At 71.4% G+C, this 55,451-nt stretch carries 38 protein-coding genes and 1 pseudogene; 20 read left to right on the top strand and 19 right to left on the bottom strand.

The annotated features are described in order from the left end of the window. Positions 1 to 140: 140 nt before the first annotated feature. From ileS to ACIO5E_RS13855, 4 genes are all read right to left on the bottom strand, one after another. Complete coding sequence (ileS, locus tag ACIO5E_RS13840; RefSeq protein WP_400666989.1) at positions 141 to 3,320, bottom strand: isoleucine--tRNA ligase; 3,180 nt, start codon at positions 3,318 to 3,320, stop codon at positions 141 to 143. Positions 3,321 to 3,711: 391 nt separating this feature from the next. Then, positions 3,712 to 5,490 (bottom strand): ABC transporter ATP-binding protein, encoded by a 1,779-nt coding sequence (locus ACIO5E_RS13845; RefSeq protein ID WP_400666991.1) that lies wholly within the window; start codon positions 5,488 to 5,490, stop codon positions 3,712 to 3,714. After that, entirely contained in the window at positions 5,487 to 7,292 is a 1,806-nt protein-coding gene (locus ACIO5E_RS13850) for an ABC transporter ATP-binding protein (RefSeq protein WP_400666995.1), read from the bottom strand. The genes ACIO5E_RS13845 and ACIO5E_RS13850 overlap by 4 nt, the downstream gene beginning before the upstream one ends. Before the next feature lie 487 nt (positions 7,293 to 7,779). Beyond that, positions 7,780 to 8,091, bottom strand: coding sequence for a hypothetical protein (locus tag ACIO5E_RS13855; RefSeq protein WP_400666997.1), 312 nt, complete (start codon positions 8,089 to 8,091; stop codon positions 7,780 to 7,782). Here ACIO5E_RS13855 and ACIO5E_RS13860 point away from each other — a divergent pair. Further along, entirely contained in the window at positions 8,081 to 8,845 is a 765-nt protein-coding gene (locus tag ACIO5E_RS13860) for a LysR family transcriptional regulator substrate-binding protein (protein WP_400666999.1), read from the top strand. The two genes, ACIO5E_RS13855 and ACIO5E_RS13860, sit on opposite strands and share 11 nt — an antisense overlap. 57 nt (positions 8,846 to 8,902) lie before the next feature. On the opposite strand, the gene ACIO5E_RS13865 is transcribed toward ACIO5E_RS13860, so the two are convergent. Continuing rightward, positions 8,903 to 9,772 carry a helix-turn-helix domain-containing protein gene (locus ACIO5E_RS13865; RefSeq protein ID WP_400667001.1) on the bottom strand — a complete coding sequence of 290 codons (870 nt, stop codon included), beginning with the start codon at positions 9,770 to 9,772 and terminating at the stop codon, positions 8,903 to 8,905. Positions 9,773 to 9,812: 40 nt separating this feature from the next. On the opposite strand from ACIO5E_RS13865, the gene ACIO5E_RS13870 reads away from it, so the two are divergent. Further along, a complete protein-coding gene (locus ACIO5E_RS13870) occupies positions 9,813 to 10,592 on the top strand; it encodes a phytanoyl-CoA dioxygenase family protein (RefSeq protein ID WP_400667003.1) in 780 nt (259 codons plus the stop codon). A gap of 202 nt (positions 10,593 to 10,794) precedes the next feature. Here ACIO5E_RS13870 and ACIO5E_RS13875 read toward each other — a convergent pair whose 3' ends face one another. Further along, positions 10,795 to 11,655: an alkaline phosphatase family protein gene (locus ACIO5E_RS13875; RefSeq protein ID WP_400667005.1), complete on the bottom strand. Its 861-nt coding sequence runs from the start codon at positions 11,653 to 11,655 to the stop codon at positions 10,795 to 10,797. A 43-nt stretch (positions 11,656 to 11,698) separates the two neighbouring features. Continuing rightward, entirely contained in the window at positions 11,699 to 13,816 is a 2,118-nt protein-coding gene (locus ACIO5E_RS13880; RefSeq protein ID WP_400667007.1) for an alpha-galactosidase, read from the bottom strand. A gap of 171 nt (positions 13,817 to 13,987) precedes the next feature. On the opposite strand from ACIO5E_RS13880, the gene ACIO5E_RS13885 reads away from it, so the two are divergent. The 6 genes from ACIO5E_RS13885 (at position 13,988) to ACIO5E_RS13910 (ending at position 22,280) form a co-directional block, all read left to right on the top strand. Then, entirely contained in the window at positions 13,988 to 15,145 is a 1,158-nt protein-coding gene (locus tag ACIO5E_RS13885) for an ROK family protein (RefSeq protein WP_400667009.1), read from the top strand. Positions 15,146 to 15,320: 175 nt separating this feature from the next. Beyond that, positions 15,321 to 16,592, top strand: a complete 1,272-nt coding sequence (locus tag ACIO5E_RS13890; protein WP_400667011.1) for an ABC transporter substrate-binding protein — start codon at positions 15,321 to 15,323, stop codon at positions 16,590 to 16,592. After that, positions 16,592 to 17,578, top strand: coding sequence for a carbohydrate ABC transporter permease (locus ACIO5E_RS13895; RefSeq protein WP_400667013.1), 987 nt, complete (start codon positions 16,592 to 16,594; stop codon positions 17,576 to 17,578). The genes ACIO5E_RS13890 and ACIO5E_RS13895 overlap by 1 nt, the downstream gene beginning before the upstream one ends. Before the next feature lie 5 nt (positions 17,579 to 17,583). Beyond that, positions 17,584 to 18,429 (top strand): carbohydrate ABC transporter permease, encoded by an 846-nt coding sequence (locus ACIO5E_RS13900; protein WP_400667015.1) that lies wholly within the window; start codon positions 17,584 to 17,586, stop codon positions 18,427 to 18,429. A gap of 97 nt (positions 18,430 to 18,526) precedes the next feature. Further along, on the top strand, positions 18,527 to 20,488 hold the full coding sequence (locus ACIO5E_RS13905; RefSeq protein WP_400667017.1) for a glycoside hydrolase family 5 protein: 1,962 nt from the start codon (positions 18,527 to 18,529) through the stop codon (positions 20,486 to 20,488). Between the two features lie 37 nt (positions 20,489 to 20,525). Further along, positions 20,526 to 22,280, top strand: coding sequence for a beta-galactosidase family protein (locus ACIO5E_RS13910; protein WP_400667019.1), 1,755 nt, complete (start codon positions 20,526 to 20,528; stop codon positions 22,278 to 22,280). A gap of 111 nt (positions 22,281 to 22,391) precedes the next feature. Here ACIO5E_RS13910 and ACIO5E_RS13915 read toward each other — a convergent pair whose 3' ends face one another. Beyond that, positions 22,392 to 22,829, bottom strand: coding sequence for a hypothetical protein (locus ACIO5E_RS13915; RefSeq protein ID WP_400667021.1), 438 nt, complete (start codon positions 22,827 to 22,829; stop codon positions 22,392 to 22,394). A 741-nt stretch (positions 22,830 to 23,570) separates the two neighbouring features. On the opposite strand from ACIO5E_RS13915, the gene ACIO5E_RS13920 reads away from it, so the two are divergent. Next, the gene (locus ACIO5E_RS13920; RefSeq protein ID WP_400667023.1) at positions 23,571 to 26,243 is read left to right on the top strand and encodes a glycosyl hydrolase; all 2,673 of its coding nucleotides are present in this window, start codon (positions 23,571 to 23,573) and stop codon (positions 26,241 to 26,243) included. Between the two features lie 199 nt (positions 26,244 to 26,442). On the opposite strand, the gene ACIO5E_RS13925 is transcribed toward ACIO5E_RS13920, so the two are convergent. The 4 genes from ACIO5E_RS13925 to ACIO5E_RS13940 all read right to left on the bottom strand — a co-directional run bounded on the left by ACIO5E_RS13925 (position 26,443) and on the right by ACIO5E_RS13940 (position 32,873). Next, the gene (locus ACIO5E_RS13925; protein WP_400667025.1) at positions 26,443 to 27,882 is read right to left on the bottom strand and encodes an NAD(P)-binding protein; all 1,440 of its coding nucleotides are present in this window, start codon (positions 27,880 to 27,882) and stop codon (positions 26,443 to 26,445) included. Between the two features lie 318 nt (positions 27,883 to 28,200). Beyond that, positions 28,201 to 28,872 carry a TetR/AcrR family transcriptional regulator gene (locus tag ACIO5E_RS13930; RefSeq protein ID WP_400667027.1) on the bottom strand — a complete coding sequence of 224 codons (672 nt, stop codon included), beginning with the start codon at positions 28,870 to 28,872 and terminating at the stop codon, positions 28,201 to 28,203. A gap of 458 nt (positions 28,873 to 29,330) precedes the next feature. Next, the gene (locus ACIO5E_RS13935; RefSeq protein ID WP_400667029.1) at positions 29,331 to 31,421 is read right to left on the bottom strand and encodes an alpha-galactosidase; all 2,091 of its coding nucleotides are present in this window, start codon (positions 31,419 to 31,421) and stop codon (positions 29,331 to 29,333) included. A gap of 420 nt (positions 31,422 to 31,841) precedes the next feature. Next, complete coding sequence (locus ACIO5E_RS13940; protein ID WP_400667031.1) at positions 31,842 to 32,873, bottom strand: substrate-binding domain-containing protein; 1,032 nt, start codon at positions 32,871 to 32,873, stop codon at positions 31,842 to 31,844. Positions 32,874 to 33,191: 318 nt separating this feature from the next. On the opposite strand from ACIO5E_RS13940, the gene ACIO5E_RS13945 reads away from it, so the two are divergent. The 7 genes from ACIO5E_RS13945 to ACIO5E_RS13975 all read left to right on the top strand — a co-directional run bounded on the left by ACIO5E_RS13945 (position 33,192) and on the right by ACIO5E_RS13975 (position 41,697). Further along, positions 33,192 to 35,285, top strand: coding sequence for an alpha-galactosidase (locus ACIO5E_RS13945; protein WP_400667032.1), 2,094 nt, complete (start codon positions 33,192 to 33,194; stop codon positions 35,283 to 35,285). A 221-nt stretch (positions 35,286 to 35,506) separates the two neighbouring features. Next, on the top strand, positions 35,507 to 36,313 hold the full coding sequence (locus ACIO5E_RS13950) for a DeoR/GlpR family DNA-binding transcription regulator (protein ID WP_400667033.1): 807 nt from the start codon (positions 35,507 to 35,509) through the stop codon (positions 36,311 to 36,313). A gap of 404 nt (positions 36,314 to 36,717) precedes the next feature. Beyond that, positions 36,718 to 37,632 carry a substrate-binding domain-containing protein gene (locus tag ACIO5E_RS13955; RefSeq protein WP_400667034.1) on the top strand — a complete coding sequence of 305 codons (915 nt, stop codon included), beginning with the start codon at positions 36,718 to 36,720 and terminating at the stop codon, positions 37,630 to 37,632. A gap of 47 nt (positions 37,633 to 37,679) precedes the next feature. Continuing rightward, positions 37,680 to 39,275: a sugar ABC transporter ATP-binding protein gene (locus ACIO5E_RS13960; protein WP_400667035.1), complete on the top strand. Its 1,596-nt coding sequence runs from the start codon at positions 37,680 to 37,682 to the stop codon at positions 39,273 to 39,275. After that, the gene (locus ACIO5E_RS13965) at positions 39,272 to 40,312 is read left to right on the top strand and encodes an ABC transporter permease (protein WP_280680409.1); all 1,041 of its coding nucleotides are present in this window, start codon (positions 39,272 to 39,274) and stop codon (positions 40,310 to 40,312) included. The genes ACIO5E_RS13960 and ACIO5E_RS13965 overlap by 4 nt, the downstream gene beginning before the upstream one ends. Positions 40,313 to 40,403: 91 nt before the next feature. Further along, positions 40,404 to 40,484: a galactokinase family protein gene (locus ACIO5E_RS13970; RefSeq protein WP_400667089.1), complete on the top strand. Its 81-nt coding sequence runs from the start codon at positions 40,404 to 40,406 to the stop codon at positions 40,482 to 40,484. A 28-nt stretch (positions 40,485 to 40,512) separates the two neighbouring features. After that, a complete protein-coding gene (locus ACIO5E_RS13975; RefSeq protein WP_400667037.1) occupies positions 40,513 to 41,697 on the top strand; it encodes an MFS transporter in 1,185 nt (394 codons plus the stop codon). Positions 41,698 to 41,832: 135 nt separating this feature from the next. Here the strand turns inward: ACIO5E_RS13975 and ACIO5E_RS13980 are convergent, their stop codons facing one another. After that, on the bottom strand, positions 41,833 to 42,591 hold the full coding sequence (locus tag ACIO5E_RS13980; protein ID WP_400667039.1) for a DeoR/GlpR family DNA-binding transcription regulator: 759 nt from the start codon (positions 42,589 to 42,591) through the stop codon (positions 41,833 to 41,835). A 49-nt stretch (positions 42,592 to 42,640) separates the two neighbouring features. Between ACIO5E_RS13980 and ACIO5E_RS13985 the strand changes: the two genes are divergently transcribed. Then, positions 42,641 to 43,030, top strand: coding sequence for a DUF4406 domain-containing protein (locus ACIO5E_RS13985; RefSeq protein ID WP_400667041.1), 390 nt, complete (start codon positions 42,641 to 42,643; stop codon positions 43,028 to 43,030). Further along, positions 43,027 to 43,722: an NUDIX domain-containing protein gene (locus ACIO5E_RS13990; protein ID WP_400667043.1), complete on the top strand. Its 696-nt coding sequence runs from the start codon at positions 43,027 to 43,029 to the stop codon at positions 43,720 to 43,722. The genes ACIO5E_RS13985 and ACIO5E_RS13990 overlap by 4 nt, the downstream gene beginning before the upstream one ends. 107 nt (positions 43,723 to 43,829) lie before the next feature. On the opposite strand, the gene ACIO5E_RS13995 is transcribed toward ACIO5E_RS13990, so the two are convergent. The 4 genes and pseudogenes from ACIO5E_RS13995 to ACIO5E_RS14010 all read right to left on the bottom strand — a co-directional run bounded on the left by ACIO5E_RS13995 (position 43,830) and on the right by ACIO5E_RS14010 (position 48,821). Further along, complete coding sequence (locus tag ACIO5E_RS13995; protein WP_400667045.1) at positions 43,830 to 46,325, bottom strand: ABC transporter permease; 2,496 nt, start codon at positions 46,323 to 46,325, stop codon at positions 43,830 to 43,832. Between the two features lie 179 nt (positions 46,326 to 46,504). Then, positions 46,505 to 46,670, bottom strand: a pseudogene (locus ACIO5E_RS14000) (LysR family transcriptional regulator); the annotation flags it as partial. Positions 46,671 to 46,787: 117 nt separating this feature from the next. Then, a complete protein-coding gene (locus ACIO5E_RS14005; protein ID WP_400667091.1) occupies positions 46,788 to 47,369 on the bottom strand; it encodes a hydrolase in 582 nt (193 codons plus the stop codon). Between the two features lie 426 nt (positions 47,370 to 47,795). Continuing rightward, entirely contained in the window at positions 47,796 to 48,821 is a 1,026-nt protein-coding gene (locus ACIO5E_RS14010; protein ID WP_400667046.1) for a LysR family transcriptional regulator, read from the bottom strand. A gap of 326 nt (positions 48,822 to 49,147) precedes the next feature. Between ACIO5E_RS14010 and ACIO5E_RS14015 the strand changes: the two genes are divergently transcribed. Both ACIO5E_RS14015 and ACIO5E_RS14020 read left to right on the top strand, forming a co-directional pair. Beyond that, positions 49,148 to 49,963, top strand: coding sequence for a phytanoyl-CoA dioxygenase family protein (locus tag ACIO5E_RS14015; RefSeq protein WP_400667048.1), 816 nt, complete (start codon positions 49,148 to 49,150; stop codon positions 49,961 to 49,963). Continuing rightward, on the top strand, positions 49,960 to 50,595 hold the full coding sequence (locus ACIO5E_RS14020; protein WP_400667051.1) for a dihydrofolate reductase family protein: 636 nt from the start codon (positions 49,960 to 49,962) through the stop codon (positions 50,593 to 50,595). The genes ACIO5E_RS14015 and ACIO5E_RS14020 overlap by 4 nt, the downstream gene beginning before the upstream one ends. A 10-nt stretch (positions 50,596 to 50,605) precedes the next feature. Here the strand turns inward: ACIO5E_RS14020 and ACIO5E_RS14025 are convergent, their stop codons facing one another. Together ACIO5E_RS14025 and ACIO5E_RS14030 are read right to left on the bottom strand one after the other, a co-directional pair. After that, a complete protein-coding gene (locus ACIO5E_RS14025) occupies positions 50,606 to 51,871 on the bottom strand; it encodes an MFS transporter (RefSeq protein WP_400667093.1) in 1,266 nt (421 codons plus the stop codon). 137 nt (positions 51,872 to 52,008) lie between these two features. Further along, positions 52,009 to 55,451, bottom strand: a 3,443-nt coding sequence (locus tag ACIO5E_RS14030) for a type I polyketide synthase (protein WP_400667053.1), incomplete at its 5' end; no start/stop codon positions are given.

The following is a 55,451-nucleotide window of genomic DNA, read 5'->3' on the forward strand; positions in this document are numbered from 1 at the left end:
CCTCCGGGGCGGCGGGCCCTTCCGGCGGGCGGCCGGCGCCCGGCCCCCATCCGCCCTGTTGGTCCGGTGCCCGGGCCCCGCGCCCGGGCGCGGCCCCCCGCCCCCGGGACACGGGGATCCGTCCCCGGACCGCCCGGCCGTCAGTCCTTGCGGAGCTGGACCTTCACCTGGCCGCCGTCGGCCACCGTGCCGACGAGGGTCGGCTCCGGCGCGTCGGCGTAGGCGACGGAGGTGGCCAGCACCTCCGCGGCCAGGAACGCCTCGTGGGCCCGCACCGCCGCCAGCACGTCGTCCGATGACTCCAGGGTGAGCGCGATCCGCTCGGTCACGGTGAGGCCGGCGTCACGGCGGGCCTGCTGCACCAGCCGGACGACGTCCTTGGCGATGCCCTCGGCCGCGAGCTCCGGCGTGACCGCGGTGTCCAGCACGACCAGCCCGCCACTGTTCGGCAGCGCGGCGCTCTCATCCGGGTGGGAGGCGACCAGGCGCTGGGTGAACTCCCCGGGCAGCAGCGTGATCCCGGCCGCGGTCACGCCGTCCTGGCCGTTCTGGCTCCACTCGCCCGCCTTGACCGCGCGAATCACCTTCTGGGTGTCCCGGCCGAGCCGGGGGCCGCAGGCCTGCGCGTTGACCGCCAGTTCGAAGCGGCCGTGCGCGCCGACGTCGGTGGTGAACCCGACCTCCTTCACGTTGATCTCGTCGCGCAGGAGCTCGGCGAAGGGTTCGAGCCGGGCGGCGTCGGCGGCCGCGACGGTCAGCCGGGCCAGCGGCAGACGGACCCGCAGGCCGCGGGCCTTGCGTAGCGACAGTGCGGCAGACGCCGCCTGCCGCACCCGGTCCATCGCCGCGACCAGTTCGTGATCGTGCGGCAGGTCGTCGGCGGCGGGCCAGTCCGTGAGGTGGACCGAGCGCTCGCCGGTGAGCCCGCGCCAGATCTGTTCGGTGGTGAGGGGCAGTACCGGGGCGGCCACCCGTGCGGTGACCTCCAGTACGGTGTGCAGCGTGTCGATGGCGTCGACGTCGCCGTCCCAGAACCGCTTCCGGGAGCGCCGGACGTACCAGTTGGTCAGCACCTCGGTGTGGTCGCGGATTCGTTCGCAGGCGCCGGCGAGGTCATGCGCGTCCATGGCGGCGGTGACGTCGTCGACGAGAGAGGCGGTCCGCGCCAGCATGTACCGGTCCAGCATGTCGGTGCTGTCCGTCCGCCACGTGCCGCGCCGGCCTGCGGCCCCGGCGTAGAGGGAGAGGAACGACCAGGTGTTCCAGAGCGGCAGGATCGCCTGCCGCACGCCCTCCCGGATGCCCTGGTCGGTCACCACGAGGTTCCCACCGCGCAGGATCGGCGACACGAAGAGGAACCAGCGCATCGCGTCCGAGCCGTCGCGGTCGAAAACCTCGTTGACGTCCGGGTAGTTGCGCCGGGACTTCGACATCTTCTGTCCGTCGTCGCCCAGCACGATGCCGTGGGCGAGTGCCGAGGAGAACGCCGGCCGGTCGAACAGGGCGGTCGCCAGCATGTGCATGGTGTAGAACCAGCCACGGGTCTGCCCGTTGTACTCCACGATGAAGTCGCCCGGGAAGTGGTGCTCGAACCACTCGGCGTTCTCGAACGGGTAGTGCACCTGGGCGAAGGGCATCGCGCCCGACTCGAACCAGCAGTCCAGCACCTCCGGGACCCGGCGCATGGTCGATTTCCCGGTGGGGTCGTCCGGGTTGGGCCGGACCAGCTCGTCGATGTGCGGCCGGTGCAGGTCGGTGGGGCGGACGCCGAAGTCGCGCTCCAGCTCGTCCAGCGAGCCGTAGACGTCGGTCCGCGGGTACCGCGGGTCGTCGGAGACCCAGACCGGGATCGGTGAACCCCAGTACCGGTTGCGCGAGATGTTCCAGTCGCGCGCTCCCTCCAGCCACTTGCCGAACTGGCCGTCGCGGAGGCTCGAGGGCACCCAGTCGATCTCCTGGTTCAGCTCCACCATCCGGTCGCGGACAGTGGTGACCCGGACGAACCAGGAGTCGACGGCGCGCTGCATGAGCGGGTTGGAGCAGCGCCAGCAGTGCGGGTACGGGTGGTCATGGGTCTCGTGGCGTACCAGCACGCCCGACGCGTGCGGGGCCCCGTCGCGAAGGTCCCGGATGATGGTCTTGTTGGCGTCGAAGATCTGCATCCCCGCGTACGGGGCCACGTCAGGGGTGAACTCGCCGCGGGTGTCGACCGGGATCACCACCTCGATGCCGGCCGCGTCGGTGACCGCCTTGTCCTCCTCGCCGAAGGCCGGCGCGAGGTGCACCAGCCCGGTGCCGTCCTCGACGGTCACGTAGTCGGCGGCCAGTACCCGGTGCGCGTTCGCCCGGCCGACCAGGAAGTCGAACGGCGGCGTGTAGGAGAGTCCGAGCAGCTCGGCGCCCTTCAACCGGCGCAGGATCGTCGGCTCCTCGCCCAACTCCCTGGCGTAGTGCGGGACCCGGGCCTCGGCGAGGACGTACCGCCGTGCGCCGTGCTCGGCGTCGGTCTCCAGCAGCACGTAGTCGATGTCGGGGTGGACCGCAACGGCCAGGTTCGAGGGCAGGGTCCACGGGGTGGTCGTCCAGATCAGCGCGTAGGCCCCGTCGAGCCCGGTGCCCGACTCGGTGCCGGACTCGGCCGCGGAGAGCCGGAGCCCGACCGTGACGGCCGGATCCTGTCGGTCCAGGTAGACGTCGTCCATCTTGGTCTCGGTGGCTGACAGCGGCGTCTCGCAGCGCCAGCAGTACCACAGCACCCGGAAGCCCGAGTAGACCAGGCCCTTCTCCCAGAGCTGCTTGAACGCCCACATGACCGATTCCATGTAGGAGAGGTCGAGGGTCTTGTAGCCGTGGTCGAAGTCGACCCAGCGGGCCTGCCGGGTCACATAGTCACGCCATTCCGAGGTGTACCGCAGCACCGAGGTGCGACAGGCCTGATTGAAGGCCGCCACGCCCATCGTGTCGATCTCGGACTTGTGCTTGATGCCGAGCTGGCGTTCCGCTTCGACCTCGGCCGGAAGGCCGTGGGTGTCCCAGCCGAACCGGCGCTCGACCCGTCGGCCGCGCATCGTCCGGTAGCGCGGCACCGCGTCCTTGACGTAGCCGGTCAGCAGATGACCGTAGTGCGGCAGGCCATTGGCGAACGGAGGCCCGTCGTAGACGACGTACTCGTTGTTCCCGTCCTCGCCGGCCGGGCGTGCCTCGACCGATGCCGCGAACGTGTCGTCGGCCGCCCAGAAATCGAGCACCTCGCGCTCCAACGCGGGGAAGGAGGGATGGGCCGGGACGGCGGGGTAGGCGGTGCCGGGTTGGTCGTCCATCATGTTGCTCCTCGTGCAGCGGGGTCGAACTTTGCTGGCACGGGGACGACGGCCCGGTCCGGGACGCCGCGGTACCACCCCGCTTGCCGCCCACGGGTGGGCGACCTCTCATAGGCGGCTGTGACGGGCCGCTCCCGTCCGGTTCTACTCCGGGCCTTTCCGGTCCGTTTCTTCCGGAGGCTCCCCGGTGATGGCCGGATCGACGCCTGGAACTATGCAGTTGTGGGGCCGAAATTCCCGGCCGGGCCATTCGGGGTGACCAGGGGCGATCGGCAGGGTCGAATTCCCGAAGGCTCGCGCATAGGCTACCCGATTCGCCGGGCCCGATGTCACGGGTTTCGGCACTGACGATTCGACAGATCATATGGGGCCAAGGACTGTTGGGCCGCCATCAGTCGGCGTAGGCGTTCGCCTGTCGTCGGTAGAGCTCGGCATAGCGACCTGACGCGTTCATGAGTTCACGATGGGATCCCTCCTCGACGACGGTGCCGTTGTCGAGCACGACTATCCTGTCGGTCATGCGGACGGTAGAGAACCTGTGCGAAATGAGAATGGCTATTCCGCCGCGCTCCGCGACTAATTCCCGCACCTGGCCGGCGAACCGCTGGAACAGTTCGTGCTCGGCTGCCGGGTCGATCGCGGCGGTCGGCTCGTCCAGGACGAACAGGAGCGGGCCGCGCCGCATCAGGCCTCGGGCGACGGCGAGCTTCTGCCCCTCGCCTCCGGACAGCTCGACGCCGTCGAACACCGGGCCCAACTGCGTCTCCAGACCGTCGGCGAGCTTGGCGACGAGCGCCGTGGCGCCTGCCCGATCGATCGCGGCGGAGGCCGCGGCGGGATCGTCGATCCGGGGCAGGTCGCCGAGCCCGACGGCTTCCCGGACCAGGGTCTGGAATCGGGTGAAGTCCTGGAACACCGCCGTGCACTGCGCGGACCACTCGGCCGGGGCCAGCTCCGGCAGCGGAGTCCCATCGATCAGGATCCGGCCGGAGGTCGGCTCGGCCAGTCCGGTGAGCAGCTTGACCAGGCTCGTCTTCCCGGCGCCGTTGAGGCCGACGAGGCCTACCACCGTCCCGGGGGCGAGCCGCAGGTCGACGCCGTCCAGGACCGGGCGGCCGGAACCCGGATAGCTGAAGGAGACGTTGTGGAGCTCGATGCCCCGGGTCAGTCTCGCCGGCGCTGCCGCAGAGCCCCGGCGTGCCCGGGCGGCGTATTCCGTGAACCAGACGTAGTGGTCGATCGTGCGAGCGCTCTCGGCGAGCCGTCCGGTGCCGTACACGGCGATGGCCACCTGCTGGGTGAGCTGTCCCATCAGTGAGATCAGCATGACGATGTCCGCAGGCGTGGCCCGCCCCTCCTCGCGGAGGTGGACCAGGGCAGTGAAAGCTGCTGCCATCGCGGCGAAGAAGCAGACCCAGCCGGTCAGTTCCCACCGCAGCCCGCGGATCCGAGCCCGGGACTCGGCCTGCCCGGCTCCCGACCAGAGGTCTGCGGCGCGCCGGTCGAGTTCGGCCGCACTGCCGGCCACCCGGACGTCCTTCGCGGCTGCCGGCCGGGTACAGAGTTCGTGCAGTTCCCGCTCCAGCCGGGCCGCCGAGGCCGAGGCCTCCCGCGCCTGCCGGACCAACCGCCGGCCCCGGGAGGCGCAGTAGAGCATCGGGGCGGCCGCGAGCATCACCGCCGGGAGGAACGGATCGACCTGGGCCAGCAGCCAGACACCGAGTGCCAGCCCCAGGACCGCCCCGGTCGTCTCGGCGGCGAACCAGCAGGTCTCGGCCATGTCCCGAGTGCCTTGGCGCAGCCGCGTCAACCGGTTCGCGTACTCCGGGTGTTCGAGGTGTGCAATCGTCGGCACGTTCGCCGCCGCGGCCAGCACCTCCTGGTCGAGATCGCGCGCGACGAGCTCGCCCAGGTCCGCGCAGCGGAGCTGGCGCAGCCGGGTGAGCGCGTTCTGCGCGGTCATGACCGCGATGCCGAGCGCGGCAGCCAGCAGTACGGCGGACGTCGAGCCCCGGCCGGCGCCCTGCACGATCCAGCGCTGCGCCGCCGCCGTCCCGGCCAGCGAGGCCGAGGCCGCCAGGATCAGCAGGGCGACCAGGACCACGCCGCCGCGATCGGCGCGTAGCCCGAGCGCGAACAGGTGCCGCGCGGTGCGGAGACGCTTCGTCATGACGCGGCCGCCTCGGTGTCGAAGTGCTCCGACTGGAGCCGGAAGAGGGTCGCGTAGACGCCGTCGCGGTCCATGAGGTCGGTGTGGTGGCCGGACTCGACGATCCTCCCGTTGCGGAGGACGACGATCCGGTCGGCGTGCCTGAGCGTGGAGAGCCGGTGTGAGATCAGCACGGCGGAGGCGTCCCCGATGGTGGTGGCGACCCGCTGGAAGAACTCCGTCTCGGCCCGGACGTCGAGGTTGGCGGTCGGCTCGTCGAAGACGACCAGGCGGCGGCCGTGCGCCACCCCGTAGAGCGCGCGGGCGATGACGATGCTCTGCCACTGGCCGCCGGAGAGGTCCCTTCCGGCCTCTCCACCGCGCCACAGCACGGTGTCGAGCCCGTCCGGCAAGGTCTGCACCAGCGGTCCCGCACCGGCGCGGTCGAGTGCACACCGGACGGCCGCATCGTCGGTGGGTCGCTCGGGCGCGGCCAGCGCGACGTTGTCGCGCAGCGACGCCGGGTACCGCAGGAAGTCCTGGAAGACCACGGCGAGCCGACGGCGCCAGTTCTCGACGTCCAGCTCCGTCAGATCGGTGCCGGCCACGGTGATCCGGCCGTGGGTCGGAGCGTGCAGACCGGCCAGGAGCTTGATCAGGGTGGTCTTGCCCTCGCCGTTGGCCCCGACGACGGCCAGTACCTCGCCCGGGTGGATCTCCAGGTCCAGGTTGTCGAGGATCTTCCGGGAGGCCCCCGGGTAGCTGAAGGAGACCGCCTCGAAGCGGACCGGGCCCTCCAGATCGACCGCACGCCCCGCTTCCCCGTCGGGCGTCGGGCGAGAGCGCTCCAGCCGGTCGAGGGCCCGGATGGCGCCGAGGCCGTAGGCCAGGTCCAGGTCCTGGCCGAGCAGCACGCCCATGCCCCAGACCGTCATGGCCGCGACCAGGCAGGTCGCCAGCTCGCCGGCGTCCAGCGAGCCGCTGGCGGCGGCGGCCCCCGGGACGATGAGGGCGCCGGCCGCAGAGAGCGCGGTCAGGACGATGGGCGCCGTCTGCCGGCGGACGACGGCCCGCCGAGCGGCCCAACGGACTGACATCCACGCGTGATGCTCGGCCCGGCGCCGCTCGATGATCCAGCCGGCCAGTCCGAACAGCCGGACCTCCTTGCCCGCCATCGGGCCGGCCGCCACCTCCGACCAGTACTCGGTCTTCCGTTCACCGGCGATCGCGGCGTCCTCGACCGCCACGAGGTGGACCCACTGCTTCCGGATCACGGCCCGGTTGAGCATGCTCACCACCAGCAGCGGCAGGGCGAGCAGGGGCAGGTGCCATGCCAGCACCGCGGTCGCCGCGACCGTGCTGACGAGCCGGGCGAGGAGATGTACCTGCCCGGTGGTGGCCGTTCCTGCGGACCGGGTGCGCCAGGTGAACCCCAAGTCGGTCGCCCGGGCGGCATCGGCCATGAAGCCAGGCTCGGAAAGATGGCTGATCTCCCTCGGGGCGACCGCCAGTTCGCGAATCCTGCGGCGCACGTCACCGTCGATGGCCCACGCCACTCGGTGCTCGAAGATCTGCTGGACCGCCGAGGAGGCCTGGAACAGCAGCATCGTGCCGAGGAATCCGCCGAGTGCGAGGAACGCCGCCGAGCCTGCCGAGTCTTCGGTCCGCGCGACGGCGCCGACCAATCGGCCGGCCGTCATCGCCGTCAGTGGTGCGGCCAGGACCAGCAGTCCAGCCGCCCCGACGAGTCCGATCCGGTCCCTGCGCGGAGCGAGGTTGAGAAGCCGTAACAATCGCCACCGTTCGTGGATCAGCTCGCGCAACGGACCTGCTCCAACCCCGTCCAAGGAGACCCTCCGTCCCGTGACCGCTCACGTGATCGATCACGGAATTATGGTTCCACCTTCGTGTGCTGTCAATCGGCGAGATCCTCGCCCTCCACCGGTTCGACGTCCACCTCATGGACCGCACGTCACAGCGGTCCGGTCGGAGTTCGGCTTGCGGGCTCTTGGCTCGGCCGGGCAGTCTGCAGCCCGGTACCGGAGCGCCCGTCGGCGAGTGCCGAGGGGTGTGAGTCTCACGGAGTCAGTAGACGCCGCCCAAGCGCGGTGACCCGCGCAGGTCCCTGGCGGAAGTCCGATGCCGGCGCCGGCCCCACGGCAGCGCGGGGCAGTCGAAGTCGAGGGCTTCCACCCCGCCGTCCCGAGACCTCGGCCGGCTGCTCCAACGTCAGCCGTGCCGTGCGGCGGTGGCCACGCAGCACCTCCCCGCAACCCGGTCGGTTCGTGTCACCCGTGGAGTCGCTCCTGATCAGCGGCGATGGCAGGGACCGTGGGCGTTGACCTGGGTCACGGCGGCTCCGGCCAGCCGCTGGTAGCGGGTCGCGATCTCCTCGGCCTGACCGAGGGGCAGCTCCCCGCCGTGCTCCTCGGCCCGCGCGATGGTCTCCTCCGGTCCCAGGTCCCGGTTGGCCAGCACGATCGCGTTGACGGCCGGCCGGCGCATCCGGTCGTAGCGGCGGAGCGCGGCCTCGGCGTCGCCGTCCCGGGCCAGGCACCAGGCCCTGGAGAAGGAGTTGGGAGAGGCCCTGTTCGAACGCCTGCCCCGGCAGGTGGTTCTCACCTCCGGGGGCGCCGCCCTGCTGCCGCACGCCCGCGCCTGCCTGGCGGCGGCCGCGTCGGCCGTCCTGGAGTTCGCCGACCGGTCCGGTCTGCTCAGCGGAGCGTTCGCACTGGGGACCGTCGGCGGTCTGGAAGGCACCGGCATCCCCCGGCTGCTGGGGGAGTACCACCGCCGGTACCCCCGGGTCGCGGTGAGTCTCATCGGGGCGTCGAGCCCGTCGCCGCTGGTGAAGGTCCGCGACGGGGAGATCGACGCGGCCGTGGTCGCGGGCCCGCCGGACGGCGAACCCGCCGCCGTCGCCTCGCGCGTGCTCCTGGAGGACCGGATCGTCGCGGTCCTCCCCGCCGGAAGCCGGCCCGCGAACCGTCCGATGACCCTCGATGAGGCGGTCCGGAGCCCGGTCATCAGCTACGGCCCCGACAGCGGAGTGCACGCGTTCATCCGTGCGGCCTTCGCCGCGGAGGAGCTGCGGCTGGACATCGCCTACGGGACGAACGACGTCGCCCTCCAACTCGCGCTGGTCGCGGAGCGGATCGGTGTCGCCCTGACCTCCCACGCGAGTCCGGTCCTCGCCGCCGACCGGCGTTTCGTCGTCGTGCCGCTGGAGCCCGCCATCCGGTTGCGGAAGATGTTCGTGTGGCGGGCGGGAACCCGGCCGAGCGCGCCGTTGCGGGCCTTCCTCGACCTGTGGACGGAGCTGTCCGACCGACCGGCGCGTGACGGGGCTGTGCCCGGGGCCACCACCGGTGGATGACGTCCGGCGGGGTGGGACGGGTCGCGGCCTCGCCGCAGAACCGGGCCTGCCCGTGTCTCACCCGCCGGATGCCCGCAGGCCGGCGCGGTACTCCCGAGGTGACATGCCGACCTCCCGGCTGAACGTACGACTGAAGTGGAACTGGCTGGCGAACCCCGATGCCGTGGCGATCCGGCCGACGCTCAGGTCAGTGGCGGCGAGGAGCTGGGCGGCCTGGCGCATCCTCGCCTCGCGTACGGCCTGCATGGGCGTCAGACGGACCTCCAGGGTGAAGAGGTGCGCCAGTCTGGACGGTGACAGGGCGACGGCCCGGGCCAGCGATGCGACGCTGTGCGGAGCACCGGGCTCGGCCGCGATCAGGGCTTGGACCTGCCGGACCCGAGGGTCGCCCGGGACGGGCCGGCGCGCGGCGACCGTCGCCAGCAGCAGCACTTCCTCGACCGCGTTCAGCACGAGCTCACGTGCCTCGGAGGATTCCGCGACCACGGGTCGGGCGGGGCGCGACGGCGAGGCCGGCAGGGCGTGCCCACTCCACCGCGCATCGCCGCACGCGCGCAGCAGCGCCTGTTCCATCCGCTCGGAGCCGGCACCGGGGACCACATGGCAGCCCGGCCCGAGGGCGTACGGTGCCAGCCGGCGCAGCCAGGCCGGCCTGGGCTGGAAGTGCACCCACCAGAACCGCCAGCGGTTCTCCCCGGGCGCCGTCCGGTAGTACTGGGCCTGCTCCGGCCCCAGCACCACCAGATGCCCCGGCTCCGCCCTGGCTACCACTCCGGCCTGCTCCACCAGTCCGGCGCCGTCCAGGGTCCACATCAGCAGCCAGCTCGGCGAGCCCTGCGAGCGGCGCACCGCGTAGCCGGACGGCTGGTCGAAGTGACCCAGGATCACCAACTCGGCAGCCGGAACGGACATGTCATCGGCCGTCATGGCCATACCTGGGCACGGTCGCGCCTCCTATCGTGAGGGCATGAGAGTCGCCGACTTCCACGAGCACGGATACATCGTTCTACCAGGGCTGTTCTCCCCCGACGAGGTGGCGGAGCTGCGGGAGGAGTTCATGCGGTTGCACGCCGCAGGCCCGATCCCGGGGCACTTCACCCCGTCGCCGCAGGAGCCCGGGCAGCCGTACGACATCCTGCGCGAGTTCCCGCGGATCATGCACCCCCACCGGGTGAGCCCCCTCGCCCTGCGCCGTCTGCTGGACCACCGCGTCGCCGCCGTCCTGCGTGAGCTGCTCGGTGAGGAGCCGCTGGCAGCCCAGAGCATGTTCTACTTCAAGCCGCCGGGGGCCCGGGGCCAGGCGTTGCACCAGGACAACTTCTACCTCCGCGTCGAGCCCGGCACCTGTGTCGCCGCCTGGCTGGCGATCGACCGGGCCGACCGGGCCAACGGCGGACTGGAAGTCGTACCCGGGACACACCGCATGGACCTGTTCTGCCCCGAGGACGCCGACGGCACCGCCTCCTTCACCCGCGAATACGTGCCGCCACCGCCGGGCCTGTCGCGCCACCCGGTCGACATGGACCCCGGGGACGTGCTGTTCTTCAACGGCAGCCTGGTGCACGGCTCGCAGCCCAACACCACAGCCGACCGGTTCAGGCGCAGCTTCATCTGTCACTACACCGGACGCTCGACCGAGCGCATCTCGGCGTGGTACCCGACCCTGACGATGGCCGGGGAGCCGGTCGAACTGCCCGCATCGACGGCCGGCGGCCCCTGCGGTACCGAGGACTCGGGCCCGCACTGACGCCGGGCCACCCTCACCCGCGGCACTTGCCGACGTACGGACAACACTGGTGGCTCGTACCTGCATCAGAAAGTCGAGGTGCGGCGGAGGAACCCGCGGCTCACCCGGGGCCCACCGACGATGTCGGACCGGCTGACCGGGGTGGTTGTCTTGGCCGCGCTCGGGGTCGGGTGTGTTGTTCAGGTCGTCCGGCCCGCAGGAATCAGGCGGTTTGCGGTGTGAGGGTGGGGAAGGGCCGTCCGTCGAGCGTCCAGTGCGGGTCGGGCGCGATTCCCAGGGCGGCGTAGACGTGGGCGGCGACATCGGCGTGGCGGAGACTGTCCGGCCTGGTGGAGGGGGTGAGGCCGGGGCCGCTCGCGGCTATCCAGGCGGTGCGCTCCAGCGGGCTCCGGCCGCCGTGGCCGCCTTCGTCGCGGTGGCCGTGGTCGGTCACCGCGATGACGGTCCACTCCTCGGCCCGGGCGTCGGGACGCTCGCGCAGGGCGGTGAGGAGCTGTCCGAGGCGTCGGTCGGCGGCCTCGATCGCGCGGCGGTACTCGGGGCCGCAGCCGAGGAAGTGGGCGGTCTCGTCGACCGCGCCGAGGTAGACGAAGGAGGCGTCCAGGTCCTCGCCGGAGCTGAGTGCCCGTACGGCTTCGGCGGTCACGCTCCGGTCGCACTCCTCCCAGGCCTGCGGGGAGTCCTCGCGCGGGGCGATGTAGGCGAGCCGGCTCGGGGCCGCGAAGACCGGGCCGCCCTGCCGGGCCAGGAACAGGGGTTCCCAGCCGCCGGCGGCAAAGGTCCGCAGCCCGTGTTCGGTGGCGAGCCGGGTGGTGAAGTCGGGGAACACCCCGAGCCGGTTTCCGGTGAAGTTGTTGCCCCAGACGCCGTGCTTGGCCACGCCGACGCCGGTGACGATCGTGGTCCAGCAGGGGCCCGACATGGTCGGGGTGCCGTCGTCGATGTGGACGGGCGCGAGGAAGCCGGCGTTCGCGAGCCCGTCGAGGTGCGGGGTGTCCAGCAGCGGCAGCAGGTCGAGGCGGACGCCGTCGATGCCGACGACCAGGACGCGGGGCGTGGCCATGTGCTCGGGTCCTTCGTGGGGAGGGTGGCGAAGGGGGCGGGGGTCAGATCGTCCGGCGCAGCCGGATCAGGCGGCTGGCGTAGTCGCCGGCGGGCAGCCGGAGGTCGATGCCCCGCCGGGTCAGGACGGCGCCGCTGTGGGCGGTGCCCTCGTCGACGTCGAGGTAGCGGGCCGCCGGGTCCAGGGCCGGCAGGGCGAGGCCGGGGGGCTGGTGGCCGAACCGGGTCGCGGGGCGCCAGGCGAGGACGGCGTGTTCGGCGCCGTCCTGGGACGCGTAGTGCACGGCCGTCACTCCGCCGGGGCCCGTCAGGCGGTGTTGGCGGCCGTGCTGGACCAGGGGGCGGATCTCCTTGTAGCGGGCGACGAATGCGGCGGCCTCGTCGAGCTCCTCCTCGGACCAGGCGGTGAGGTCCGCGCCGAGGCCGAGCGCGCCGGCCATGGCGACGTGGAAGCGGAACCGCAGAGGGGTGGTGCGGCCGGTGGCGACGTTGGGGCTGTCGGTCACCCAGGCGGCCATGGTCTGGGCGGGAAAGAGCTGGCTGAAGCCGTGTTGGATGCCGATCCGGTCGACGGGGTCGGTGTTGTCGGAGGTCCAGACCTGGTCGGTGCGGGCGAGGATGCCGAGGTCGGCCCGTCCGCCGCCGCCCGCGCAGGCCTCGATGCGCAGGCCCGGATGGTCGGTGCGGAGGCGGTCCATGATCCGGTGGACGGCGCGGGTGTGGTCGATCCAGAGCCGGTCGGGGTCCGGGTGGCCGGCCCATCCGGCTTCGGTGACGACGCGGTTGGCGTCCCACTTGAGCCAGTCGACGTCGTTCTCGCGCACCAGTTGGTCCAGGGTGCGGTGGGCCCAGGCCTCGACGTCGGGGCGGGCGAAGTTCAGCATGAGCTGGTTGCGCAGCTCGGTGGCGTCCCGGGTGGGGGCGTGGACGACCCAGTCGGGGTGGGCGCGGTGGAGCTCGCTGTCGCGGTTGACCATTTCCGGCTCGACCCACAGTCCGAAGGCCATGCCCAGGCGGTGAACCTCGTCGGCCAGTGGGCGCAGCCCGTCCGGGAACGCCTCGGGCCGGGGTTTCCAGTCGCCGAGGCCGGCGCGGTCACTGGTACGGCCGCCGAACCATCCGTCGTCGAGGACGAAGAGTTCGGCGCCCAGGCGGGCGGCCAGTCGGGCCAGGCGCAGCTGGCCGGCCTGGTCGACGTCGAATCCGGTGGCCTCCCACGAGTTGTAGACGACGGGTCGGTCACGCTCGGGGTCGGGCAGGACGGCGGTGCGGAGGTGGGTGTGCCAGGCGCGGCTGGCGCCGCCGAAGCCGTGGCGGGAGTGGAGGCCGGCGAAGACGGGGGTGTGCAGGCGCTCGCCGGGCCCGAGGGTCCAGGTGAGTCCCTCGTGACCGAAGCCGCCGGTCCAGGTGGTCCGGCCGACCGGGTCGCGGTGCACGGTGATGCGCCAGCTTCCGCTCCAGGCCAGGGCGGTGCTCCAGACCTCGCCGTGTTCCTCGTCGGCGGTGCCGTCGTCGAGGGCGAGCCAGGGGTTGGCGTGGTGGCTGGTGACGCCGCGTCGGCTGGTGAGCACGGTCTCGGCGACCGGGAGCCGGTCGCGGTGCAGTTGGAACTCGCTGTTCCAGCCGCCCACGAGGTGGCTGAGCCGGTAGTCGGGCAGTGCCGGCGCCGTCCAGGAGGCCGAGTCCAGCCGGTCGACGCTGATCGGGCCCGAGTCGTCGGCACCGGTGTGGGTGAGCTCCACCCATCGTTCGATGACGTCGCTGTCGGGGCGGACGCGGTAGCAGAGCTCGGCGGCCAGCGGGTAGCGGCGGTCCGCCAGGCGCAGGCGCAGCTCCCCGCCGTGGACCGTGTGCCCGGTGAAGGACCACTGTGCGCCGCGGGTGCCGTCGGCGAATCGCACCTGGAGGCCGGCGGGCCCGAACCGCGCACCGGTCTGCGGGGCCAGCTCGTCCGGCGCGGGGTCTGCCTCGAAGCTGCTCGCGGCGGGTGAGGCGGCCGCCGGCAGTCCACCGAGGGCGTCGGTGTCGAGCGGTGCCCCCCAGTGCAGATGCCGGGGGCTGCCGTCGGCGCCGATGCGTACGGCGTAGACGCTGTTCGGGGTCCGTAGGACCGCCAGCCCGCGGGCGGGGTCGAAGAAAGCGGATGAGGGCGTGGTAGGCACAGGAGGTCCTGAGGGGTGTCGAGCGACGCTGGGGGTCAGGCGCGGACCGGAAACGGCCGGTCGCCATGGTGAACGACGATGGAAACGCCCGGAGTTGGGCCAGAGCGTAGGACCGCCCGGAAGGGAAATCAATACTGGACGAAGTTATTTATTTACCGGTAGGTTGCCGCCGTGTTTCCAAACCACTCGCGGCCACTGGTCACCGCACCGGCCGAAACCGCCGTCCTCGCCCTGCTGCTGGCCGAGAGCCCGCTCAGCCGGGTGGAGCTGGCCCGCCGGACGGGCCTGTCCTCGACCGCTGTGACCAAGGCCGCGCGACCACTCATCGACGACGGCTACCTGCACGAACTCCCCCCGGAGCGCACCGCTCCAGGGGCCGGACGTCCCGTCAACCCGCTCGCCGTCACTCCCGACCGGGAGTTCTTCGTCGGTGTGAAGATCAGTGCCGACACCCTCTTCGGCACGGTCTGCGACCTGCGGGCCCGGATGCGCACCACCGCCGTCCGGCCGCTGGGCGAGCGCGACCCTGCCGCCGTGTGCGCGCTGCTGACCGACCTCGTCGGTGAACTCCTCGACGCGAGACCCGAGTACCGGGCCCGCACCCGGCACCTGGGCATCGCGGTCTCCGGCGACGTGGACCGCCCCAGGGGGCGCGTCCGCTACTCCGTGCTCCCCGGCTGGCGCGACGTGCCGCTGGCGGAGACCGTCGCCGCGGCGACCGGCCTGATCGTCACCGTGGAGAACGACGTCAAGGCCCTCACCGCCGCCGAGCACTGGTACGGGGAGGGCATCGGCACCGAGTACTTCGCGCTGGTCACGATCGGAGCCGGGATCGGCTCGGGGATCGTCGTCAACGGTGAGCTGGTCACCGGCGCGTACGGGGTCGCCGGCGAGATGGGGCACATCAGCATCGACCCGGTCGGGCCGCGGTGCCACTGCGGCCAGGTCGGCTGCGTCGAGGCCGTCGCCTCCAGCGACGCCATCCTCGCCACCGTCCGCCGCGCCACCGACGACCCGGACCTCGACTTCGACGGTGCCGTCCAGCTCGCCCGCGGCGGAGAACCCGCCGCCCGCGACGCCTTCGCCCGGGCCGGCCGCGCGATCGGCACCGGCATCGCCACCCTGGTCAACCTGCTCGGTCCCGAGCGCGTCGTCGTCACCGGCGAAGGACTCGACACCTACGACCTCTTCGGAACGCACATCAAGGAGGCCTACGCCGCACACTGCTTCAAGGCGGCGGCGAGGTGCCCGCTGACCCTGCGTCCACTCCCCTGGGAGGAGTGGGCCCGCGGAGCCGCCGTCGTCGGCATCCAGGCCCTCCTGCCCTGAAGGCCCCTGACGAATCGCCACCACGTCGCCCCCGGGCAACCCGGGATCCGCCGATCACCAACCCGAGCCTCCGGCACGACCGATGTCCGTCACCGCCTGCCAGCCGTGAACGTCGGACACCGGCCACGCCGGACAACCACCCGTACGTCCACACCCTCAGCCCGAAGGATGCGAAGTGAGCGCACAGACATCCCAGCTTAGCCGCAGAGGATTCCTCGGCGGATCCGTCCTGTTCGTCGCCGGAGCAGCGGTCGGCTGCACCAGCAACCCGACCGGCGGGGCCTCCGGCGGGGCGAAGACCACCCTGAACGTCTGGTCCCACGCCTACGGCGAGGCCGGCACCCAGCAGGCCCTCACCCGCTACGCGGCCGCGTTCACCAAGGCCAACCCGGACATCGCGGTCAAGGTCACCTGGACCCCGGGCGACTACGCCGGCAAGCTCAGCGCGACCCTGCTCACCGACGCGGCCCCGGACGTCTTCGAGATCGGCGACTTCAACGACGGCCTCGCCTGGCACGGCCAGATAGCCCGGCTGGACGACCTCTACGGCAGCGCCAGGTCCGACTTCAACCAGGGCGACCTCGACACGGCGACCGTCGACGGCAAGCTCTACGGCGTCAAGATGATCGACGACGTCATGATGCTCTACTACCGCAAGAGCGCGCTGTCCAAGGCCGGCATCACCCCGCCCGACACCTTCGACGCGCTCGTCGCCGCGGCCAAGGCCCTGACCACCAAGAACACCAAGGGCCTGTTCCTCGGCAACGACGGCCTGGGCGACAGCGCCATCATGGCGGTGTGGTCCAACGGCGGCGACCTGGTGGCCGACGGCAAGGCCGTCTTCGGCTCCCCGCAGGCCGCCGAGGCCGTGGCCGGCCTCAAGCGTCTTCACGACGACCAGTCCCTGCTGCTCGGCTTCACCACCGACTGGTGGGATCCCGCCGCCCTCGTGCAGAACGTCACCCCGATGCAGTGGGGCGGCCTCTGGTCGATGCCCGCCATCAGGACCGCGCTCGGCGACGACTTCGGCGTCCTGCCCTGGCCCGCCTACAAGCCGGGCGGCACGCCCGTCGTGCGCGTCGGCGGCTGGACCAGCTGCGTCAACGCCAAGGGCAAGAACGTCGACGCGGCCAAGAAGTTCGTCCAGTGGCTCTGGATCCAGCAGACCGACCTGCAGAAGGACTGGGCGGAGAGCTACGGCTTCCATGTTCCGCCGCGCAAGTCCGTCGCCGCCTCCGCCGACAAGGTCGCCCAGGGCACCGCCAAGGAGACGGTCGAACTGGCCGCCAAGTACGGCCGGCACAACCCCGGCACCTGGAACAGCGCGGTGAGCTCCCTGTTCAGCGCCGCCGCGGCGAAGATCGTCAGCGGGCAGGGGGACGCGTCCTCGCTCCTGGCCGACGCGGCCAAGCAGGCCCAGAGCGAGATCGACAAGCAGCGCGCCTGATGAAGCCCGTACCCTCGACCGCGCTGCACGACGAGCGTGCCCGGCGCCCCACGGCCCGGCCGCAGGGCGCCCCCACCCGCCGGCCCCGCACGGATCGGCGTGCCTGGGGAGCGTTCGCACTCCTCGCCGGGCCCCTGCTGATCGGCGTGGGCGTCTTCAAGTACGTCGCGATCGGCTGGAGCTTCCTGCTCAGCCTCAGCGAGGCCCGCGGCACCATCGCCCTGGGCCACTGGGTCGGCCTGGACAACTACCGGGCGCTGCTCTCCGACGCCGTGTTCCGCAGATCGCTCGTCCAGATCCTGCTGTTCACGCTGTTCATCGTGCCGGTGACGTTCGCCGCCTCGCTGGGACTCGCGCTGCTGGTGCACCGGATCCGGCGCGGCCGGGCCCTGCTGCGCACCGCCTTCCTGATCCCGGCCGCCGTCTCCTACGTCGCGGCGTCCCTGGTGTGGAAGATGTGCCTGTTCAACGGTCTGCCGGCCGGGATCGCCAACACCATCGGCGGATGGTTCGGCATGTCCGCCGTCCCGTGGCTGCAGACCACGTCACCGCCGCTGTACTGGGTCGTCCTCGTCACCCTCCGCCTCTGGCTCCAGGTCGGCTTCTACATGGTGCTCTTCCTGGCCGGCCTCCAGGGCATCCCCAAGGAGATCCACGAGGCCGCCGCGCTCGACGGCGCCACCGGCCTGCGCCTGCTGCGCAGGATCACCCTGCCGATGCTGCGCAACACCTCGGTGGCCGTCCTGATGCTGCAGTTCATCGCCGCCTTCCAGGCGTTCGACGAGTTCTACAACCTGTTCAACAGCGGGCTGTCCGGGGCGTCGACGGCCCCGGTCCGAACCCCGCTGGTCTATCTCTACGACACCGCGATGGGCGCCCAGAACTACGGTCTCGGATCGGCCGGAGCCTTCGTGCTCACCGCCCTCATCGTCGGGGTGACCCTGCTCCAGGGCCGGGTCACCGGCTTCGGCAAGGGTGAGGAGTGAGCGGAATGAGAAGCACGCGAGAGCTGTCGCAGGTACTTCGCCGGTGCGCGCGGGGGGTGCTGGCGGGCCTGCTGACGGCAGTGTTCCTGGCTCCCTTCTACCTGATGCTGCGCAACGCGCTGATGGACGCCCGGGGCCTGACGTCACCGCAGTGGACCTGGTGGCCGTCGGCCATGCACTGGGAGAACTTCAGCTCGCTCTTCAGCGACCCCGCCCTGCACATGGGCCAGGCCCTCGGCAACTCGCTGCTGATCGCCGCGATCACCGCCCCGGTGTCGACGATCCTCGCCTCGGCCGCCGGATACGCCCTCGCGCGGATACCGGTGCCCGGACGCGGCGTCCTGCTCGCCCTGGTGGTGGCCACGCTGATGATCCCCGGCTCGGTGACGTTCGTGCCCACCTTCGTCCTCGTGGGCTCCATGGGCGGGGTCAACACGCTGTGGGGAATCATCGCACCCGGGCTGTTCAACCCCTTCGCCGTCCTGCTCTTCCGCAACTTCTACCTCCAGTTCCCCACCGAGATCGAGGAAGCCGGACGCCTGGACGGGCTCGGCTGGTTCGGCCTCTACCGCCGGATCGCGTTGCCGTCGTCCGGAGCGATGCTGGCCTCGCTCGGCGCGCTCGCCTTCATCGACAGCTGGAACTCCTTCCTGTGGCCGCTCGTCATCGGTCAGGACCCGTCCGCGTGGACGGCCCAGATCGCCCTGTCGACCTTCCTCACCTCACAGACCATCAACCTGCCCGGACTGTTCGCCGGAGCCGTCGTGACCATCACACCGCTGGTGGCCATGTTCCTGGTCGCCCAGCGCTACATCGTCGAAGGCATCGCCACCAGCGGACTCAAGGGCTGAGCCGCCCCCGGTCCGCCCCCCATGACTCCGGACCGTCCGGTCCGGGCCGCACCACCTGAAGATCCGAGGCCCCACCCCCACCCCTGGAGGGGAAACCATGAGATCAGACAGTTCGCCTCCCGCCGTCCGGAGCTCCTTCGCCCGAATCCTGCCCGCCGCGGCCGCCGCGGTGACCCTCGTCCTCGGGGGAACGTCCGCCTCCGCCGCAGCGCCCCCCACCACCGCCTCGACCACCGCGTCCGCCATGACGGGGACGCAGCTCGCGGCTTCGTGGACCGGTCCGCTGAGCACCCGGGGCCGGTACATCGTCGACGCCAACGGCGACCGCTTCAAGCTGAAGGCCGGCAACTGGGCCGGCGCCCAGGGCACCTGGGAGGGCAGCGGGGACGTCAACGATCCGGCCAACAACCAGGCGGGACAGGTGTCGCACAACATCCCGCTGGGCCTGGACCGGACACCGCTGACGCAGATCCTGGCCGACTTCCACGGCCTGGGCCTCAACAGCATGCGGCTGCCGTTCGCCAACGCGCTGATCCACGACACCAGCACCGTGCCGGACGCGGCGGTGGCCGCCAACCCGCAACTGAAGGGCAAGACCCCGCTGCAGGTCTACGACGCGGTGGTCGCCGCGCTGACCGCCGACGGCTTCGCGGTCATCCTCAACAACCACACCACCACCTACCGCTTCTGCTGCGGCCTGGACGGCAACGAGCGGTGGAACAGCAGCCAGTCCACCGAGCAGTGGGAGGCGGACTGGCTGTTCATGGTGCAGCGGTACCGGACGAACAAGCGTGTCGTGGGCGCGGACCTGCGCAACGAGGTCCGCCGTGACACCTGGGACAACCCCAACTGGGGCTGGGGCGACTCCCACGACGAGTACGCCGCCTTCGAGGAGGCGGGCAACCGGATCCTGGCTGCCGACCCCGACATGCTGGTCGTCATGGAGGGCATCAACTGGTCCGGGATCCCGACCGCGATCACCTGGCACGAACGGCCGATGCTCACCCCGGTGCGCAACCTCTCGAACACGCTGGTCCGGTCGGACAAGCTCGTCTACGCGGCCCACTTCTACGCCTACACCGGGCCCGCCAACACCGGGGCGGAGAGCGGCCCGGGCTCCACCAGCGACCCCCGCTACCAGGACTTCACCCCCGAGCAACTCGCCCAGGTCGTCAACGACGAGGCACTGTTCGTCACCCAGTCCGGCCAGCACTTCACCGCGCCGGTGTGGATCAGCGAGTTCGGCGCGGCAGGCCGCGGCTCGACCAACGCCAAGGAGCAGGCCTGGTTCCACAACTTCACCGACATCCTGGTGAAGAACGACACCGACTTCGCCCAGTGGCCGGTCGTCGGCTGGAGCGACGCCAACGGCAACCCGCAGGACAACTGGGCACTGCTCTCCTACGACGCCACCGGCAAGCGGCTCGGCCTGGGCGACCCCGGCGACTGGCGGGCCGCCGACTGGAACAAGCTGATCAACGCGCCGAGCCTCACCGGCCCGGTGGCACCGGTCACACACTGGAACATGCTCGACCTCGACTTCGGCGACCAGAACGTCTCCACCCGCATGCTCGCCCAGGGCGACTGGTCCAACGGCAACCGCAAGGGCAACTGCCCCGACACCGAGCGCCTGGTCGGCCTCGGCCGCGGCGACAGCCGCGGTCTGTGCACCGACGCCGGCCAGCCCGCCGCCGGAGCCGGCGACTGGGTGACCGTCACCGACGAACGCTACGTCACCCACGGCGACTGGGCCCCGGGCTACAACAAGCTCCAGTGCCCCGACAACACCTACGCCGTCGGCTACAGCGCCCACAGCAACGCGATGTCCGCCCTGCTCTGTGCGCCGGCCGCAGCTCCGCTGCCGACCACCGGGCGCAACGCCTGGTTCGACCACGGCGACAACCGCCCCGCCACCGGCGGCTCCACCGCCAGCGACTGGGCACCCGGCTACTACAAGGGCCAGTGCGCCGACAACGAGTACCTCGCCGGCGTCGCCTACACCTGGAAGTGGAACCACGGCGGAGTCCCCGACGCCCTGCTCTGCCGCCCGCTGAGCTGACCTGACAACCGTCTCGATCGCAAGGAGCACCACGGCAATGCCACGACTGGAGATCGCCGCAGACGGCTTCCGTCTCGACGACCGACCGCTGCGGATCATCTCCGGCGGGTTGCACTACTTCCGCGTCCATCCGGAGCAGTGGGCCGACCGGCTCCGCAAGGCGCGCCTGATGGGGCTGAACACGGTCGAGACCTATGTCCCCTGGAACCTCCACGCGCCCCGGCGCGGGGAGTTCCGGCTGGACGCAGGTCTCGACCTGCCCCGATTCCTCGACCTCGCCGCCGCCGAAGGCCTGCACGTGCTGCTCCGCCCCGGCCCGTACATCTGCGCCGAGTGGGAGGGCGGCGGCCTGCCCTCCTGGCTGCTCGCCGACGAGGACATCGAACTGCGCAGCCGCGACCCGCGCTACCTGGAGGCGGTCGACGCCTACCTCGGCGCCCTGCTACCGCCCGTTCTCCCGTATCTCTCCAGCCGCGGCGGCCCGATCCTCGCCGTCCAGCTGGAGAACGAGTACGGCGCGTACGGCGACGACTCCGGCTACCTCGAGGACCTGGCGGAGATGCTGGAACGACACGGAGTCGACGTGCCGCTGTTCACCTGTGACCAGCCCTCCGATCTGGCACGCGGCGGCCTCGACGGCGTCCTGCGCACCGTCAACCTCGGCAGCCGGGTGGACGCCGGGCTCGCCGAACTGCGCGGGCAACAGCCGTCCGGGCCGCTGATGTGCAGCGAGTTCTGGATCGGCTGGTTCGACCGTTGGGGCGGCACCCATGTCACCCGCAGCGCCGCCGACGCCGCGGCGGACCTCGACCGGCTGCTCGCGGCCGGCGCCTCGGTGAACATCTACATGTTCCACGGCGGCACCAACTTCGGCTTCACCAACGGCGCCAACGACAAGGGCACGTACCGCCCCACCGTCACGTCGTACGACTACGACGCGCCGCTGGACGAGGCCGGCGACACCACCCCCAAGTACACCGCCTTCCGCGAGGTGATCGCCAGGTACGCGTCCGTCCCCGCGGAACCGGCACCCGGGCCCGCCCCCAAGCTCGCCCCGACCACCGTCGAACTCACCACCTGTGCAGGCCTGCTGGACCAGCGCGAGCGGCTCGGCGACGCGGTGCACGCCGACCGACCGCAGACCATGGAACAGCTCGGCCAGTCCGTCGGCTTCGCCCTCTACGAGACGGCACTCCCGGCGGCCGGACCGGCCGTCCTGCACATCGCCGAGGTACGGGACCGCGCCCAGGTCTTCGTCGACGGCCAGCCGGTCGGCGTCCTGGAACGCGAGAGCCACGAGCACACGCTCTCCTTCCACGCCCCCCGCCGGGGCGCGCGGCTGTCCGTACTGGTGGAGAACCAGGGCAGGGTCAACTACGGCCGGGGCATGCACGACCGCAAGGGGCTGCTCGGCGAGGTCACCGTCAACGGGCGGGCCCCGGAGAGCTGGGACAGCCGGCCGCTGCCGCTCGACGAGCTGGGCGGACTGTCCTTCACCGCGTTCGAGCCCGCCGCGCCCCCGGTCGGCCCGGCCTTCCACCGCGGGCACCTGGACATCGAACAGCCGGCCGACGGCTTCGTCTCCCTGGACGGCTGGACCAAGGGCCAGGTCTGGATCAACGACTTCGCACTCGGCCGGTACTGGTCCCGGGGCCCGCAGACCACGCTCTACGTCCCCGCACCGGTCCTGAAGGCCGGCTGGAACGAGATCACCGTGCTCGACATGCACGGCTCCACCACCCGCACGGTCGAACTACGGGGCACTCCCGACCTGGGCCCCACCGAGGACTGAGGCCGACGACGCCCTGGATTCCGCACCTCGCCCGACGACCGGCCCGCCGTCCGACGAGCCCACGACCGCGGCGCCAGGCCCGCAGCTGTGTGGGCCCGGCACCGCGGGCGGCTACCTCCTGCCCTGCTTGTTCCAGTTGTCCCAGGTCGGCCGGTTGCCGAACACCGGCGTGACGGTCCCGCTGGTGAGGAGAAGCAGCGGCCCGGTCGTGCCGCGAGAACTCGCCCGCCACACAGATCGCCCGAGGCCGCCGCCAGTCGACCGCCTCCGACACCTCGACACCCAGGCGTCTACGCACCAGCGCCTCGACCCCTTCCTTGCCGCCAGCCACTCCCGCAGGAAGCTCGCGACGGTGGTGCGGCGGTCCTCGGGGACCCCGCGCAGCTCACCGTCCAGCACCGCCTTCATCTCCCGGGCCGCCTCGGCCCGGCCGGCGAACCCGCCCCGACGGCGGGTACGGCGCCAGCCGGCCTCCCGCGCCAGGTCGACGGCGTACGTCCACCTGCCGTGATCCGGCTCCTCCGACAGGCGCACACACCACGGACTCAACTGCCTCCCACGCCCGTTCGAGTAGCCACACCGCCGGCCGGGCGAGTGGGCGAGGCGGCGGAGTCGTGGACCCGGTCGGTCGGGTTCTCGACGTCGAGGGACGGCATCGGCGCGGGCGACGAGGTGGCGGCCGCGGGCGGTGGAGTCGCGGTGTGGGGCGGCGCCGTGGCGGCCGGGGCCGCTCGGGGCGGTGCAGGGGTGGCCGTGCCCGGAGCCGCCGGGGCGCTCGGCGAAGCGGCCGTCGTGGTGGACGCTTTCGTTTCAGTGGCCGTCGGGGACACGGTCGAAGGCGTTGCCGTGGCGGCGGTGGTAGGAGCCGTGGTCGGGCTGGCGGGCTGGTTGTCGCCGCCCTTGTCCGCGTCGCAGGCCGAGGCGGTTCCGAGCGCGGCGAGGATGAGGACGACGATTCCCACGGCTCTGTGTCGGTGCATGCGGTGGGATCTCCCGATTCTGGCGGACGGTGTGGCCGTGAGACGACCTCCCTGCGCAATCGGTTCCGTCGGCGCGGCCCCGACCCTCCCCGGTCGGCGATGCCTTGACCACCAGCTGCCGGCCGACACTCCGTTCTCCTGAACTGATTTCACAGAATTGGCTTTAATCATTCGTTATGCCGATTCCCTTCCCAGCGTGCCATTGCACCGGCCAGGCTTCGGTCTGCTCAAGTCGGGGCGCGCGACCGCGCATCCCGGACGCCCAGGGGAGGACGCACCCGTGCCGAACAGGAAACGACGACGGCTGCTCGTGAGCGCTGTCACGCTCACCGCGCTCGGCCTGACCACCACTCAGGCCCTCGCCGCCCCCGCCGCTCAGCCCGGGACCCAGCCGGTCCCGGTACAGCACCTGACCGAGATCGGCCAGAAGCACGCGCAGAAGGTCAAGGGCAAGACGGCGACCGGTCAGGCCTTCTCCGCCAAGGCCGAGTCCGGCGAGGGCGAGGGCGACGAGGCGGAGAACTCCGCCGAGGGCACCGCGCAGTACACCGAGGCCCGCACCGCCCCCGGCGTGGTCGCACCCGGCGCCTACGGCGCGGCCTGGGCCCAGCTGCAGTCGCTGCCGCGCACCGGCGGCAGCTGGGACCACGTCACGGACAAGCCGTACAACGGGGACGACCCGCGCTACCGCGACGTCAACTCCAACTCCAGCGGCGGCGCTGGCTACGTCACCGGCCGAATCACCGGCCTGGCGGCCGACAGCGACGGGTACGTCTACGCGGGCGGTGCGAACGGCGGGGTGTTCCGCTCCCGTACCGGTGGCGGGCACTGGGAGGCGATCGCCGACAAGCTGCCGACGCTGTCCACCGGCACCCTTAACCTCGACGGTGGCGGCCGGCTCTGGTACGCCACCGGTGAGTCCAACACCGGTGCGACCTCGTACGTCGGCACCGGCGTGTACGTGCTCTCCGACCCCGAGCACGGCGAGTTCCAGCCCGGGAACCGGGTTGGCGGGGCCGAGCTGGAGTCCACCACGATCCACCAGTTGCGGTTCGCCGGGGACAAGGTGTGGGCGGCCACCAACCGGGGCGTGTGGAGCCACTCCACCACCACGCTGTCGGGCCCGTGGACGCTGGAGTTCGCACCCAACCCCGACTACCTGCCGGGTGGTTCGAAGGCGGCCGACCCGTCCGCGCCGTACAAGAACATCGCCAACGACGTCGCGATCGACCCCAAGGACCCGTCGAAGGTGATCCTTGCCGTGGGCTGGCGCGGCGGCGACACCTACAACGGCTTCTACAGCAAGGCCACGGACGGGAGTTGGCAGCGCGTCGGCTCGCTCGGCGACCTGCCGACGGACGCGGCGAACGTCGGCAACGTGACCTTCGCGCGCTCGGCGGACGGCTCGCGCTACTACGCCATCGACCAGTCCCCCGACGTCATGGCGCACAACCCCGACACCGGCCTCAAGGGCGTCTACGTCTCCAAGTCCGGCTCCCCGGCCGGCCCGTGGACCCTGGTCGCGGACAAGGACAAGCTCAAGGGCTCCGGCTCCGCGCTCCAGGACGCGGGCTACCAGCCCGGCATCCAGTCCTGGTACAACCAGTTCCTCCAGGTCGACCCGGCCAACCCGGACCACGTCTGGGCGGGCCTGGAGGAGGTCTTCGAGACCACCGACGGCGGCGCCAAGTGGGCCACCATCGCCCCGTACTGGAACAACCCGTTCCCGTGCTGGAGCATCGACCCCACCAAGCAGACCGGCGACTGCTCGCCGACCACGCACTCCGACCAGCACGCCGTCGCCATCGGCAGCAACCACGGCCAGGCCTCGGTGTACGTGGGCAACGACGGCGGCATCTACACCCGCCCGGTCAACGGCCAGCTGGACGCGGGCGGCCACGCCAAGGACTGGAAGTCCCTCAACGACGGCACCATCGACACCCTGCAGTACTACTCGGTCGGCGTCGGCAAGGACCCCGCCGACCGCTCCGGCAAGGGCGTGATCGTCAGCGGCGGCCTCCAGGACAACGGCGAGTCCATCCTGCGTGCCCACGACAAGGTGATGGGCTCCAACTTCGGCGGCGACGGCGCCGACACCCTCGTCGACCCGGCCAACGGCTGCAACATCGCCGAGGAGTACGTCTACCTCGACATGTGGGTCACCCAGAACTGCGGCGTCAACAACGGCGGCTGGACGAAGGACCCGAGCAAGGCCACCTCCTACGAGGTGGCCCCGCCCGACAAGGACCTCGGCGGCGCCGGGGCCCGCTTCATCGCCCCGATCACCGCCGACCCGAAGGACGGCAACACCTGGATCGCCGGCGGCCGGCACGTCTGGGTCCAGCACAAGGGCTACGCGATCCGCAGCGGCAGCGAGTGGACCAGTGCCTACGACCTCGGCGAGGGCTACGTCGCCACCGCCGTCGCCACCGTCAACGGCACCGTCTACGCGGGCTGGTGCGGTCCCTGCAACAACCAGGGCTTCAGCCGCGGCATCGCCGTCGGCAAGACCGACGGCACCGGCTGGCACCAGCTCAACCTGCCCGTCGACGGCACCCTGCCCAACCGGTACGTCTCCTCCTTCGCGGTCGACGAGAACGACGCCCAGCACGTCTTCGTCTCGTTCAGCGGCTTCTCCCGCAGCTGGACGGAGGGCCCCGGCGCCGGGATCGGCCACCTCTTCGAGACCCACGACGGCGGCACGACCTGGACCGACGTCTCGGCCAACCTGCCCGACGTGCCGGCCACCTCGATCAAGCTGCTGCCGAACGGCGGCCTGGCCCTCGGCACCGACCTCGCCGCGTTCTACCGCGCGCCCGGCACCACCGACTTCAAGGTGCTCGGCAAGGGCCTGCCCACCACCTCGGTGCAGCAGCTCAAGATCGGCCCCGACGGCAAGCTCTACGCCGCCACCTTCGGCCGTGGCATCTGGTCCTTCGACCTGCGCCGCCTCGGCCGAGGCCATGGGGTCGACGAGGACTGATCCCTTTCGCCTCGCTGCGCGACACCGCCGGTGTGCGGTCCGGTCATCCGACCGGTTCGCACACCGGCGGTTCGCATCTCGGGCAGTGGAGCCCGACGGCGTGCGGAGGGCACGCCGTCTTCCCACGTGGCCCGGCGGCTGGTCAGCGGGAGCGCCGGAGCCGTGAGATCGACTGACGGTCAACGGCGGGCGGCGGCCGTCAGGCCGGCCAGGGCGAGGAGTGTCCAGGCCGCGAGGTAGGTGAACGCGGTGCCCGGGGAGCCTGGTGCAGCAGATCTTCCAGCTTCAGTTTCTGGGCCTGGAACACGGGGAGGAGTGCGGTCCGCTGCTCGGGTGAGAGCTCGGGGAGCCGCCGGCCCAGGAGCCTGCAGGTGCGGAGCCATTCGACGAGTGCGGGGTCGGCGGTCCATTGCACGATCCGCTCCTGGATGTCGCCGAAGGACCGTATCCAGTCCAGGGCGGAGTCGGGGTGCTGCGAGGGTGCGCACAGCGCGTTCTTGGTGTCGTCGTCAGCGTAACTCGCCTCGACGTGGGCGGTGACTGCGGCGCTGAACACTTGCTGGCAGGGAATCACCGCCTGCAAGGTGATGCGCGCTCGGTCGAACACCGGCACCTTCGGCCGTCGTTCCAGACCGTCGGCGGTGCAGTCGATGTAGAGGGTGCCGGCCTGCGCGGGAATGGTGGCCTGGTCGAGTTCGACCGCGGTCTCGTCGATGCGCTTGACCCTGCCGTGGCGGACGATGTCGCCGATGCGGCGCAGCTGGTCGAGTTCGGCGCGGGCGACCGTCGCGCAGCGGTAGGCGGTGGGCTCGACGTCGGGCGACAGCCGCAGCAGCAGGCCGCGGTCCTCCAGTCGGGTGAACAGCTCCTGGATCGTGTCGGCGCCGGCCACGGCCTCGCGACGGGCTGCTTCCGTTTCGCCGTCGGAATTCCCCGGCTGCAGGTTGGCGCGGTCGAGCAGCCACGAATCGCGCGGCATGATCCAGGTGATGTCGGCCGGATCGGTGCCACGGCTGAGCAGCCACAGGCAGGCGTCGATGCCGGTCTTCCCCGCTCCGACGACGGTGTAGTGGGACGGTTGGTGCTGCAGGGCGGGCAGCTGGTTGGGGGTGATCAGGCGGACGCCAGGGGCGACTTCGTACGTGGGCGCCACCATGGCCGGCACCGTGACGTTCATGTAGGTGGCGTCCACGGTCCGCCGTTTGACGGTCACCTCGAACTCGGCGCCGCTGACGGTGGAGTGGAAGCGGTGGACGTCGGGCCGCTGCGGATCGGGGCCGTCGTAGCACGACTTGGGGAAGTAGGAGACGCGTCCGGTCGGCAGGAGTGTCCTGCGCATCACCTGGTCGAGGTAGGTCAGGATCTCGCCGGCCGAGGCCAGTTCGTGCATTCCGGCGTTCCAGCCGTCCTGGTCCACCGCGCCGCTGCCCAGCTCGATGGAGTTGACGCCGTAGAAGGCCGACGGCTGGTGCAGGCGTACGAAGGGGTAGGCGACCGTCCAGTGACCACCGGGCTGGTCGTAGCGGTCGACGATGGCCACCGTCGCGTCGGTTTCGGCGACGAGGGTGTCGGCGAAGGCCATGCCCATGGCCCCGGCGCCGATGATCAGGTAGTCGACCTCGAGAGCTGTCGGATTCAACGGATGTCGTCCTTCCGTGGTGCTTTTCGAAGGTGGGAGCCGACCGTGCCCGGCGCGGTCCGCGGTTACTGGTGGAACGCCGCAGCAGAGTCACGGCGGGTGAGGACGTCTCGTTCGCGCGACGTCCGGCCGTCAGGCCCGGCGCACGAGGCGGACCCGGTGCACAGGACCGCAGCGAAAAGGCATGACAGCAGGGGCCGTTGACCGCACGCGGTGGCTCGGCACACCGCTGCGATCACGGCCACGCGCGGATCCCGGGCCCTGTGAGGAGCGGGCCATCGGGCCCCGCGAGGAACACCTCGGGGTTGACGGAAAGGCTCAGGAACTGGAGGGGGTCACGCCGGCGACTTGCTCCTCCTCGGCGGCCGTGAGGGCGACCACCGGCATGTCCGTCAGCCCGGGGCGCACCCGCAGGCCGTCCAGGACGATCGTCAGCTGGCGCCTCCACACCGTGCTGGAGACCGGCTGGGTGTGCTGTATCACGCAGCTCAGCATGTAGAAGACGAGCTGCATGTCGGTCGTCGCCAAGTCCGGCCGCAGCAGGCCGGCGTCCTGGGCGCGACGTATGACCGCCTCGGCTGCGGGCACGAACCTGCGCCGAGCCTGCGCCACCAGCGGACGGCCTCCGACCTCGGAGAACACGACTTCTCGCAGTCCGCGGTCGGCCGCCATCTGCTCCAGCGCCATGGTCAGCAGGCCGACGACCCCGTCCCAGGGGTCGTCACTGGCCAGAGCCTGCTCGGCTGCCATCGTCAAGGCTTCGACACGCTCTTCGAACAGCTCGTTGATCAGTGCTTGCTTGTTGCCGAAGAGCCGGTAGGAAGTCGCCACTCCGACGCCGGCATGGCGAGCGATGTCGTCGAGGTTCACCCCCAGCCCCCGCTCGGCGAACACCTCCCGAGCGGCCTGGAGCGTGCGCTGCCGATTGGCCTCGGCATCGCGTCTCAGGCGCCGTGCGCCACGGGGCGCGGATGCATCCGTTCCGTCCATGAACCCACACTAGCACTATTTGGAGCTGTCAACTCCACTTATGTTGCCGCCTTGTCCTCCCGAACCGCGGGTGCGCGGGGGAACCGTGACGGACGGTCAGGCGGACCGTTCGTGGTCGTCGACGTCATCACCGGTAACCCGGCCAGGTCGCCCTTTCGGTCGAACGGGCCACGGCTCGCGCCGGCAGGCCGTCGCCCGTGTGTCGTCGGGGCGCGCGGCGAGGGCGCGGGTGAGCAGGTCGGTGAGGGTGGCTCGCTCCTCGGAGACCGGGACGAGCGGCACCGGAATCAGCAAGGGAAGGAGCGCCGACGGGGCGGAGAGCAGGAGCGCCGCAGCTGCCGCTCGGGGCGATACGGATCGACGCCGATGGAGTGGAGGCCGCCGAGCGGCGTCGTGCGGGCGTGGCCGGGTCCGAAGCGGAGCGGCAGTACGCCTCCGCTTCGGCCCCGGCCACGTGCTCAGGACAGGACGGTCCAGCTCTGTCCGGCCGCGGTGGAGCTGGCCGGGTTGGTCATCACGGTCGAGCCCGCGCCGGTGCCGGAGGCGTCCAGGGTCAGGCCGTTGCCGACGTTGGTGATGGTGAGTGCGCCGGAGCCGTTCTGGGTGACCTTCCACTTCTGCCAGGGGTTGTTGGCCGAGGGGGTGAGCAGGTACGCGCTGCCGACGCCGCCGCCGGCGACGAGGACGGTGTGCACCTGGGTGCCGGTGTTGCAGTTGTCGGTGATCTGGACGGTGCCGTCCGCGTTGGGCGTGAAGAGCCACTGCTCGGCGGGCTGGCCGCTGGCGTAGGTGTTGACGACGGCGTTGCCGCCCACCGCCGCGCTGCAGGTGCTCTGCACCTGGAGCGCGAGGCCGCCGGTGCCGCTCGCGCTGATCGCGTGGTAGCGGCCGTCGCCGACGATGCCGGCCTGCGTGTTGCCGCCGCCGCTGCTGCCGCTGCCGCCGCCGGTGATCCGGTAGAGCGCGGTGCCGTGGGCGGGGATCCAGTTGCCTCCGATGGTGCCGGTGGTGGTGCCGGTCGCGCCGCTCCAGATCTCGCGGTAGGTGTAGGAGCTGCCGGTCAGCCCGAGATCGGCGAAGGTGGCGCTGGGCATGGCCCAGTTGTTGGGGTCCTGGTTGACCAGCGCGACGGCGAGGTCGCCGTTGGCCAGCCGGCGCTTGAGGATGACCGGGGCGGTGGCGGAGGAGGGCGGGTTGCCGACCAGGGTGGCGGGCTTGGCGAGACTGTCCTGGTCGATGGCGATCACGTCGGGGTTCTTCATGATCGCCAGGGCGGAGGCGCTGATGCCGGTGGACCAGGTGTAGCCGTTCCCGGAACGCTGGGAGTCCGCGGTGGTGCGCAGGTCGGCCCCGGAGATGAGCGGGGCGGCCATCATCGACAGGATGGACAGCTCGGTGCGGGACTCGTCGTCGGTGAACGGCTTGTTGCCCTTGTAGGTGTCGGTGACGCCCCAGACGCCGTTGACGTCCTGCCAGCCGGCGAACATCATGTCCAGGTCGTTCCAGCTGCCGGGGTGGACGTTGCCCGGGTACTTCAGGGCGGTCTGCAGCTGGCCGTTGTAGAGGACGCCGTCCAGTTCGCTGTCCCGGTCGCCGCCGATGCGGCACATGTTGGCGACCTGGCCGCACCACACGCCGGTGGGCGAGTAGCCGGGCGCCTGGTGCGGCTGGGTGCCGGCGGCCTGGATCAGCGGGTCGGTGCGAGCCGGGTCGTTGGCGCTCAGCAGGTACGGGATGCCGGTGTGCGCGGGCTGCGCGGACAGGCTGAGGGTGACCTTCGGCTTGCCCTGGGCGGCGGTGGCGGCGTCCAGAGCGCGCTGGAAGGTCTGGGTGCGGGCGTAGATGGACTGGGTGAGTTCCTTGCCCTCGCCCTGCGGGTAGTAGGCGTAGCCGTCGGGGCCGGTGATGGTGGGGCCGTAGGGGCAGTCGTCGTACTTGACGAAGTCGACGCCCCAGGAGACGAAGTCGGTGGCGTCGGTGGCCTCGTGGCCCAGGCTGCCGGGGTGGCCCTGGCAGGTGGTGTACGTGTCGGTGGCGTACAGGCCGAGCTTCATGCCCTTGCTGTGGGCGTACCAGGACAGGTACTGGATGCCGTTCACCGTCGTGCCGTTGACGGCCTGTGCGGGAAAGTTGTTCGGGTCGGGCACCAGGTGTCCGCTGGTGGTGTCGTTGCCCGTGCCGTCGGTGCCGGAGACCGGGTTGCCGTTGTTGTCGTAGAGCTGCATCGCGTTGTCGGCGGTCTTCGCGAAGTCCGTGCTCTGGCCGTCGCGGTGGCGCGTCGACCAGCCGTCGTCGATCGTGACGGTGTTGTAGCCCGCCTGCACCAGGCCGTTGGCGGACATGAAGTCGATGGTCTGCTTGACCTGTTGCTCGTTGACCTGGGTGCCCAGGCTGTTCCAGGAGTTCCAGCCCATCGGCGGGGTCAGGGCGTTGCCGTTGCCGAGGGCGGCGGCCGAAGTGGCGCCGCCCAGGGTGAGGGCGCCGAGACCGGAGGCGGCCAGCGCCATGGCGGTCAGGGCACCGGCGAGGCGGTGAACGGGGATGCGCATGTGGGGGCTCCAACGTGGGGGATCTGGCCGGGCGTTCCCTTGCGCGTGCCGGGCCAGGAGGGGTGGGATTCCTCGTGCGCTGAGGCGTCGTCGATCACGGCGCGACTCCGGAGACGGGGGGCGAGTCGCATGCGCTCGAAGCGGGTGTCGGGTGACCGGCCCCGAATCGACACCTGCCGGTACGGCCGGATGTGGCGGGGTCGGGCGGGCCGGCAGTGCTGCTTCGCGGGGCGTCGCAGCCAACGGGACACAGCACGAGGGTGGTTGGGTGTGCCGACGAAACGTCAGCGATAGTGCCATACGATATTGCACTGATGGATGGCCAACAAGAGTCAACACGATCGATCGACTTCGATCAGGATTCCCCGCGGCTCGGCCGAGGTGATCCGCGGTGCGCATGCCACCGGGCCCACCGACACGTCATGTGCAGAGCGCGCCGGAGGCCTGCCAGTTGGAGGGGTCCACCATGATGGCGGGGACGATGGTCTCGCGCGGGAGGTCCTTGTGGCCCTTCAGCCGGTCGACCATCTGCTCGACGGCGAGCGCGCCGACGTCGGTCCCCTTGATGAGCAGTGCGGCCCGCATCGCGCTGGGCTTGCCGGGCAGCCAGTCCTTGCAGGCGAGGTAGGCGCCGATGCCGACGCCGATGACGTTGTCCGGTCCGAAGCCCGCGTCGCTCAGGGCCTTGATTCCGCCTTCCACGTCCTCGTCGTTGCAGCCCCAGACCACCCAGTGCTTGACGCCGGGGCTGGAGGAGAGGGCGTAGGCGGTTCTGCGGCGGGCGTCCTCGACGGTGTTGGCCGTCCCGACCTTCGTGTTCTTCAGCACCGCACCGGCGTGGACGGAGAACGCGTCCGCCGCCGCGTTCACGCGGTCCCGGCAGACGGGGATGTCGTTGTTCGAGATCGAGAGCATCGAGGTGTCGGCGGTCTTCCAGCCCGCTCTGGTGTACTCGGTGGCCGCGCGTTCGCCGACCGCGGCGCCCATGGTGGCGCCGTTGAAGCCGACCCGGGGCACCAGCCCGTTGGGGAAGCAAGCGCTGGGATCGGGGTAGTCGGAGCAGATCTGGTCGTCGGTGGAGAGCAGCGGGATGCCGGCCTGGCGGGTGAGGGCGACGAGTTCGGGGCCCACGGACGGGTCGGGCACGACGGCGATGAGGCCGCGCGCCTTCTTGTCGATGGCCGTCCTGGCCTCCTTGAGCGCGCGGTCGCGGTCGTTGCCGAGATCCACGACGGTCAGGTCGACACCGAGTTCGGCGGCCTTGGCCTTGGCTCCGGCCGCCTCGTCGACGAAGTACCCCTGGTCGCCCTGCTTCTGTAGGAAGGTGATGGTGAGCGGGCCCCGGCTCGTGGTGTCGGGCCCCTCTGCCGAGCACCCGGCCAGCGCCAGGGCGAGGGCGGTCGCGCCGGCCGTGGTGAGGGGGGCGATCCGGCTACGTCGGCGGAAGAACACGGAAACGCTCCAAGGGCAGGGCAAGAGCATGAGTGTTTGAACGTTCAAAACACCCAGAACCAAACGGAGTCGAACGCGATGGTGACAGGAAACGCCACGTTCACCCGACGGTCAAGATCTGGCGGCCCTCAAGTTGTGGGCCGATACCCGCTCGTTACGGGCGCATACCCACCACTTGAGTCGGCCGGAGTGAGCCACTAGCCTGCGCCTGCTCCTGTTGAGTCCTGTGCAGGTTCTGTCAATATCCGACATTACCGAACATCTCGCACCAGGAGCTCGCTCTGGCATCCCCCCACTGCCCTCCACTTTGGAGCACCCATGCGCCTACGCCTGCGCCCATCCCCTCGTGCTCTCGCCGGCGCCCTGCTGTCGCTCGCCCTGGCGACCTCGAGCCTCGGTGTCGTCGCGCTGAGCACGGCCACCCCGGCCGCCGCCCTGGACAACGGCACCGCCCTCACCCCGCCGATGGGCTGGAACTCCTGGAACTCACTCGGTACCGACGTGAGCGAGCAACAGGTCAAGCAGACCATCGACTTCATGTCCGCCAACGGCCTGGTGGCGGCCGGCTACAACACCGTCACCATCGACGACGGCTGGTCGCTCTGGCACCGCGACGGCCAGGCCACCGACCTGGTGCGGACCTCGTACGGTTCGATGCAGCTCTACGACGCCGCCGGCAACCCGGTCGCCGGCACGGACGGCACCGGCAACGACCCGACCTCCGGCCACCTGATCCCGCGCCCGGACACCTTCCCCTCGCAGACCGTCAACGGGCAGACCGTCAACGGCATCCAGTACCTGGCCTGGTACGCCCACAGCAAGGGCATGAAGTTCGGCCTGTACGGCACCGACACCTACCTGACCTGCCAGATGCACCCCGGCAGCCTCGGCCACGAGTCCACGGACGCCGCCGACTTCGTGTCCTGGGGCGTGGACTACGTCAAGTACGACGACTGCCCGTACGGCCCGCAGATCGTCGGCCCGGACGGCCACAACTACGGGACCCAGGGCGAGGGCAGGGAACTCACCCAGTCCATGTACGCCCGGGTGCAGACCTTCCAGCGGGCGCTCGACGCCGCCTCCGCCGCCCAGGGCAGGCCGAAGGTCGCGCTCAGTGTCTCGGCCCAGCCCGTGCACACCGGCGTGCCGTACCTGCTGAGCGCTAACGACCCGGCCCGCACCGACCCGGTGATCCGGGCCGCCGGCACCCCGCAGTACCAGTCCCCGGGCTACGCGCCGACCGGCGTCTGGTGCGGGCAGGTCGCCAACCTGTGCCGGATCGGCGGTGACCGCGCCAGCGACCTGAGCGGCGTGCTCTACGGCGGGCAGCTGCAGACCGCGCTGCAGTACCCGGGCAACGTCCGCCCGGGCAGCTGGAACGACATGGACATGATGTTCGCCGGCTGGCAGGACGTCTACGGCTCCTGGGGCGTCACCGACACCTGCACCTGTCACAAGCCGTTCACCGACGACGAGTCCCGCACCGAGCTGTCCATCCTGTCGATGATGGCCTCACCGCTCATGTCCGGCGCCGACCTGCGCAACTCCGCCGACGCCCAGCACACCGCCGGAGGCACCACCTGGTCCACCGGCATCAACGCCTCCAGCCTGGCGATCATGAAGAACCCCGACGTCATCCGGATCGACCAGGACGCGCTCGCCAAGCCCGCCACCCTGGTCGGCGCCGCGCCCAACAGCAGCACCGCCCCGGTGATCCTCAAGCGCCAACTCGCGGGCGGCGACACGGCCGTCCTGCTGGTGAACCAGGACCCGAACAACTGGCAGATGATCGGCAGCAGCCTCGCCTCGCTCGGCCTGACCGGCAACGGCTACACGTACAAGGACCTGTGGACCGGCGCCACCGGCACGGTCGCCGCAGGCGGCACGGTCGGCGGCAACTGGGTCGCCGCGCACGGCGTCGCGATGTTCCGGCTCACCCCGCAGGCCGCCACGGTGGCGGCGGTGATCGGTGACGGCAAGTACCACGGGATCAGCGCGGGCGGCACCGGCGGCGAGGCCCTGGAGGTCCAGGGCACCTGCAGCGCGGCGGACGGTGCGATCGTCGACGTCAACACGTGGTGGAGCACACACACCTCGGAGCAGTGGAAGTTCGCCGCGAACGCCGACGGCACGGTGCACGTCACCGACAACTGCGACACCGGCACGCAGGTCCACGGCACCCTCACCGCACCCGGCTCGGCAGGCGCGGCGGCGTACGTGACCAACGGCTACGACCCGAACAACGCCTACCAGAAGTGGCGGGTCGTCCAGAACGCCGCCACCGGCGCGCTGACCGTCACCAACGTCGCCACCGGCCTGGTGCTGGACTCCCCGAACTCGGCGGCCACCTCCGCGGTGGTCACGGACCAGCCCAACTCCGGTGCGGGGCAGGCCTGGACGATCCTGTCCTGACCCGACACCGCCACCGTCCACACCCCGCCGGGTGGGCACGGCCCCGGTCGTGTCCACCCGGCGGTCACGGGCGACCACCCGTCGAGCATCAGGAGAAGGACAACGACTCGCACACGTATAGTCACAAGTTCCACCACCAACAGACGCACCCGAACGGTCGGGCCGTCGGGCCGTGCCGCCTGCGGACCGGCCGCGTCCGCGTGCGTACCTAGGAGTGCCACGTGACTGACAACGCACAGCTGCTGGCGCGGCAGCGGCGCGAGATGATCCTCGAACGGCTCCGGCAGCGCGGCGGGGTGCGGGTCAACGAACTCACCCGCGAGCTGGGCGTCTCGGACATGACCATCCGCCGGGACCTGGACGCCCTGGCCCGGCAGGGACTGCTGGACAAGGTGCACGGCGGTGCCGTCCCGGCCGGCGCCCCGAGCAGCCAGGAGCCGGGCTTCGAGGCGAAGTCGTCCTGGCAGCTGTCGGCCAAGCAGGCGATCGCCCGGGCCGCCGCCGAACTGGTCCGGCCCGGGATGGCCGTGGGCCTGGGTGCGGGCACGACCACGCACGCCGTCGCCCGGGAGCTGGCATCGGTGGACGGGCTGACCGTGGTGACCAACTCGCTGCGGATCGCCGAGGTGTTCGAGCAGGTCGGCCCGGGGGCGGGGGTCGGGACCACCGTGCTGCGCACCGGCGGGATCCGCACGCCCTCCGACGCCCTGGTGGGCGCGCTCGCCGACCAGGCGATCCGCTCACTGCACGTCAACGTGCTCTTCCTGGGCTGCCACGGCATCTCCGTGGAGGCCGGGCTGACCTCGCCCAATCTCGCCGAGGCGGAGACCGATCGGGCGTTCATCGGCTCCGCGCGCCGGGTGGTCGTGGTCGCGGACAACACCAAGTGGGACACCGTCGGCCTGGCCACCTTCGCAACCCTGGACCAGGTCGACGTGCTGGTCACCGACGACGGGCTGTCCGCCGAGCGCCGGACCGCCGCGGGCGAGCGGGTGGGCGAGGTGATCGTGGCGGAGGCCGTCAACTGATCATCGCATGACGGAAGTCGGGAGATCGACTCCCGGCCGGGAGAGCGGGTGGGGCGGAGCCGCATGGCTCCGCTGGATAACGGGAACGTCTCGAATTGACGCGAGCGCAACGAAGGCTCTTGACGAACGCCCGGCTGGGGAGTTTCCTGTGCGAGCACGTTGGATCAAGTTTGGTTCTGATCGATTGTGTTTGATTCAATCCGCGCCAGTTTCGCGGGATCTGCCGCGGGATCTTCTCCCACCCTCTTCTCCTTACCGGGAGCTTTTGCATGTTCATTCGTCGTCGTAGTCGGGTTCTGTCGGTCGCCCTGCTGGGCTGTGTGTCCCTCGTGGGCGCGGTGGGGTGCTCGACGGGTCAGCAGTCCTCGTCGGGTGCGGGTGACACCGCAAAGGTCGACGGCAAGGTGTCGCTGACGTACCTGCAGAAGCAGGGGGACCAGGAGTACTTCGTCGGCGAGGCGGCGGGCGCGAAGGCGAAGGCGGCGGAGCTGGGGGTGGACCTGAAGGTCGTGAACCTGGGCAACGACGCCAACAAGACGGTCGGCGAGGTGCAGTCGGCCATCGCCCGCAAGAGCAACGGGCTGATCGTGGTCGTGCCGGACCCGGCGGTGGGCCCGCAGGTCGTGCAGACCGCCAAGGACGCCAAGGTCGCCCTCCTCACCTCCGACGACCAGATCTGCGCCTCCGGCCCGGCCCCGGGCGCCTGTGCGAAGGGCGATCTGGTCGCCCGGGTCGGGTTCAGCGGCGCGCAGATGGGCGGAGAGGTCGGCAAGCGGGCCGCCGCCGAGTACAAGAAGGCCGGCTGGAACGCGGCCGACACCCGGATCATCTCCGCTTGGAAGCAGGACGTCACCGTCTGCGGCGACCGCGTCAAGGCCGCCAAGGACGCCTTCACCCAGGCCGCGGGCGACGGGGTGAAGAACATCGACGTCGCCACCGACAACACCCCCACCGGCGCCCAGGACAAGACCGCCGCCACCCTCACCGCCAACCCCGGCGTCAAGCACTGGATCGTCTGGGGCTGCAACGACGAGAACGTCCAGGGATCCGTCACCGCGCTGCAGAACGCCGGCGTCAGCCCCGACGACATCGCCGGTGTCGGTCTCGGCGCCTACCTCGCCTGCAAGGACTGGACCAGCGGCAAGCCCACCGGCATGAAGGCCGCGCTCTTCATCAACGGCAAGGACGTCGGCGCACTGGCCGTCCAGACCATGTACGACAAGCTCAAGAACAACAAGGACTTCCCCGCCGAGGCCTTCGCCCCCACCACCATGGTCGACGCCGCCACCTGGCAGGCCACCGGCATGACCTGCAGCTGACGGTACCGCGCCAGAACCGTCCGATCCGCACCTCCAGCGAGGCACACATGACCGCACCCGAGTCCCCGCCCGGCGCCGGACCGTCCCCGCAGCCCGCCTTCGGCCTGGCCGCCGAGAACGTCGGCAAGACCTTCGGCAGCGTCCGGGCCCTCCACGGCGTCACCGTCGCCTTCCCGCCCGGGCAGGTCACCGCCCTGATGGGCGAGAACGGCGCGGGGAAGTCGACCCTGCTGCGCATCCTGAGCGGCGATCACCGCCCCACCGAGGGCGAGGTCCTGCTCGACGGCGTCCCCCTCGACCTCTCCTCGCCGACCGACGCGCGCCGCGCGGGCATCCGGATCATCCCCCAGGAGCCGGAGATCATCCCGCACGTGTCGGTCGCCGAGAACGTCTACGCCGGCAGCCTCCCGCGTCGGGCCGGCCGCCGCCTCGACCGCACTGAACTGCGCCGCAGGATCACTGCCGATCTCGCCGCACTCGGCTTCGACCAGGTCCTCGACCCTGACCTGCTCGGATCCGAACTCACGGCCGCACAGCGCCAGTTGGTCGAGATCATGCGGGCGCTCACCGGCACCGTGCCGCCCCGGGCGATCGCCTTCGACGAGCCCACCTCCTCCCTCTCCGAGAACGAGGTGGAGGCGCTGTTCGCCCTGATCGGCCGGCTGCGCGACCAGGGCATCGCGATCGTCTACGTCTCGCACCGGATGAAGGAGATCTTCCGGCTCGCCGACCGGATCGCCGTCCTGCGCGACGGCACCCTCACCGGCGTCCTGCCCGCCGCCGAGACCGACGAGCGCGAGCTGGTCCGGCTGATGGTCGGCCGGGACCTGGCCGGCCTGTTCGTCCGTCAGGACGTCGCCACGGACGAGGTAGTGCTGGATGTCCGTGGCCTCACCACCGACGACGTGCACGACGTCAGCCTCCAGGTCCGGGCCGGCGAGGTGGTCGCCCTCGCCGGGCTGATCGGCGCCGGCCGGTCCGAACTGGCCCTCGCCCTCGCCGGCGACGCGCCGGTCCGCTCCGGCGAGGTCCTCCTCGGCGGCCGGGCGGTGCGCCTGCGTTCCCCCAAGGACGCGATCCGGGCCGGCCTGGGCCTCGCCCCCGAGGAACGCAAGGCCCAGGCGCTGTTCCTGCACCGCTCCATCCGGGACAACACCTCCCTGGTCAGCCTCGACCGGCTGCGCCGGCGGCGCTTCGTCAAGCGCACCGCCGAGAAGCAGCTCGCCCAGGAGTACGCGGACCGGCTGCGGGTGCGCGCCCCCTCGATCGAGACCGAGGTCCGCACGCTCTCCGGCGGCAACCAGCAGAAGGTGGTGCTCGCCCGCTGGCTCGCCCGCCGCCCCGAGCTGCTGATCCTGGACGAACCGACCCGCGGCGTCGACATCGGCGCCAAGGCCGAGATCTACCAGATCATCGCCGACCTGGCCCGCGACGGCGTCGCCGTCCTGGTGATCTCCTCCGAACTGCCCGAGGTCCTCGGCCTGGCCGACCGGATCCTCGTCATGCAGAACGGCCGGGTCACCGGCGAACTCGGCCGCGCCGAGGCCTCCGAGGAGGCCGTCCTCGCCCTGGCCATGACGGACGACCTCGCCACCGGCCCCCGTACCACCGACACCGACGCCACCACCGGAGTTGCCCGATGACCACCCCCTCCGCCACCGCCGACCAGCGGCCGCAGGCCCCGGCCGGGCGCGCGCGGCCGACCGGTCCGCGGGCGCTGCTCGACGCCGTCGGTGGCCAGAACCTCATCCTGCTGCTGGCCCTCGCGGCTGTGCTCGCCCTGTTCGGCTCGCTCAACCTCAACTACCTGAGCTGGAACAACATCCAGGTGATCGCCGAGGCGGCGACCATCGCCGGGCTGCTCGCCGTGGTCCAGACGGTGGTGATCATCTGCGGCGGCCTGGACATCTCGGTGGGCTCCCAAGCCGGCCTCGCCTCCGTGGTGAGCGCGATGGTGTTCACCTCCACCGGCTCCAGCGCGCTGCTCGGCATGGGTGCGGCCGTGCTGGTCGGCGCCGCCGTCGGCCTGCTCAACGGTGCCGTGATCATCTACGGCCGGGTCAACCCGACCATCGCCACCCTGGCCGGACTGGCCGCGTACAAGGGCGTCGCCCAGCTGATCTCCGACGGACGCGCCCAGGGCTACGTGCTCGGCGACCCGCTGTTCGTCTTCCTCAGCCGCGGCAGGATCGCCGGCCTGCCGACGATGGTGTGGATCCTCCTCCTGATCGCCGCCGCCGTGCACGTCCTGCTCACGTACACCGACATCGGGCGCAACATCTACGCCCTCGGCGGCAACGACACCGCCGCGCGACTGGCCGGCATCAACCTCAACAAGTACCTGCTCTCGGTGTACGCGCTCACCGGCATGGTCGCGGCCGTCGCCGGCGTCCTGCTCACCGCGCGCACCGGCTCCGGACAGCCCACCTCCGGCAGCGAGGGCCTGGAACTCCAGGCCATCACCGCCGCTGCCCTGGGCGGCTGCGCCCTCAAGGGCGGCAAGGGCGGTATCGGCGGCACCCTGCTGGCCGTCGCCCTGCTCGGAGCCCTGCAGAACGGCCTCACCGTCCAGGGCATCAACACCTTCTGGCAGAACGTCGCCCAGGGACTCCTGCTGGTCGCCGCCGTGGTCATCCAGCAGCGGCGCGGACGCGAGCGGGCCGTCGGCCTGCCGGCCTGAGACCGACAGTCCGCGCCGGCGCGCCAACTGTCGGACACGCCCCGGCGACCCTTGGAGGCCGCCTCCGGCCCCGCCGGAGGCGGCCTCCGCCATGGGCGCCGCCGACCATCTGATCGGCGAACACACCGACTGCAACGACGGGTTCGTCCTGCCGATCGCACCGCCCGGGTGACCGCGCGCCCGACCCCGATGGAGTAGACGTGTCCACCGCGCAGACCGCCAGCCCCGCCCAGGTGCTCTTCAGCCGGACCGCGGTCGTCGCGTCCTGCCTGGGCTTCGTCCTGATCGGAGCATTACAGGCGCTCTACGGGCCCTCGATCCCCGCCCTCCGAACACGCTTCGGCCTGAGCGAATCCGGTGCCGGGCTCGGCCTGGGCGCGCACTTCGTCGGCGGCGTCAGCGGCGTGCTCATCTTCGACCGGCTCCACGGCCGCGTCGGCAACCGGACCGTGCTCGGCGCCTCCTACGCCCTGATGGCCGTCGGCGGCCTGGGCTTCGCCCTCGCTCCGACCTGGCCGCTCGCCCTGGCCGCGGCGCTGGTCACCGGGCTCGGCTTCGGAGGCATCGACTACGGCCTCAACCAGCTGTTCGCCGTCGGGTTCGGCCCGCGCAGCACGGCCATGCTGAACCTGCTCAACGCGCACTTCGGGGTCGGAGCCATCGCGGGCCCCGCGCTGATCGGCGTGTTCGGCGGCGACCGCCACCCGGCGGTGTTCGCCGCACTCGCCGCGCTGTCCGCCGGGCTCGTCCTCACCGTACGCGGCGTGCGCGACGACCGGCCCGAGCCGGCCGCGCCGCAGGGCGCCGCGCCCGCGACCGGCCGCCGCGCCACCGCCGTCCTCGCCGTCTTCGTCCTCCTCTACGTCCTGCACGTCGGCGTCGAGAGCGCGATCGGCGGCTGGGAGCCCACCCACCTGGAGGCCGTCGGCCACCAGACCGAGATCGCGGTGGCCGCCACCTCCGGCTACTGGCTGATGATGACGGTCGGCCGGTTCCTCGTCTCCCCGCTGGTCTCGCGCTGGTCGGCACCCGCCGTCGTCACCGTCGGCTGCGCGGGCATGACCGCCTGCCTCGCCCTCGCCCTGGTGCCCGCACTCGCCCCCTACGCGTACGCCGGAGCCGGCCTCTTCATCGCGCCGATCTTCCCCACCGGACTGCCCTGGCTCCACCAGGCCGTCCCCCGGGCGAGCAGGGCCGGTGCCTGGGTCATCGCGGCCTCCATGGCCGGCGGCGTCGCCGCCACCCCCGCCCTCGGCACGGCCATCGACCACCTCGGGATCACCGCCGTCCCCGTGCTCCTGACCGCGCTCTCCGCCCTCTGCCTCGCCGCCACCGGCTGGCTCACCCGCGCCACTCGGACCCGGCCCGACGATGCCGTTGCCTGAGGAGGTCAGGCGCTCGCGGTGACGTTGCAGGGGCGCGGTCGTCGGCCCCTCCGCCATTCCCGTGGACGGCTGAACCACGGTGGCGCACTGGTGCCTTGGATCTCCGGTGATCCCCTGCCGTTCGGCCCGTCGCTTTCAGCCGGCTGTCAGGACTTCCACACCGCGCGCCGTAAGCGACTGGACGACTGGGTGGTGGGGGTCGGCGTCGGTGATCAGTCCGCTGACGTCCTCCCAGGGCAGGACGCGGAACCGTGATGCTGTGCCGATCTTCTCGGACGAGGCGAGGATGTAGGTATCCGCGGCCCGGGCGGCCAGGGTGCGCTTCATCGCGGCCTCCTCGGCGTCGCCGGTGGTAAGCCCCGCGTCCGGGTGGACGCCGGTGACGCCCAACAGGCAAAGGTCGGCGGAGACGTTCTGGGAGGCCTCGACCGCGGCCGCGCCGCAGGCAACCGCGGAGTGCTTGAAGATGCGTCCGCCGAGCAGGAAGATCTCGGCCTGCGGGTGCTCCAGCAGCGCGGCCGCGACGGTCGGGCTATGGGTGATCACGGTGCAGTCCAGGTCCGGCGGAAGGGCACGGGCTACCGCGAGGGCGGTGGTGCCGCCGTCCAGGATCAGAGCGCTGCCCGGCCGCACCAGCGCGGCGGCCACCGCGGCGACCTTCTCCTTGCCGTCGGGGGCAACCGTCTTCCGGGAGGCGTAGTCCGCCACGGCCGGGGAGACGGGCAACGCCCCGCCGTAGACACGCTGGCACAGTCCCTCGGCGGCGAGGTCGCGCAGGTCGCGGCGCACGCTGTCCTCGGAGATGCCCAGGTCCGCGGCGACGTCCTTGGCGACGATCCGGCCCTGTCGGACGAGCAGGTCCAACAGGTGAGTACGTCGTTGAGCGGCCAGCATCCACACTCCTTCATGTTTTTGCACGTTTCTGCATGTATCGTAGCGCGCCATGACCGACAAACCGATGCTCATCCTCATCGCCGGGCCCTACCGTTCCGGCACCGACGGCGACCCGCGGGCCATGGCCGCCAACCTCGCCCGCCTCGAAGCGGCAGCGTGGCCGGTCTTCGCCGCCGGCCACGTGCCCGTGATCGGGGAGTGGGTGGCCCTGCCCGTCCTGCGCTCGGCCGGCGCGGGCCCCACGGACCCACTCGCCGACCAGGTGCTCTACCCGACCGCCGAGCGCCTGCTCGCCCACTGCGACGCCGTGCTCCGGCTCCCCGGCGACTCCACCGGAGCCGACCAGGACGTTGCCACGGCCCGCCGTCGCGGCCTGCCCGTCTACCGCGACGTGGCCGAGATCCCGCGCCGCAACCCGCAGGAAGGCAGGGCCTCGTGATGACCCGCCCCGGCATCGACACCCCCGACCACCGCGGCCGCACCGGCCTCGACCGGGATGGTCGCGGCCTGGACCGCAACCCCGACGTCGTGGTCCGCGACGTGGAGCTCACCTCCCGGGGCTGGCACGTCCTGCGTCGTACGACCTTCGACTACCGCCGCCGCGACGGGCGTTGGGAAACCCAGCAGCGTGAGACGTACGACCGCGGCAACGGCGCGGTCGTCCTGCCGTACGACGCCGAGCGCGGCCGTGTGCTGCTCACCCGTCAGTTCCGCTACCCGGCCTACGTCAACGACCACCCGGACGGCATGCTCGTCGAGGCCGCCGCCGGACTGCTCGACGGCGACGACCCGCTCGCCGCCATCCGGCGCGAGGCCGCCGAGGAACTCGGCGTCACGCTCGGCCCGATCGCCCACGTCCTCGACGCCTATATGAGCCCCGGCTCGGTCACCGAGCGTCTGCACTTCTATGCCGCCCCCTACACGCCGGCCGACCGCACCGGAACCGGCGGCGGTCTCGAGGAGGAGGGCGAGGACATCGAAGTACTCGAACTGCCCTTCACGGAGGCTCTCGCCATGGTCCGCGACGGACGCATCGCCGACGGCAAAACGATCCTGCTCCTGCAATGGGCCGCCCTGGACGGCCCCTTCGCCCTCGCCGCCGGCACTGCTGCGCAGCACTCCTGCCCTTGAGCTCCGTCACCCATCGCGAACGCGGACGACGTGCCGGTCTCCGAAGGCGAGCGCCTGCTGTTCGGCGGGGACACGCCCGGGCCAGGTGGGTGCGGATCAGCTCGGGGCTACGTCGTCCGCATCGCGGCCACGATGGTCATCCGCCGTACCCGTCGGGCCGGCAGTACGGCCGCGCCCAGCCCGATCAGCACGGTCAGCGCCAGCACGCCGGCCACCGGGAGGAGCGGCGGCCCGCCCACCGTGCCCGCCGTCGAGGTCACCGACCGCGCCGCGATCCACCCGTACCCGAGCCCGAGCACCGTCCCGACCAGTGCCCCCGCCAGCGAGAGCAGCAGGGCCTCCAGGGTGAGCATCCGTCGCAGTTGCTGCCCGGACAGGCCGATCGCGCGCAACATCCCGATCTCCCGCGCCCGTTCGCTGACCCCGAGCATCAGCGTCGCCGCCACCCCGATCCCCGCGATGGCGACGGAGAAGCTCAGCAGCGCCATCGTGATCAGCATCATCCGGTCGAGCAACGAGCGCAGCGTCTGGGCCTGCACCGTCGTATCGGTGACCTTGACCTGGGAGTAGCCGGCCAGTACCCGGTCCATCAGCTGCCGGGCGGCGAGCCGGTCGGTGCCCTCCGCAGGGCCGACCCACGCCGTGGTGACGGCCGCGTCCGGCGCCAGCCGGTCCAGGGTCGTCGGCGTCACGTACAGCACGGCCCCCGACTGCAGGGCGAACGGAAGCCCACTGCGGCCGTCCTCGAACCGCAACACGCCTGCGGGGCGCCCGGCCACCGTCACCCGGTGCTCGCCCGGATCGCCGCCGAGCCCGTTCAGCGCCGCGTCGTCCGACAGCCCGCGCGCTCGCGCCACGCCTTCGGCGGCGGGGTTGAGCGCTGCGGGATCGGCGGTGACCACGAGCGTGCTCCGGCCGTCGACCTCCACCGTGGCCGAGCGGACGGGCGTGACCCGGAGTCGGCTCTCCCCGCCCAGTGCGCCGAGCGCCCCGACAGGCACCGGTCCCTCCTCGGTGGCCACCGAGAAGACGGCCGGCTGCCGGGCCGAGACCAGCGGCACCAGCGAGTTGCCGGTGATCCCCAACGCGGTGACCGCGCTGACCATCACCGTGACCCCGAGCAGCAGCGCCGCACCGGTCGCGCCGGTCCGCCCGGGATTGAGCCGCAGCTGCTGCGTCGCCAGCCGCCCCGCCGTCCCGCAGAGCCGCCGTGCGGGCACCCCGAGGACGCCGACGATCGGCGGCAGCAGCCGATGGCTCAGGCGCAGCACGCCGAAGAAGCTGGCGATGGCACCGATCGTGGCGGCGAGCAGGGACAACGGCGGCCCGGCCAGGGCCCCGGCGGCCAGCATGGCGCCGCCGAACACCAGCAGCAGCCCGGAGAACACCGCCTTGCCCAGGCGCTTCGGCCGGTCGGCGGCCTGGTGCGCGCCGCCGAGCGCGGCGATCGGCGGCACCGCCGAGGCGGCCTTCGCCGGGCCGCGTACGGCCAGGACGGTGAGCAGGACGCCGAACAGTGCGGCCAGCGCGCAGGTGGCCGGAGCCGGGGTGAGCGAGATGTGCACCGGTCCGAGGTCCGCCAGGCCCGCCAGCGCGGTACCCGCCGCGCACAGCGCGGTACCGAGCAGCACCCCGGCGGCGGAGGCGCCGGTGCCCAGCAGCAGGCCCTGCCGGCGGATCACCCGTCGCACCTGCGCGCGGTCGGCGCCGATGCAGCGCAGCAGGGCGAGCTGGCGGGTGCGCTGGGCGAGGACGACCGAGAAGGTGTTGCTGACGACCATCCGGGCGACGGCGAGCGCGATGAGCACGAAGGACAGCGCGGCGATCAGCACGACCCCGTAGACGGTCCGGCTCTGCCTGGTCGCCTCGGCGACCGAGGCGTCCCTGGTGCGGACCTCAGCCTGCCCGTCGAGCGCCTCGCGCAGGGCCTCGGCGGTCCGGGTGCGGGAGGCGCCGGGGGCGAGCCGGAGGTCGAGCTGGGTGCCGGTGATCCGGGTCGCGTACCGGTCCACCCGGTCGGCCGGGACGCCGATGAGGGGACGGCCGGCGAAGCCGGGCGCGCCCCGGCCGTCCAGGGTGCCGACGAGGACGGCGTCGTCGGTGTTTCCGTCGGCCCGGGCCAGCCGGACGCTGCTGCCGGGGCGGGCGTCGATCCGCCGGGCGGTGTCGGCGTCGAGCAGTACCTCGCCGGGTGCGCCCGGCCACCGGCCGTCCTTCAGCAGCTGCCAGCGCAGGGCGGGGTCGGCGGCGATCGAGCTGACCACGGCGGCGTCGTCGAGCGGGCGCCCGGCCGGGGTGAGGACACCGCCCTGGCCGACCAGCCGCAGCGATGCGGCCGCCACGCCGGGCACCTGGCGTGCGCGGGCGGCGGTGGCGTCGCTGAGGGGCTTCGGCACGGACCGGCCTTCGGCGGCCGGGACCGCCTGGAGATCCCCGGGGCCCACCTCGGCGGCGGCCGTCTGGCTGTAGGAGTCGACCAGGGCACCGCTTCCGCTGACCGACGCGATCAGGAACGCCACGCCGACCGCGACGGCCAGGCCGGTGAGGAGCAGCTGTCGTAGCTGCCCGCGCAGCTCGGCCACGGTGTACCTGTATGTCGTCATCGTTCCTCGCGCTCACGTCTCCTGATCGGATACGCACCGTCAGGACTGGTCGTCAGCCTAGGAGCGGAAGGAGCGATTCCTGTCGGCACGCAGTCGGTTTTCCGGCTCGGCCTGTAGAGGTACGTACCCGATCCGCCCTCCTCCTCCGGACGTATGACGACCCTGATCGAACGAGTCAGCAGGAACGCCGGCCCGTCGATGGTCGGCTCGGCCCCGCGCGGGGTACGGGTGAACCAGCCGCACCCCGAGGTCGCGCTCCAGCGCGGCGATGCGCTGGGAGACGGCCTGTTGGGTGACTGCCGGCTCGGCGGCGGCCTCCTGGAACTGCTCCGCGTCGGCGGCAATTGATAGAGGGGCGGCCCCGTGGGGCCGCCCCTCTACGCGTCAGCTGACCGCCGCACTCACCGCGCACGTGCCGTGGAACGACGGACCACCGTCGTCACGCGGGCGTGCCGGGGTGTATCAGCGGCTCTTGGCCAGCAGCTCGATGATCTCGGCGGACGTGCCGCGCTCCCCGAGCATCGGGAAGATCCGCTCGACGCTGTGGTGGTGCGCCTCCGGACTCATGTCGGCCATCACGTCGGTGGCGAGCGTGACGTGGTAGCCGAGTTCGTGCGCGTTGCGAGCGGTGGACTCCACGCCGATGCTCGTGGCGATGCCGCCGAGCACGACCTGGGTGATGCCGCGGCGGCGCAGCTGCAGATCGAGATCGGTGCCGTAGAACGCGCCCCAGTTGCGCTTCGTGATCACGATGTCGCCAGGGTGGCCGCTGAGCTCCTCGACGATCTCGTCCCACCCGGTCGGCATGGGGCCCGTGTAGGTCGGTGCGTCCTTGCGGCCCGGCGTACCGTCCGCCCGGTCCTCGGACTCGGTGACGCGGACGAGGACGACCGTGGCACCGTGCTCGCGGAACGCCTCCGCGAGTTCGGATGCACGGGTCACGACGTCGGGACCGGTGTGCGGCACACAGGGTGCGCCGACGGTGGCCTTCTGCAGGTCGATGAGTACGAGAGCAGTTCCCGCGTCGAGCTTGGTGACCGGCACGTTGCGCCCTTCCAGTTTTGGTACTCGCGTCATCAGCGCCTCGCCACGCGCCGTGGCTCGAAGAACTCCGTGAACAGCTGAACGGCCGAAGGTGGTGCGGCGACAGGATCCGGAGTCATGAATTCCGATGCGATGCGCGCGTTCATGACGGAGTGGAGACAGGTTCGGAATGTGGCCGACCGGCCCGTGACCGGGCGGTTCGACCGGGTCGCCACCGGATCCGTCGTGCAAGTCCGCACCTGGTGGCGCACGAAACCCTACCGTTTCGCGGTGGCGCACGAAACCCTGGTGTTTCCGGATGAGGGTAAGAAATACGCAAAGGTGCGGTGCGTGCGGGGCGTGGGCGGTTGTCCGGAAATTCAACGATGCTTTCCGGCCATACATCGGGTGGTGACCGGAACGGCGGGTGTCGCGCGGTGTGACCCGCTACCCTGCGCGCGTCCTCCCCGGGTCCTGGGCGGGTCCTTCGGGGCGGGTACGGTGCCGGCTGTCCGGATGCGGTCCGGGCGCGGTCGGACCTCGGCGCGCCCAGGTCGGGGTCCACACGTCGTCGCGGGCGGTCTTCCGGTACCTGGCGTGGAGGTAGTCGAGGAAGTTCGCGAGGACGGGGTGCGGATTGTCCGCCCGCCAGATCACCGAGAGGGGGTAGACGGGAGTCGGGTCGACGATGGGGATCCGGCAGAGGTTGTAGCTTTCCGGCCAGAGGTATCGCGAGCCCTCGCCGACGAAGGTGGCGAGCTGGTTCGAGCGGGCGATCTCGGTGAGGAGCACTTCGACGCCGAAGCTCGGCCCTATCGTGTCGATGGTGAGCCCGAACGCCTTCGCCAGGTCCTCGTAGTAACCCATCGGCTCGGCGTCGGCGATGCCGGGCATCCAGATGAGGTGGTCGGTGAGCTCGGCCAGGGTGACGCTCTCGGCGTTCGCCAACGGGTGCCGGGGGCCGACCAGGAGTTCATGACGGTCGTCGATGACGCGCGATGACCGGAGCCCCTCGGGGACCGCGCCGGCCGAGGCCCGGAGTGACCTGAACGTCGCGTCCAGGGTTCCGGCGCTGATCTCCGTCAGCGCCGACGCGGCGTCGGCGTTGGTCAGGGTGACGACGTCGAGCTGGATGTCGGGGTGCTGTTGGTAGAAGTCGCGAAGGATGTTGGAGGGCGCGATCCTGCGGCCGACGACGTCGATCCGCAGCGGCCTGCGCCCCGGGGTCACGGCCGCCGTGAGGCGCTCGGCCGCCCGGAGAAGTTCGCGTGCGTGGGGTAGCAGTGCCTCTCCGTCGACGGTGAGCCGGACGCCTCTGGCGATCCGGGTGAAGAGCTGTACGCCGAGCTCCCGCTCCAGGCTCGACACGCGTTTTGAGGCCCCTTGCTGGGTGATCCCCAGGTCGTCGGCGGCGGCCTGTAACTGGCCGGTGTCGGCAACGGCGACGAAGGTGCGAACGGCGTTGAGATCCACGGGGTGAACCTATCCCGCCGGGGTGGCCGCGCGGCGCGCCACTCGCCCGGCCGCCTCCGGTCCCGGCGGCGACCGGGCGGTGGTCCGCGCGGCGTGCGGCCGGGCGAAACGGCCCGGTATTCTGCGCGAGCCCGCGGCGGGCGGAGTGGAAACCGTGCCGGGAATGCGTCCGATTCGTGTGGCGCGGAACGTGCGGCGAACGGATTCGGCGCCTGGATATTCCCCGATTTCTGCGATGTGAACAAAGGTCCACTAGTCGCCCGGTGCACTCGACTGTTAAAAATGGTACTTAATTTTCGAGAAAAGCAGTAATCGAAGGGAAGCTGATGACCAAAGTGACGCCTCCGGACGCACCCTTCACTGTCGATGAACAACACATCACCGACTTCCGGGAACACGGATTCACGCGCATCCCGGGCCTGATCCCCGCGGACGAAGTGGCGCGGTGGCGCAAGATCGCGCTGGACACGATCGAGGAGGACGGCCGGCGGGCCGGCATGGGGGGCGGCGGCACCGCGCTCAGGACCACCTCGGACCCCTGGTGGAAGCACGACAGCATGACCGGCCTCGTGCGCCACCCCCGCGTCGCCGCGGCGGCGGAGCAGCTGGCCGGCACCCCGATGCGGGTGTGGAGCGGGCAGGCGTACGCCAAGCACCCGCACGACGAGGTGCCCACCATCTGGCACGAGGACCTCACGCTCACGCCGCTCGACGCCCCGATGAACGTGAACGCCTGGGTCGCCCTGGTCGACGTGCCGGTCGAGCGCGGCTGTCTGATCTTCCTGCCCGACTCGCACAAGCGGCCGGAGCCGCACCGGGCCGAGATGTCGGCGGTGAAGAGCCACGCGACGACCTACATGTTCAACGAGTGGCCGGAACTCGAGTGGTACCCGCGCGTCACGGTGCCGATGCGCGCCGGGGACGTCACCTTCCACCAGAGCACCCTCGGGCACGGGAGCCACGGCAACCACTCCGACGGGGCCCGGCTGGCCTTCATCATCTCCTACACCGGCGCGTCGGCGATCTACCAGCCGCGCCCGGGCCACCAGCGGATGGACGAGGACCTGGTGCCCGGCCAGCAGCTGCCCGACCACCGCTACCCGCGGGTCTCCGACCTGCTGGCGGAGGCGCCGCGGCCATGACGGCGGTGACCGCGCACATCGGCATGTCCCTCGACGGATTCGCCGCGGGGCCCCACCAGAGCCCGCAGCACCCGGTCGGCGTGGGCGGGATGCGCCTGCACCAGTGGCTGCTCGGCACCCGGGCGTGGTACGAGCACCGGGGCCTGGAGGGCGGCGAGGAGTCGGCCGACTCCGAGGTGCTCGCGGAGGCCATGCAAGGCATCGGCGCCTACATCATGGGCCGGCGGATGTTCGGCGGCGGTGAGGGGCCCTGGGACCCTTCCTGGCGGGGCTGGTGGGGTGAGGAGCCGGCGTTCCGCGTGCCGGTGTTCGTGCTCACCCACCACCCGCGGGAACCGTTGGAGATGAAGGGCGGCACCACGTTCACCTTCGTCACCGACGGCATCGAGTCCGCGCTCGAACAGGCACGGGAAGCCGCCGCCGGCCGGGACGTCTCGCTGGCGGGCGGGGCGAGGGTGGTGCAGCAGTACCTCGCCGCCGGTCTGCTGGACGAGCTGACCATCCACCTCCGGCCGATCCTGCTGGGCTCCGGTGAGCGCCTGCTGGAGAACGCCGGGGACCCGGTCCTCGAACCGCGGAAGGTGGTTGCGACCGACCTGGCCACGCACATCACCTACCGGGTCGTCCGCTGACGCCGGTGCCTCAGGAGGCGGACAGCTGCGCCTGAGGCACCGGCTCCGGCTGGAGTTCCGGCGGTGACCCGGCGCGGCCGGGCCGGGGAAGCAACAGCGGCGTGGCCAGGACGACGAGGCCGGCGACGGCGACCGCGACACGCGGGCCCGTGAAGCCGGCCAGCACGCCCCACAGGGCGGTCACGGCCGCGGTGCTGGCCTTGCCCGCGACCGCCCAGGCGGACAGCGTGCGGGCGACGACGCCCGTCGGGATCTGGTTGAGACGATGGGTGGCCAGCACCGGGCTGAATACGGCACAGCAGGTGATCAGTCCGAACTCGACCGCCATGACGAGCAGCAGACCGGGAACGCCGGGGCGGACGAAGACCAACCCGATCAGCCAGCACGTGCGCACCGTGCCAGCCACGAGCATGACGTGGTGCTGTCCGAACCGCGGGACGAGCCGGCGGGCCAGCCGGGAGCCGAGGAGGCCGCCCAGGCACGGTGCCGCGAACGCGAGAGCGTACTGCCACGGCGTGAAACCGAGCTCGCCGAGCATGATGATCGCCATCAGCGGCGAGACCGCCATGACGAGGCCGTTGAACAGCAGCACGTTGAAGAACAGCCGACGTAGCGACGGGTGGGTCAGGATGTAGCGCCAGCCCTCCAGCACGTCGGCTGCGCGCATTCGCCGCCCCGGGGACCGCGCCGGCTGCGGCTCGTCCCGTCCCATGGCCCGGATCCCCGCCGCCGACAGCACAAAGCTGACCGCGTTGGCCAGGACCGTCACGACCGGACCGACCAGACCGATCGCCGCGCCGCCGATCGGCGGTCCGAGCATGGTGGCGGTCCAGGTCGTGGATTCGAATCGACCGTTGGCCACCAGCAGATCGTCGCGGGGTACGAGCGATTTCAGGCACGCGCCGCTCGCCGCCGTGAAGATGATGTCGGCTGCGCCCACCACCATCGACACGACGATCAGGTGGAAGAAGCTGAGTAGCCCGAGCGCGTACGCCGTGGGAACGGTCAGCAGCGTCGCGAACCGGACCAGGTCCATGGCGATCATGACCGGCCGCTTGCGCCGGAACTCCACCCACGGGCCGAGCGGCAACGCGATCACCGCGCCCACCGCCGGCCCCACGGCCGCCAGCGCCGACACCTCGCTCGGCTCGGCGTGGAGCACCTGGATCGCGATGATCGGAAAGGCGTCGAAGGCGAGCCACGTACCGAATGTGCTCACCGCGTACGCCGCCCACAACCACCCGAACTGCCGCCGCAGCGCCTGCCCGCCCCGCATGCCGTACCCGCTCCGCTCCATCGGACGATCCCGATCCTGACCAGGGAGGATCAAAGCCGACGTCCGGTGGAGCGGTCAAACAACCGGACCCCGGCGAGCCACAACAGTTGGTTGTGACTCGTCGGGGTCCGGTCCGGTCAGAGTGCGCCCAGCCACGCGTCCACGGTTCGGGCGGTGCTCTCCGCGTGCTCCGAGACGATCGTGAAGTGATCGCCGCGGATCTCCAGATCCGTGTCGCAGTGGGCCCACTCCGGACCCCAGTCACAGTCCGGCAGCGGCTTCCCGTCGGCGTCGGGCAACGCGTCGGCGGCCCGCAGGAAGAGCGTCGGCACACCGGAACGTTGTGGCTCCCAGGTGCCGAACACCGAGAAGTAGCCACCCATGGCGGTGAGTGACACGTGGTCGGTTGACACCAATTCGCTGCGCCGGGCGAACAGCCCGTGGGTGAAGGCCTGGTTGAGCCTGGGGTTCATCTCCCGGGGCAGGTAGGTGTCCAACAGCACGACCCCGCTCGGCGGCGCATCCGTCTCCGCCAGGCGCCGGGCCACCTCGTGCGCGATCCAGCCGCCCGACGAGTAGCCCAGCAGGGCGTACGGCGCCCCGGCGGCCTGCGCGAGCACCGCCTGCGCCTGCACATCGACGAGGGCGGCCACATCCGCCGGAAGCTGCTCGCCGGCCACGAATCCGGGCTCCGGCAGGACCACGGTGCTGCGACTGTCGCGCAGGGCGGCGGCGAACCGCGCGTACTGGTGCGCTCCCGACATCGCCACCACGGCGGGAAAACAGAGCAGCATCGGCTCGGCCGACCCACGGGACAGCGGTACCGGGTGGGGGCGCCGGCCGAGTTCCTCCGGCGTCCGGAATGCGGGCCGGAAACGCGCCGCCAAGCTCACCAGTTCGATGCCCTCGTCGATCCTTCCCTGTTCACACGCCTCGGTGAACAATGCGCCGAGAGTGTCCTGCGAATCGGTGGTTTCCGGCACTGTCGAACCGAATTCGGCAGACAGGAACCGCACGAGGTCGGGAGCGGTCGGGTGGTCGAAGACCAGGCTGGCCGGCAGCCGCAATCCGGTCGCCTGTTCCAGCCGGTTCCGCAGATCCACGGCGGTCAGCGAGTCGAATCCGAGTTCGGAGAAAGCGAGTTCGCCGTCGAGCGCGTCCACCGAGGAGTAGCCGAGCACCGTGGCCACCTCCCGGCGGACCAGGTCCAGGAGCTGACGGTCGCGCTCGTCCGCGGACAGCTGCCCGAACCGGGGCGACGCGCCCTGTTCGGCGCGGGGCTTGTCCTTCGCGGGCGGGCGGACCAGTCCGTGCCAGATCGGCGGCACCTGGTGCCGCTTCGCTGCGGCGCTCAGCGCGGCGAGGTCCGGGTGCACCGGCACCAGCAGCGGCTCGGGCCTGGTCAAGGCGACATCGAACAGCGCAAGCGCCTCCTCGGGGCTCAGCGGCACCACCCCGGCGCGTTCGAGCCGCCGCCGGCCCGCGGACATGCCGATCTCGGTGGTCCAGGGGCCCCATGCCAGGGAGAGCGCGGGAAGCCCACGGGCGGTCCGGTGTGCGGCGAGCGCGTCCAGAGCGCTGTTCGCCGCGGCATAGGCCGCCTGCCCCGCCGAGCCGAGGATCCCCGCGATCGACGAGAAGAGCACGAGGAGCGTCGTGTCCCCGGTGAGCTCGTGCAGGTTCCACGCACCGTCGAGCTTCGGGCGCAGGACGCGGGAGAGCTGCTCGTCGGTCAACGACTCGACGACACCGTCGTCGAGCACGCCGGCAGCGTGCACGACGGCGCGCACCGACCGGGACGACAGCAGCGCGGCGACCTGGTCCCGCTCGGCGACGTCACAGGCGGCCACCTCCACGGTGGCTCCCGCGCTCTCCAGCTCGGCGCGGAGCTCGGCCATCTCGCCGCTGCGGTTCACGAGCAGCAGGTCTCGAACCCCGTGGCGGTCGACGAGGTGGTGGGCGACCAGCCGACCGAGGGCTCCGGAGGCCCCGGTGACCAGGACCGTGCCGGCCGACAGGTCCACCGTGGCCGGGTCGGACGCGGAGAGCGCGGCGAACCGGGGCACCTTCGCGACACCGTCGCGAAGGGTGACGTGCGGCTCCCCGGAGGCCAGCGCAGCCGCGAGCACCCGGCGTTCGAGGCGGTCCGTACCGGAGCCGATGTCGACCACGGCGAGTCGGCCCGGGTGCTCGGACTGGGCGGCTCGGACGAGGCCGGCGAGCGCGGCGGCGACGGGATCCGTCGTGGCGTCCCGGGTGACCAGCACGAGACGAATCCCGGCGAAACGCTGGTCGATGAGCCAGGTTCGCAGGAACGCGAGGAGCTGGGAGGTCAGTCGAGCGGTGGCCGTCGGCACGTCGGTGCCCTCCGGTGCCGTCGGTGCGATGAACACCGCATCGGGAGTCGCGCCGGAGGCAGTCGCAGCGGCGGTGAGACCGGCGAGGTCGGTGTGTCCCTCGATCCGACCGCCGACGCCCTGCAGCAGCGACGCCAGCCCGAGTCCGTCCTCCCCGAGCATGACCCACCACGACGGCTGGGCATCGGGCGAGGGGGGAAGGTCCTGCCACCGCACGTCGAGCAGCGACCGTGGAACAGCCGTCGACCCGGGGTCCGCCGGCATGCCGCGGAGGGTGAGGGCTTCCACACCGCCGATGTCGCGTCCGCTGCCATCGGACAACTGCAGTGTGACCGTGTCCGGGCCAGGGGCCGTCAGCCGTACCCGTAGGGTCGTCGCGCCAGGGGTGCCCACCCGCACGCCCCGCCAGGAGAACGGCAGCCCCGGACCGTTTTCGGTCGCGTCCACGAGACCGCCGAATCCGATGGCATGCAGGGCGGCGTCCAGCAGCGCAGGGTGCAGCACGTACCCGGTCACGTCGGTCCCCTCGGGAAGAGCTGTCTCGGCGAACAACTCGCCGGGCCGTGACCAGACATGACGGAGAATCTGGAAAACGGGGCCGTAGTCCAGCCCGTGGGCCGCCAGCGTGGGATAGACCGACGCGAGGTCGAGCGGCTGAGCGTCCGGCGGGGGCCACGCACCGGGACCCTCGGGCACGGGCGGAGCATCCGCAGCGGTGAGGACGGCACTGGCGTGCCGGGTCCACCCACCGTCGGGATCAGACCCGCGACCGTGCACTCGAACCGTCCGACGGCCCGCCGCGTCAGGCGGTGTGACGGTCATCCGGAGGTCGACCGGGGCGTCCTGCGGAATCACCAGTGGCGCTTCCAGCGTCAGATCGTCCAGCTGGGACAGCCCGCACGCTGCACCCGCGTGCAGGAGCAGATCGACGTACGCGGTACCCGGCAACAGCATCCGGCCTCCGACGACGTGATCGGCCAGCCACGGATGCGTATCGGCACCGATGCGACCGAAGAACGTCAGCCCGCCCGACTCCGGATCGGCGATCACCGACGTCACCAGAGCGTGCCCACTGCTGTCGACTCCTGCGGTGCCGAGCGCGGCCGACCTGGTGCCACGGTGGTCGAGCCAGTAGCGGGTGTGTTGGAAGGGGTAGGTGGGGAGGGGGGTGTGTCGTGCGCCGGTGTTGGTGAAGTAGGCGTGCCAGTTGACGGGGGTGCCGT

The sequence above is a fragment of the Kitasatospora sp. NPDC087314 genome (genome assembly GCF_044744365.1).
Classification (GTDB): domain Bacteria; phylum Actinomycetota; class Actinomycetes; order Streptomycetales; family Streptomycetaceae; genus Kitasatospora.

Bases quoted from the DNA above. Each gene is read 5' to 3' on its own strand.
- ACIO5E_RS13905 (WP_400667017.1), top strand. From the start codon at position 18,527: ATGAGATCAGACAGTTCGCCTCCCGCCGTCCGGAGCTCCTTCGCCCGA.
- ACIO5E_RS13980 (WP_400667039.1), bottom strand. From the start codon at position 42,591: ATGCTGGCCGCTCAACGACGTACTCACCTGTTGGACCTGCTCGTCCGA.
- ACIO5E_RS13845 (WP_400666991.1), bottom strand. From the start codon at position 5,490: ATGACGAAGCGTCTCCGCACCGCGCGGCACCTGTTCGCGCTCGGGCTA.
- ACIO5E_RS13865 (WP_400667001.1), bottom strand. From the start codon at position 9,772: ATGACGGCCGATGACATGTCCGTTCCGGCTGCCGAGTTGGTGATCCTG.
- ACIO5E_RS13875 (WP_400667005.1), bottom strand. From the start codon at position 11,655: ATGGCCACGCCCCGCGTCCTGGTCGTCGGCATCGACGGCGTCCGCCTC.
- ACIO5E_RS13900 (WP_400667015.1), top strand. From the start codon at position 17,584: ATGAGAAGCACGCGAGAGCTGTCGCAGGTACTTCGCCGGTGCGCGCGG.
- ACIO5E_RS13995 (WP_400667045.1), bottom strand. From the start codon at position 46,325: ATGACGACATACAGGTACACCGTGGCCGAGCTGCGCGGGCAGCTACGA.
- ileS (WP_400666989.1), bottom strand. From the start codon at position 3,320: ATGGACGACCAACCCGGCACCGCCTACCCCGCCGTCCCGGCCCATCCC.
- ACIO5E_RS13930 (WP_400667027.1), bottom strand. From the start codon at position 28,872: ATGGACGGAACGGATGCATCCGCGCCCCGTGGCGCACGGCGCCTGAGA.
- ACIO5E_RS14025 (WP_400667093.1), bottom strand. From the start codon at position 51,871: ATGCGGGGCGGGCAGGCGCTGCGGCGGCAGTTCGGGTGGTTGTGGGCG.
- ACIO5E_RS14020 (WP_400667051.1), top strand. From the start codon at position 49,960: ATGACGGCGGTGACCGCGCACATCGGCATGTCCCTCGACGGATTCGCC.
- ACIO5E_RS13910 (WP_400667019.1), top strand. From the start codon at position 20,526: ATGCCACGACTGGAGATCGCCGCAGACGGCTTCCGTCTCGACGACCGA.
- ACIO5E_RS13985 (WP_400667041.1), top strand. From the start codon at position 42,641: ATGACCGACAAACCGATGCTCATCCTCATCGCCGGGCCCTACCGTTCC.
- ACIO5E_RS13870 (WP_400667003.1), top strand. From the start codon at position 9,813: ATGAGAGTCGCCGACTTCCACGAGCACGGATACATCGTTCTACCAGGG.
- ACIO5E_RS14015 (WP_400667048.1), top strand. From the start codon at position 49,148: ATGACCAAAGTGACGCCTCCGGACGCACCCTTCACTGTCGATGAACAA.
- ACIO5E_RS13970 (WP_400667089.1), top strand. From the start codon at position 40,404: ATGGGCGCCGCCGACCATCTGATCGGCGAACACACCGACTGCAACGAC.
- ACIO5E_RS13965 (WP_280680409.1), top strand. From the start codon at position 39,272: ATGACCACCCCCTCCGCCACCGCCGACCAGCGGCCGCAGGCCCCGGCC.
- ACIO5E_RS13945 (WP_400667032.1), top strand. From the start codon at position 33,192: ATGCGCCTACGCCTGCGCCCATCCCCTCGTGCTCTCGCCGGCGCCCTG.
- ACIO5E_RS13960 (WP_400667035.1), top strand. From the start codon at position 37,680: ATGACCGCACCCGAGTCCCCGCCCGGCGCCGGACCGTCCCCGCAGCCC.
- ACIO5E_RS13935 (WP_400667029.1), bottom strand. From the start codon at position 31,421: ATGCGCATCCCCGTTCACCGCCTCGCCGGTGCCCTGACCGCCATGGCG.
- ACIO5E_RS13895 (WP_400667013.1), top strand. From the start codon at position 16,592: ATGAAGCCCGTACCCTCGACCGCGCTGCACGACGAGCGTGCCCGGCGC.